We start from the raw sequence: 56144 nt of genomic DNA, 5'->3' as shown, positions 1-56144 counted from the left end.
TGACGATCCGCAAAGCCTTCGACGACGTGCTTGCCGAGCCGTCGACCATCAACGAACTGAAAGCACTGGGCATGGCGCCGCAGCGTCTTGACACCGAGCAGACCGCAGCGCTGATTCGAAGCACCCATGACCTGAGCAAGCAGATCATTGCCGAGGCGCATATCAAGGCGGACTGACACCCACAATCTTCACTGCGATCTTGGCAAGGGATCGCGGGCCGGTACTGAATAGTCGAGCACTCGCTCGACATCCTCTAGAACCAGCCACTGTCCGTTGCCGAGCTGCCAGTCGTAAAAATCCGAAAAATTGCGAAGTACCAGCGCACGTACGACCTTGGCGACGAAGCCATGAGCAACCAGCAGCAGGTGCTTTGACTTAGGTGAGCCCATCACTTCAATCAGGCCTTGATGGATACGTTGCACGACGTCCACTATCGGCTCGCCCCCCGGCGGGCCGATGTCCCAATGACGGGTGATGTTCTGCCGCCAGAGCTCGGGATAGCGCTCTTGAGCTTCTGCTTGGGTAAGCCCTTCGAAAACACCAACGTTACGCTCGCGAAACGCATCGACCACCTGCAAGGGCAAGTCGTTGCGATAGCCTATGATCGCCGCCGTCTGCCGAGCTCTCTTCAAGGGCGACACCACGATGCAGTCAATCTCCGTTGGCAGCTCCATGCGCAATGCCACGGCCTGCTCACGTCCAACCTCCGTTAACTCGGGATCTAGCGACCCTAGGTAGCGACGCTCCAGATTGGCCAAAGTCTGGCCGTGACGCACGAGATACAACCGCATAGTGACCTTCCTTCACGCCTGCCTGATTACGATTCCAAAGGCACCCGCCTGGCGGCGGGCACACCTTCGACTCAGAAGCGGAACGCCACGCCCGTGGTGACGTTGAACGGATCGCCAGGATAGAAGTTGGCCGAGTCCTGGCCCTTGGCGTCATACGCCGTGTTCGCTGCAGTGGCGTAGCGCTCGTTGGTCAGGTTGCGCGCGTCGACGAACACTTCCCATTTCTGGCTCGGCGCCTGGTAGCCGACCTTCAGGCCCCAGAGCGTATAGGAAGGCGCGCTCCAACTGTTGGCGAAGTCAACGTAGTAACTCGACGCCGCACGGGCATTGAGTTGCGCATAGAAGCCACTGGCCTGCCGGTACTCCAGCTCGGCCTGATACACCTCACGCGGCAGACTTGGCAATTCGTTGTCGCCAAAGGTCGCGTCGTGACGGTAGTGGAAGTCGTTATACGTGTATGCCTGACGCAGGTTCACGGTATCGCCGTTGGGGTTCTCCCAGAGCAATGCATTCAGACCCGCCTCGATGCCCTGGTGAATGGTCGGGCTGCCGTTGGACGTGGCGACCAGTTGATCCTGGGTCGCCGAGGCCTGGCGCACCACCACCGACAACAGTTCTTTCTGCACCCAGGAGCGGTACAGGGTCAGGCTGCCATCGAAGATGCCGTGCCCACCGCGGATACCGAACTCGACGGTATTGGCTTTTTGTGGGCGCACATCACGGATGTACGGGGTCCCGGTGCTGCCCAGCTGCCAGGTAACGGGCGGATCGATGGACCGGCTGACGTTGCCGAACAGTTCGAACTCTGGAGTCAGCTTGTAGCGCAGGCCCAGGCGCGGTGCGATGTCATGTTCCTCGTATTTCACCCCGCTGGGGAAGTCCGTGGTGTTGGTGCCGGTGGTGTACTGGATCTCGGCCTTGCGCTTGATTTCGATGAACGACAAGCCGCTGGACAGCCACAGGTTGTCGGTCAGTTGCAGATCGTTGCCAAGGGAGAACACGGTGTCGCGCGAGCCGGTGTAGTCGGTCTCCTGCTGCTTGAGCCCGGTGCTGCGCGAATGCGACTTCACATCGGCAAGGTAGGCGCGGGTGGTGCTGAAAGTCACCGTGCTGTCGCTGGGCAGGCCAAGGAAGGTATCGCCGGTACGCAGGTAGCGCAAAGTCAGGTTGATGTCCTTGGAGCGCCAGTCCTGGGGGGTTGCCGAGTAACGCCAACCGTTGTCCAGCGGATAGTCGTTGTAGCCCAGTCCGACCTCAAGTTTGGCGTTGTCGTCGAAGGTGTAGGTGGTCTTGCTGCCCAGCAGCGTCGAGCCGTCCTTCTTGCGACCGAACGGTACGTTGTTGCTTCGCGGGTCATGCTTGAGTTGGTATTTGGTCAGGGTGTTGCCCTGGGTCAGGGTCTCTTCGCGGTAACGCAGGAAGAAACGGGTCTCGAGCTTGGGGCTGAACACATAGCCGAAGTTGGCGACGATCCCCTGCCCTTCGTTGGGCGTGTTGTGCTGATAGCCGTCGCGCTCGTTATGCTGCACGCTGACGTAATAGTCGGCGTTGCCCGACACCCCGCCGGTGCTCAGCACCTGCTTGCGATAGCCGAAGCTGCCACCTTCGAAACGAGCGTAATTGCCCGGATCCGTACGCCCGGTCTTGCTGACGAAGTTGATCGCCCCACCCAACGACAGCGCTGCGTAGTTGAAGGCGTTGGCCCCGTAGAGCACTTCGGTGTGATCCACCGCCGCCATGTCCAGCATGTCCTCCTGGGTCCCCCCGGGCCCGGTCAGCGGAAGACCGTCGAAGAGAAACTTCACACCCAGCACGTAGCCTTGATAGAAGGAGTTGAGCCCCGAACCGCGGATGGAAATCTTGTTGGCACCCGAGCCGCTGGTGGCTTGGGCAAATACGCCCGGTTGCAGCGCCAACACGTCTTCGGCGTTGGATGCTCGGCCTCGTTCCACTTCACGGTTATCGATGACTGCGGTCTTGCCCGGGACCTTGGCCAGTTGCTTCTGGGCTTTCTGCGCTTCGGTGGCCTGGGCACCGGTCACGGTGACGGTTGCCAATCTGGGGTCCTGCGAGGTGTCGTCTTCGGCAGCGAAAGAGGCGCCATGTACCGCCATCAGCAAAAGACCGACGCTTGAGGCAGCGGCAACCGAGTCCCGACGCCAAGCGCCCTTATAAAATCGTTCCAACTTCAATGCCCCTACTCCCGAATATTAAAACTTCTTTCGTCCTTTCCAGAACGTTGTCCCGAGAGACTTAGCAGGGTTCATGCCACGTCGTAATCGGCTATTTACAAGGCAACCTTGAATTTAAAAACGCGGCATACAAACAGTTTGTTGTCGAACTGTTGGATTCACGACAAACATTTCAACTTCCACCACGCCGAAAAAAATAACCACACGCCACGCAAGGCCTCTAATCCGGACACTTCGGCTATATGCATAGCAGTCGATGATATATCAGAGCCCGCCCAACCCGCTGCGCCACGGCTGTGACAGGGCCATCATCCGCTTATAGCCAGACATCATGCGCTCATAACTTTTATTGTTAGCCGCCCAACACTAATTTGACAAATACCCAGAACAGACAGTACAACTTTCACCTCACCTGATTGATGTGTTTAACTTCCAACATCGGACAACTTGGAACACCCCTTACACGCTTTCGAGCCATCCCTATCGAACAGTCTTTCTGCTTCGTCGAATAGCGAGGAATCAATGCAGTTGCTGACGCTCCCCCCCTCACCGGACCTGGCCACCTCGATCCGCGCCACCGCACAAGTCTTCGAAGACCCCAAATCCAAGGCCTTGCTCAAGCATGTGAAGCAGGTCGCGCCCAGCGAGGCCAGTGTGCTGATCATTGGCGAAACCGGGACGGGCAAGGAGCTGGTTGCGCGCCACATTCATCATCTCAGCGCACGCAAGCACCAGCCCTTCGTGGCCGTCAATTGCGGCGCCTTTTCCGAATCGCTGGTGGAGGCCGAGCTGTTCGGCCACGAAAAAGGCGCGTTCACCGGCGCCTTCAGCGCCAAGGCCGGCTGGTTCGAGGAGGCCAACGGCGGCACGCTGTTCCTCGACGAAATCGGCGATCTGCCAATGTCGATCCAGGTGAAGTTGCTGCGCGTGCTGCAGGAGCGCGAGGTGGTCAGGCTGGGCTCGCGCAAGAGCATCCCGATCAACGTCCGGTTGCTGGCCGCCACCAACGTGCAGCTGGAGAAAGCCATCAATGCCGGGCACTTTCGCGAGGACCTGTTCTACCGGCTGAACGTGGTCAATCTGAACCTGAGCCCGCTGCGCGAGCGGCCCGGCGACATCATCCCGCTGGTGCGGCACTTCATGGACAGCTACAGCCGCCGCCTGAACTACGGCCAGATCTCACTCAGTCCGGAGGCTGAGCGCAAGCTGATTCAGTACGGGTGGCCGGGCAATATCCGCGAGCTGGAAAACGTCATCCACCACACCCTGCTGATCTGCAAGGACGGCGTGATTCACAGCGACGACCTGCGCATGTCCAATCTGCGCATCGAGCGCCAGGATGATCCGCTGCCCAGCGATCAGTCGGCACTGGATCTGCTGGAGCACGCCATACACCGGTTGTTCGAGGAACAGGTGGACAACCTGCATGAGCAAGTCGAGCGCACGCTGCTCGGCGCTGCCTACCGCCTTTGCGATTACAACCAGGTGCACACGGCCGAATTGCTCGGCCTGAGCCGCAACGTCACCCGCACCCTGCTGATCAACCTGGGCGAATTGAAGGTCAACAAGCGCCGCCCGGCCTCGCCTGCCTCCGACAAGCGCGAACTGCAGCTGTCGATATGAGCGGCGCTTGCCACCTTGAGCAGTGCAAGCTGCTCAAGGCATCGGCCGGCGAGCGGAATCAGACCGCTTCGCCCAGTTCATCGCTGAACTGCTGATTCCACAACCGCGCATAGTAGCCGCCCTGGCTGAGCAACTGCGCGTGGCTGCCATCCTCTACCACCCGGCCCTTGTTGAACACCAGGATGCGGTCAAGGTGAGCCACGGTGGACAGACGATGCGCCACCACCAGCACGGTCTTGTCCTCCATGATTTCGTCCAGCTTGTCCTGGATGTAGCGCTCGGTGATCGAATCCAGGCTGGAGGTGGCCTCGTCCATTACCAGGATCGGCGCATTCTTCAGCAACACCCGGGCAATCGCGATGCGTTGGCGCTGACCACCGGACAGCTTCACACCGCGCTCGCCCACCAGGGATTCGTATCCCTGCTCCATGCTCTCGATGAACTCGCGCGCGCCGGCGCGATGGATCGCTTCGGCCACCTCCTCCATCGAGGCATCCAGGCGGCCATAGTGGATGTTTTCGCGGATGCTGCGATGGAACAGCCCCGGCTCCTGGGGAATCAGGCCGATCTGTTGATGCAGCGAGTGCTGGGTGACGCTGCGCACATCCACACCATCGATCAGCACCTCGCCCTTCTGCACGTCGTACAGGCGCAGCAGCAGGCTCAACAAGGTCGACTTGCCCGAGCCGGAGGTACCGACCAGGCCAACCTTCTGCCCGGCCGGAATGACGATGTTCAGATGCTGGAAGATCGCCTTGTCGCCGCCGTAGCTGAAGCCGACATCGCGAAACTCGATGGCACCGTGCTGGACCTTCAGGGCCTTGGCGTCCGGGCGATCGATCACTTCGTGCGGGCGGATCAGGGTACGTACGCCGTTGGCGATGTTACCGGTGGCCTCGAAGAACTCCAGAAACCGCCGCGACAGGTTGCCGACGTCGCTGATGATCAGTAGCGACAGGCTGGTGGACATCACGAAACCGGCGATATCGATGCGCTGGGTGCGCCACAGGTAGAGCGCCAGCAACAGCAGCCCGAGTTTGAGCAGCACACCGCAACTGGTCTGGAACCAGCGGATCTTCTCCATGTAGCCCAGCGAGCGGTAGGCCGCCGCCACTTCCTTGTCGAGAAAGCTGCCCAGATAGCTGTGCTCGAAGGCATGCCGGGCAAACAGGCGGATGTTGGCGAGGTTCGACACCGCATCCACCACCTTGCCGGAGCTGGTGCTGCGCGCCGCCGAATACTGCTGCGCCAGCGGGTGACTACGACGCGCCAGCAGGTAGCACACGGCGATGAACAGCGCCGACCAGCCGGCCATGAACGCAGCCATCAGCGGTGAGGCGGTCCACAGCAGCACGGTGGCCAGACTCAGGGTAACCAGCAGCGGGATCAGGTCGAACAGCAGGATGCTCAGGGTCTGGTTCACCCCCAGCGCGACTTCCGACACGCGATGAGCCAGCGCGCCGGCGAACTCATTGCTGATGAAACGATGGGAGTGCTGCTGCAGGTAGGCATAGACCACATGGGTCACCGTGCGCCGCTGCAGCGGCAGCACGTGGATATGGCAACCGGCTGCGGCGCGGGTGAACAGCACCTCGCAAACCAACAACAGGCCGAACAGGGTCAGGGGCCACTTCAACACGGTGAAGGCCTGCTCGGCCTGCAGGCCGTTGCTGACCGTGCGGGTGATAACCCCCAGGCCATAGGGCACGAGGATGGCGCAGATCACGGCGGCGATCTGCAATATCAGGATCGCGAGGTACCACCCCTTGAAGTTATTGATGAAAAAACGCACGAACTTGCCGGGTGTCGCCGGCAGTTGCTGGACGTTCCAGCTACGTAGCCGCCGGTCACGCGGTGCAAAGGACGAAAAGGACGAACTCATGTCAGTAACGATTCCTGAATGTGAAATAGACAGATCAGCCACCGCGCGCAGCGAACACCGCGCTGCCTGCGCCCTTCGACAACCTGCGGTAGACCAGCGCCGAGACCATGCACAGCCCCCCCGCCAGGCACATGACCCAGGCCACGTCGCCCTGGGTCACGCTGGCATGCCCGCGCCAGCCCATGATCAGGTTGAGCACCGCCGCTGCCAGGCCCACCGAGACGCTCATGGTCAACTGAATGCTCATCGCCGACAGGCTGCTGGCCCCGCTCGATTGTTCGGGTGGTACGTCGGCGTAGGTCAGTGCGCCCAAGGTGCTGAACTGCAGCGAACGAATCACGCCACTTGCGAACAGCACCAGGACGATCACCCAGTAAGGGGTCGACAGATCGAACAGGCCGGTGGCGGCCAGGGAAAGCCCGGTCAACAGGGCATTGGCGATCAACGTGCGCTTGAAGCCGAAACGGCTGACGATACGAACGGCCAGCAGCTTCATCACGAACGCACCCGCGCCACCGACGAAACTCAGCAGACCGGCCTGCAGCGGATTCAGGCCAAAGCACAGCTGGAACAGCAGCACCAACAGAAACGGCTGCGCAGCGCTGCCGATACGCATCAGGTTCCCACCCCAGAAGGCGATACCAAAGGTCGGGATGCGCAATAGACGCAGGTCGATCAGCGGGTGCGTTGTCCGTCGCGCATGCCAGACATAGCCCAGTGCGCCGAGCAACCCAACCCCGATCACAAGCACGGCCCATCCTCGGGATAGCAGGCCGTGGCCGAAGGCTTCACAACCGAACACCACGCCGGCCAGCCCCATGGCGCTGAGCAACAACCCTGGCACGTCCAGCGGACGGTTACGCACGCCGGGGTAATCGGGGATATGCCGCAGCACCAGCCAAATGCCCAGCACACCGATCGGCAAGTTGATCAGGAAGATCCACTGCCAGGACAGCAAGGTCACCAGCAAGCCGCCCAGCGGCGGGCCGAGCACCGGGCCGATCAAGGCCGGAATGGTCAGGTACGACATGGCCCGCAGCAGATGCTCGCGCGCCGACCAGCGCAGCAGAATCACCTGCCCCACCGGCACCATCATCGCCCCGGCCGCGCCCTGGACCATGCGCGCCAGCGACAGTTGCAACAGCGAACTGGAGCCGGCGCAGGCCATCGAGGCCAGCGTGAACAACACGATGGCCGCGACGAACACCCGCCGCGGACCGAAGCGATCGGCCGCCCAGCCGCTGACCGGCACGAACAGCGCCGCTGCCAGCAGGTACAGCGACACCACCAGGTTCATGCGCACGCTGGGTTCGACGAACTGCTCGGCCATCTGTGGCAAGGCGGTGAGCACCGCAGTGGCGTCGATCAACTCCATGAACAGGGCGCAACCGATGATCATCGGGATGCGCCAGCTGTCGTGGGTGCTGGCTATACGTTTATCGGCCCGTTCCTCAAGCCGCTGATTGATGCCCATGGCCCGGATCAGAACAACCCCGATGTCGGTGGCGGCGTGCCCTTGAGCTGCCAGGCCCCCACAGCCGCCGCCTTCCATTGGCGCGGGTTGTGGTTGGCCACGGTACGGGCGTTGCGCCAGTGGCGATCGAGGTTATGACTGCGGCCGGTGGTGGAGGCGCCGCCAACATCGAACACCAGTTCGGCAGCCTTCAACGCGGACTCGGCAGCGATGTACTGGGCCTGGGCCACATCCACCGCAGCCTGGTCGACTGCCTGCGGGTCCAGATCCGACGCCCACGCCCGATCGATGGACTCTGCCGCACGCAGCACCACCGCCTCGGCGGTAAACGCCCGGGCCGAGACATCGCCCACGCTCAGTTCGACATACGGATCGTCCACCGAACGGCTGGCGCTGCTGTGCTTGATCGGCCTTGCATGCTGGTTGGCGAAAGCGACCGCATCATTCAGTGCATTGCGGGCGATTCCGGCTTCGACCGAGGCGAGGAACAGTTGCAGGAACGGCGTGACGATGGTCCGTTTGCCTTCCTCGACGGTGCGTGTCCGGATCTCCTCGGGCCTTACAAGCACATCGCGCAAATGGGTGGTGCCGCTGGCCGTCAGGCGCTGGCCCATGGCATCGAAATCGTCCAGCAGCTCCAGGCCTTGCCGGTCACGCGGCAAGATGAACGACACCGGCTGCTCGTTCTCGTCCAACGCCACCGCGCTGACCCAGTCGGCATACAGCGAGCCCGTGCTGTAGTACTTGCTGCCGCTGGCGCGATAGTTGTCGCCATCACGCACGATCCGGGCACTGATCGAACCGTTCGCACCGCCGACTTCCCAGCCGGCATTGCCGACCACCGCGCCGTCCAGATAACGGGCGAACCAACGCTCACGCTCGGCCTCGGCGTCTTCGGCACGGGACGCCAGCAAGCCTTCGACGAAACCGAAACCGGGGCGCAGCGCCTGGGCGACGTTGGAGTCGGCCGAAGCGATGCGGATCAGCAGCGCGATCACATCCTTGACCGAACCACCTGCACCACCGTAGCGCGTAGGGATACGCGTGGTGAACAACCCAGCGGCGGCGATCTGCGCCACCGCCTCGAACGGCAATTGCCGCTCGCGCTCCCGTTGCGCGGCGCCAGCGGCAATCTGCGGCAACAGTCGATCGGCACGGGCGTTGAGTTCTTCGACGGTGATGACGGCGGGTTGGGCTACAGCAGACAACGTACTCATGACAGTTCCTTGTGCAAGGGGCTAAACGCAAACTAGATGGCGATTTTCCAAAGACGGGATTCATCGAACAGCCACGCCGGGTGCTCTGGCTCCAGCGGCGGGACCACCAACGTGCTGCCGGAGCCCGGCAGACGCGGTACCGCCCCGAGCAGACGCCGGGTGTATTCGTGCTGTGGGTGGTCGAAAAGCGTGTCGACGTCCGCGCTTTCCACGACCTGGCCGTGACGCATCACCAGCACGTCGTCGCTGACGTGGCGGATCACGCCCAGGTCGTGGGAAATGAACAGATAGGCCAGCCCGAGCGAGGCCTGCAGGTCGGCCAGCAGATCGAGCACCTGGGCCTGCACCGAAACGTCCAGGGCCGAGACAGGCTCGTCGCAGATGATCACTTTCGGGTTGCTGGCGATGGCCCGGGCAATCGCCACCCGCTGGCGCTGGCCGCCGGACAGTTGCAGCGGCCGACGGCTGGCCAACGCTGCCGGTAGCCGTACCTGTTGCAACAGCCGAGCGACCCTGGCCGCTTGCTGGCTGACCTCGACGCCCGCGACATCCAGCGCATCGGCCAGGATCTGCCCAACGCTCCAGCGCGGGTCGAACGAGCTCAACGGATCCTGGTAGATCACGCTGATATCGCGCCGGTGCAAGCGACGGTCCTTTTCCTCCACATGCCCGTGGCCTGCAACCGACCATGGCCGCCCGAGAAAACGCACCTCACCGGCATCCGGTTGCAACAGGCCCAGGGCGATCCGCGCCACCGTGGTCTTGCCCGACCCGGACTCGCCGACGATGCCCAGGGTTCTGCCGGCGCGCAGCTCGAAGCCGACACCCTCGACCACCTGGCGCACCACCTGATCAGGGCCGACATAGCGCTTGCCCAGCCCCTCGGCCTTGAGCAGTACCGGCGCGTCACGCTTGGCCCGGTACGTTGCCACTGCGTCGGCCTGCCCCGGTGAAAGCCGCGTGCCGCGGGCATGCTCGGCGGGCACCGCGTCCAGCAGCGCGCGGGTATACGGATGCCGCGGCGTGCGCAGCACCTGCTCCATCGGCCCCTGCTCCACCACTTCACCGTGGCGTAGCACCAGCACTTCATCGGCCAGTTGCGCGACGACCCCCAGGTCATGGCTGATGATCAACAGCGAGTTGCCCTGCGCCTTGATCTTTTGCAGCACGTCGAGGATCTGCGCCTGCACCGTGGCATCCAGGGCAGTGGTCGGCTCATCGGCGATGACCAGGCCAGGATTCAGGGCCAAGGCGCTGGCGATCAACGCACGCTGGCGCAGGCCGCCGGACAACTGATCCGGACGCTGGCGGGCGCGCAGCCGTGGCTCGGGCACACCGACGGTTTCCAGCAGCTCGATGACCCGTTCGCCGCGGCTGTGCTTGTCGCCCCAGCGGTGCGTCTGCAATACCTCGAGAATTTCCTTGCCCACCGGCCGCAACGGGTCCAAGGACACCAGTGCGTCCTGCAGCACGAAGCCGATGTCCTTGCCGCGCAGCGCCCGCCAGCCTCGTTCGGACAGGCTCAGCAGATCGCGGCCGGCATAGCTCAGGCGGCGCGCGGTAACGCGCGCGCCCTCGCCCGCCAGGCCAATCAGGCTGCGGGCAGTGACGCTCTTGCCAGAGCCGGACTCGCCGACCAGCGCCAAGGTCTTGCCCGGCTCGAGGGTGAACGACACATCGCGCACCACCGACTGCCCGGCGAACTCGATGGACAGTCCCTCGACGATCAAACGTTTCAACTCGCTCATCACAGGCGGCCCTCCAGGCGTTGTTGCAGATAGCGACCGGCGACGGTGGTCGACAGGGTGGTCAGGACGATGAACAGCCCCGGGAAGAAGGTCAGCCACCAGGCATTGGCGATGAAATCGCGGCCCATCGACAGCATGGTTCCCCACTCAGGTGCCGGTGGGCGGGCGCCCAGCCCCAGGAAGCTCAGGGCCGATGCCCAGACGATGGCCTGGCCGACACCCATGGTGATGGTCACGATCAACGGCCGCATGGCGTTGGGCAGCAGTTGCCGGGTGATGATGCGCAGCGGCGCGTGCCCCAGCGCCCGTGCCGCCTCGATGTAGCCGGCATTGCGTACCGCCAGCACCTGACCACGGACCATCCGCGCATAGCCGGGTGCTCCGCCGAGCCCGGTGGCGACGATCAACGGGCCGATGCCGCTGCCGAAGATCGCCACGAACAACAACGCCAGGATCAGGCTCGGAAACGCGAACAGCACTTCCAGCAACCAGCCCACGCCACGGTCCATCCGCGCCCCGCCCAGCCCGCCGACGAGGCCCAGCACGATGGCGATGCTCATGGCGATGGCGGTCGCTGCCAGGCCAATGAACAGTGACTGTCGGGTCCCGTGAATGACCCGGGAAAAGATATCGCGGCCCGACTGGTCGGTGCCGAACCAGTGCTCCCAACTCGGCGGATGGAACGCATCGCGCGGCACGATGGCCAACGGATCGCTGTGGGCGAACCATTGCGGCGCGATGGCGGCAGCGATCACCAGCAGCAGAAAGGTCACTGCCAACAGCGGCCCGACGCGCACACGGCGGGCGGTACGTTGCACACGCAGGGCTGGCAACGAGGTGTCCAAGGTCAATTCGCTCATGCCACGCTCCCCTGTTGACGAGGATCGACCCACTGGTACAGCAGATCGACCAGGATGTTGGCCAGCACGTAACCGGCGGCGACCACCAGGCTGATGCCGATGGTCAAGGGCAGGTCCTGGGCCTGTACCGCCTGGAACAGCTGACGGCCCAGGCCCTTGCGGGAAAAGATCACTTCGATCACCACCGCACCGCTTATCAACGCGCCGATGGCCCAGCCAGACAGCGAAATCCCCGGCAGTACGGCATGCCGCAGTGCGTGCTTGAAGCGCACCGCGACGTCGCTCAGCCCGCGCGTGCGGGCAGTCAGCACGAAGGGCTGTTCGAGCGTCAGGTCGAGCGACTCACGGGTGACTTGGGCAATGAAACCCGCCAGCGGAATCGCCAGCGCGAACGCCGGTAGCACCAGGGTGCGCCAACCATCGCTGCCGGCCGGAGGAAACCAGCGCAGGCCGAAGGCAAACACCGCCAGCAGCAAAATGCCGAGCCAGAAGTGCGGCAAGGCGGCCGACAGGGTTTCGGCGAGCGACGCCAGGCTGCCGACCCAACGCCGCCGCCCGGCGGTCAACACCGTCAGCGCCAGTACCAGCAGCCAGGACAGCGCCAACGCGCAGAACGTCAGTTCCAGGGTCGGCCACGACTGCTCGGCCAGCACACGCGTCACGGGCAGATGCTGCGAATAGGACACGCCCAGATCGCCTTGCAGCAGACGCCCCAGGTACAGCGCGTATTGCACCGGCAACGGTTTGTCCAAGCCGTACTCACGTGTCGCCTCGGCGATGGTTTCAGGGGTCGGGTTGCCGCTGGGGCCACCGAGGATGGCCTGGACCGGGTCGCCCGGCATCAGGCGCAGGGCGAAGAAGGTCAGCGTCGCGACTGCCCACAGCACCAGGATCCCGCCGCCCAGACGCCACAGGGCGCGACGGCCCAACTGTTGCAGACGCTCGCGGCGGGGGCTGGCCGGCGCCTCCTTGGAAATGGCATTGGTCATTTGTTCACCCATGCGTCGTAGAGATAGGTCACCGCCAGAGAGGGCTCGAGGCGCACGCCCTGGGTGGTCTTGTAGATGCCCAGCCGGGTGCTCTGCGGGTAGGTGGTCAGTTGCAGGTACTGGCTGGACGCGATCTGCTGGGCCTTGTCGTACAGCGCGCCACGCTGCTCCGGGTCCTGGGTCACCAGCGCCTGCTGTACCAACCGTTCGAAGGTCGGGTCGGTGTAGCCGGCGGTGTTCTGGTGGTAGCCGCCAACGCCGGCAGGCTGGATGAAGTCGGCGCCGAAGATGATCCGCAACACATCGGCAGTATTGGTGTTCCAGTAACCCAGGCGGATGTCGTAGTCCCAGTCGGCCTGGCGCTTGGTGGCCAGCACGTCACTCATCTGGTCGATGATCAGTTCGAAACCGACCTGCCGGGTGGTCGCCTGCACCTGCTCCCACAGGGTGTATTCCGAAGGGGGTGTGCGGTTGCCCATCACCGCATGCACGCTCAGGCGCTTGCCGTCCTTGATGCGATATCCGTCGCTGTCGCGCTGGGTCCAACCGGCCTCGTCGAGCAGGCGTGCCGCCCGGCTCGGATCGTAGTCCTGGGCATGCTGGTAGGCCGGGCTGTAGAAGCGCGTGGCCGGGCTCAACGGCCCACCGGCGCGTGGAAACTCGTTGAAATAGACGCTCTTCAGCGCGCCGTCGATATCGGCGCTGCGCACGAATGCTTCACGCACGCGCAGGTCGTTGAAGGGCGCCCGGGTAATGTTCAACGTGCCGTTGGTGGGATTGCCCGGGCGCTGGGCGATCAGCAATTGCAGATCGGGGTTGCGCCGTGCGGCTTCGTGGGACTCCGGCGGCAGCGCCTCGATGACGTCCACCTCCCCCGCCTGCAGCGAGGCGAAGCGCACCGAGGGCTCCTGGATGAACTTCCAGATCACCCGATCAAGCCAGGCCGGCCCCTGGTGCTTAGCGGTCGGTGGCGCCCAGTTGTAATCGGGATTGCGCACCAGTTCGACCTGGCTCTGCCGGTCCCAGCGCACGATCTTGAACGGCCCGCTGCCAACCGGGCTCTCGCAGTTCACATCGCGTGGTCGCTGCAGCGCGGTGGGCGATTCGATGCCGAGAAACCCCTGGGCCAGCACTTCCAGAAACGCCGCGTAGGGGGTGGCCAGATGCACCACCGCCGTGTCGTTGTCGATGACCTCGGTGCTGCGGTACTGGCGAATGTAGCCGCCCGCGGTGCTGGACTGGGTTTTCGGATTGGCCATGTGGTCGAGGTTGGCCTTGACCGCTGCGGCGTTGAACGGCGTGCCGTCAGTGAAATGCACGTCGTTGCGCAGGTGGAAGGTGTACGACAGCCCGTCAGCGGAGACTTCCCAACGCTTTGCCAGCCAAGGGCCGATCTGCCCTTGGTCATCCATCGACACCAACGAATCGAGGTACTGCTGGCCGATGAACACCTGCGGCATGTCTCCCGCCACATGGGGGTCGAGGCAGGTAGGCTCGCGGTCGGTGGCATACACCAACGTGCCGCCACTCACCGGTTTGTCACTGCGTGCCACCGAGGTACCTTCCTGCCCGCAGCCCAATAGCGCGGCGGCCACCGCGATCAGCGGGAGGTGTTTGAGCAGCGACCTCGCAGGCCTGCCAGGGAGTTGCAAATACGGAGCGGGTTCGCGCATGGTCCTGATGCCTCTAGTCCGGGGATCAGACCATTGCACAGGGCATGCCGCATTTTGCAGCCCGTAAACACGGGTTTTGCGGGTTTGCGAGTGTTGCCAAGCGACAATCTGCACGGTCGCTGTTGGCTTGCCAACACTCGCCCCGACATTCAGGCGAAACGCAGCGGCCTGGCCGCCTGATGCAATGCGCCAGGGTCGCGGTAGCGGGCGCCATAGTGATCATCGGGCAAACGCGCACGGCCTGCGCCGAACAGGCGCTCGCGCAGGGTTTCGCCATCGCTGTAGCGCTCGCGGAAGCGCCCGCGTCGGCGCAGCTCCGGAATCACCAGTTCGATGAAGTCCCGCGCCGTTTCGAATGACAGGTACTGGCGCAGGTTGATCCCATCGATACCATCCACATCCAGCCACTTCTCGATCTCATCGGCCACCACCTCCGGCGTGCCGGCGACGAAGAAACGCTCGCGATTGAAACCCTCCAGCTGCCCCAGCACCGCACCCACCGTCCAGTGCGGCTTGTAGCGCGACAGGCTCTGCCAGCCCTCGACCTTGCGCTCGATCAACTCGCTGATCAACGTGTCTCGCGGCACGGCCGTAAGATCCACGGCAGCCTGGGCGTGGGCCAACGAGGCCTCGACGCTCATCAACTGGCGATAACTGTCGAGCTTGCGGCTGACTTCCTCGTCGCTGCGGCCGACGATCACCCCGGCCATGACGATGAACTTGAGCCCAGCCGGATCGCGTTCGTGGGCGATGGCCTTGTCACGCATCGCCTGGATATTGGCCCTGACCGCCACCGTATCGATACCCCCGGTGAACACCACTTCGGCATGCCGCCCAGCGAACTCGATGCCGGCCGGCGATCCCGTGGCCTGGAACAGCACCGGCGTGCGCTGCCGGGAAGGCTGGCACAAATGCGGGCCGGCGACCTTGAAGTGTTCGCCGACGTGGTCGATGTAGCGCACCTTGGCCGGGTCGGTGTAGATGCGCTTTTCGCGGTCCTGGATCACCGCATCGTCATCCCAGGAGCCTTCCCACAACTTGTACAGGACATCCAGGTACTCGTCGGCGATTTCGTAGCGGTGATCGTGGACCACCTCGGTGTCGTGGCCAAAATTGCGGGCGGCATTGGGCAGGTACGAAGTGACGATGTTCCAGCCGACTCGCCCCTTGGTCAGGTGGTCCAGCGTGCTCATGCGCCGGGCGAAGGCAAACGGTGGCTCGTAGGTGGTGGAAAAGGTCGCGCCGAAACCGAGGTTGCGGGTAACCGCGGCCATCGCCGGAATCACCAACAACGGGTCATTGCTGGGAATCTGCATGCCTTCACGCAGTGCGGTTTCAGGCCCACCGCGAAAGGCATCGTAGGTGCCGATGACGTCGGCGAGGAACACCCCGTCGAAGGTGCCGTATTCCAGCAGCTGGGCCAGCTCGGTCCAGTAGTCCAGGTCGTTGAAGCGATGCCGGTTGTTCTGCGGATGCACCCAGAGCCCGTGCACGATGTGGCTGACGCAATTCATTTCGAACAGGTTGACGTGTAACTGCTTGGGCGCTGAAGCCCTTGCGTGCTCACTCATGTGCAGACCTCAGATGGCAACTTGCAGATAGAATTCGGCTGGCGGGTATTCAGCGTCGAGGGTCGGGATCGCGGCGATCAGCGAACGCGTGTAGGCATGGACCGGGCGGTCGAACACCGCACGCACGGAGCCCGACTCCACCACTTCGCCGTCCTTCATCACCAGTACCCGTTCGCTGACATGATTGATGACCCCCAGATCATGCGAGATGAACAGGCAGGCCAGGCCCAGCCGCCGCTTGAGGTCGTCGAGCAGTTCGAGAATCTGCGCCTGCACCGAGACATCCAGCGCCGACACCGGCTCATCGCAGATCAGGATCTGCGGCTCGCATGCCAGCGCCCGGGCGATGGCGATGCGTTGGCGCTGCCCTCCGGAAAGCTCGATCGGCCGGCGCGACAGCACCGCCACGTCCAGGCGCACCAGTTCAAGCAATTGCTCGGCTTTGCTACGCCAGGCCTTGCGCGGCAACCCGGCAACCGACAATGCCTCGAACAGCACCCGCTGCACGGTGTAGCGCGGATCGAACGAACTCTGCGGGTCCTGGAACACCACCTGCACCGCCCGGCGGGCCTGGCGCTGGCGTACCGCATCGAGCTGCGACCAACGCTGCCCCGCGATCCACACCTCGCCGCTATCGGGGTTTTCCAGACCGAGAATCAGTCGGGTAAGGGTGGTCTTGCCGGAACCGGACTCACCGACCACACCCAGCGTCTGGCCCCGACGCAACTGCAACGACGCCTGCTTGAGCACCGTCCGCCGACGGCCGTCCGGACCGACGAAAGACTTGCTCAGCGAGCGCGCCTCCAGCAACACCTCACCGGCTGGCACTGCCTGCGGCGCCACCGGTGCCAGCGGCTGGCGCTGCGGCTGGAAATGCACCGCCCGGGCGGCGCGCAACAGCGACCGGGTGTAGGCATGCCGTGGATCGTGCAGCACCTGCTCGGTACTGCCCTGCTCGACGATCACGCCGTGGTGCATCACCACCACGCGATCGGCCAGGCGGGCGACCACCGACAGGTCATGGCTGACCATCAGCAAAGCGTTCTCCTCCGCCCGCAGGCTTTCCAGCAAGGCGATGACTTGCGCCTGCACCGTGGCGTCCAATGCCGTGGTCGGCTCGTCGGCGATGATCAGCCGCGGATTGCAGGCAATCGCCGACGCGATCAACGCCCGCTGACGAAGCCCGCCGGACAACTGCCACGGGTACTGGCTGGCGCGCAGCTCAGGCTCCGGGACGCCGACCGCGCGCAATAGCTCAAGCACCCGCAGGCGCCGCGCCTCGGCATTCAGTTGCGTGTGCAGGTGCAGCGGCTCCTCGACCTCTGCGCCAACCCGCCGCAGCGGGTCCAGCGCGCCCAGCGCATCCTGCATGACAAAACCGATACTGGCGCCGCGCAGCCGCTGCCAGGCACGCTCGTCGAGACGACGCAGGTCGATACCCTGGAACGCCAGTTTGGCCGCGTCGATCTGCGCGCCCCTGCCGGTGAGCCCCGCGAGGGTACGCGCGGTCACGCTCTTGCCCGAGCCCGATTCGCCGACGATCGCCAGGCATTCGCCGCGTTCGATCTGCAGGCTGACGCCATGCAGTACCGGCCTCGCCTGGCCGAAGCGCACGGTCAGGTCACGAATGTCGACCAATGGGCCGAGGGCATGGATGTTCGCATTCATAGCGGTTTTCCTTCGCTGCGGCGCAGCAGTTCACGGCCGATGGCACTGATGGCAACCACGGTCAGGGTGATGATCAGCGCCGGCCACGCCACCAGCCACGGCGCGTTGGCCAAAAAGCTCCGACCGATGGCCATCATCCCGCCCCACTCCGCAGCCGGCGGCGGCGCGCCAAAACCGAGAAAGCTCAAGGCAGCGCCTGCAGTGATGGTGCCGCCAATGCCGATGATGGCGAGGATCAATACCGGCTTGAAGGCGTTGGGCAGGATGTGCCGCAGCACCACGGCCAGGTGCGACTGCCCCAGGGTCAACGCCGCCTCGACATAGCCGGTCTGGCGCACGTTGAGGGTCTGGGCGCGGACCAACCGGGCATAACGGGGTACGGCGGCGATGCCCAGCGCCAGGATCAGGTTGGCGGTGCCCTGGCCGAAGAAGGTGATGATCACCAGGGCCAACAGCAGGTCCGGGAATGCCAGCAGCACATCGATGCCACGCATCAAGGCCGCGTCCAGCCAGCGTGGTCCGAGGCCCGACAACAAGCCGATCAGCGTGCCCCAGGCCAACCCCAGCGCAGTGGCCGCCAAACCCATGAACAGTGACGAGCGCACACCGAAGATCAACCGGCTAAGCACATCCCGGCCGTTCTCGTCGGTGCCCAGCCAGTAGGTGGCATTGGGTGGTTGAAAAGCCAGGCGCGCAGTGGCGTCCAGCGGGTCGAATGGCGCCAGCCACTGTGGCACCGCGGCGGCCAGCAACAGCCAGACGACGAACACGCCGGCGGCCCATAGCCCGGGCCGTACCGGCCTCCAGCGCCCCAGGCCCAGCGCCCGGTCGCCGCCGCTGCCGGCCACCGGGCCGGTGATGACAGGTTCAATTGCCTGGGACATGTCCATTTTCCTCTGCACGAGCGTCCCGCAGCGACCTGGCTTGAACAGGATCGAGGCCGCTGCAAGGCACGCGTTGGCCTTACGGCGCCGGGTTGGGAATGCGTTGGTGAACGGCCTGCACCTGCGCCTTGACCTCGTCGCTCAGGGTCACATCCAGTGCACTGAGGTTGTCGCGCAACTGCGCCAGGCTGGTCTGCCCGGTCAGGGCACTGGTGACGAAGGGTTTGTCGAACAGGTACGCCAAGCCCAGTTGCGCCGGGGTCAGCCCGTGCTGGCGGGCGATCTCGACATAGCCGGCGATCGCCTCCTGGGCCGCTGCGCTGTCATAGCGGTTGAAGGTGCGATACACCGCCGACAGCCGCGAGCCCTCAGGACGGGCACCATTGAGGTACTTGCCGGTCAGCGCGCCGAAGGCCAGCGGCGAATAGGCCAGCAGGCCGACACCTTCGCGATGGCTGAACTCCGACAGCCCGCCTTCGTAAAGGCGATTGAGCAGGCTGTAGGGGTTCTGCACGCTGACGATCCGAGGTAGCCCCAGGCGTTCGCTGTGCTTGAGGAACTGCGCCACGCCCCAAGGCGTCTCGTTGGACACACCGATGTGACGGACTTTACCGGCCTTCACCTGCTCGGCCAGCACCGACAGGGTTTCCTCGATGGCCACGCTGCCGACGTCGTCCTGGTACGGGTATTCACGCTGGCCGAAGATGTTGGTGGTGCGGTCCGGCCAGTGCAGCTGGTAGAGGTCCAGATAGTCGGTCTGCAGACGCTTGAGGCTGCCCTCCAGGGCTTCGACGATGTTGCGCTTGTCGTGCCGGCTCAGGCCATCGCGGATATGCTGCTGGCTGTTGGCGTCACGCGCCGGGCCGACGATCTTGCTCGCCAGCACCACGTCGGAGCGCCGACCGCTGGCAGCCAGCCAGGTACCGATGTAGCGCTCGGTGGTGCTCCAGGTTTCGGCCTTGGTCGGCGTCGGGTACATCTCGGCGGTGTCGATCAGGTTGACGCCGTGCTCCAGCGCCAGCTCGATCTGCTGGTGGGCGTCGCGTTCGCTGTTCTGATGGCCCCAGGTCATGGTGCCGAGGCCGAAAATGCTGACTTGGATATCACTGTTGCCCAATTGTCGATAACGCATGTTGAGTCCTTCGTTGGCAAATCGAGACGCACGCCCGGTTCAAGCCCGCAGCGCGTACTGGTTGGTCGGAAACGGCAGCCCGAGGTGCTCGCGCAGGGTGCTGCCGGTGTATTCGTGCCGGAACAGGCCGCGCTTTTGCAGCAACGGCACCACTTCATCGACGAAGATTTCGACACCGGAGGGGAACATGTCCGGCATGATGTTGAAGCCGTCGGCGGCATGCGCCAGGTACCAATGGCTCAAGGTGTCGGCCACCTGCTCGGGGGTGCCCACCAGCAATCGATGACCGACCAGGATCCGCCGCGACAGTTGGCGGATGCTCAGGTTTTCCCGGCGCGCCAGGTTCAGTTGCGCTTCGAGAAAGCCCTGTGAGCCACGCTCGAAATCCGCCACCGCGCCGATGCGATCCCACGGCAACGGCGCGTCCGGGTCCAGTTCGCTGGCGGCGATGCCAATGCGCCCCGCCACCTGCTCCAGCAGGCCGTGCTCGCCGTGCCAGGCGTTCAGTTCGTCGAAGCGCGCATGGGCCTCGGCTTCGCTGCTGCCGATCACCGTGGACAACCCAGGCATGATCTTCAGGTACTCGGGATTGCGGCCCCAGCGCGCGGCACGCTGCTTCATCTCGCGGTAGAACTGTTGGCCATCTTCCAGGGTGGTCTGGGTGGTGAAGATCGCATCGGCGTAGCGCGACCCCAGGGCCTTGCCGCCCTCCGATGAGCCGGCCTGCACCAGCACCGGCCGGCCTTGTGGCGAGCGCGGTACGTTCAGCGGGCCCTTGACCGAGAAATGCTTGCCAACGAAATCGATGCTGTGCACCTTGCTTGGGTCGGCAAAGCGCCCGCCTCGGGCGTCACCGATGATCGCGTCGTCTTCCCAGCTGTCCCACAGCTTGAGCGTGACATCGATGAACTCGTCGGCACGGGCATAGCGGTCCACATGCAGCGGCGCACCGGCCAGGCCAAAGTTCTGCGCAGCGGCATCGCCGGCGTTGGTCACCACGTTCCACGCCGCTCGCCCGCCACTGAGGTGGTCCAGCGAGGCGAAACGCCGGGCGATGTTGAACGGGTCGTTGTAGGTGCTCGAGGCCGTGGCGATCACGCCGATGCGTTGCGTGGCCAATGCCACCGCGGTCAGCAGCACGGTCGGTTCCAGGCGGCCGGCCGGTTGCTTCGACACATCGCCAGCCAGCGCCGGGCCATCGGCCAGGAAAATCGCATCCAGGCAACCGCGCTCTGAAACCCGCGCAATGTTGCGGTAGTACTCGACATCGAGATAGGCATTGGCAGGCACTTCGGCACTGCGCCAGGCACCGGAATGGGCGCCGAAGCCAAGGATGTTCATGCCCAGGCTCATCTGCCCGTCACGGATATTCTTGCTATTGGGTGTGCTCATACTGCGCTCGCCTCGTCACGGACACTGCCAGCCTGCTTTTCGGCATCGGCCGCCTGCAGGCTGCGCCACGCCGCGTTCGGTGTGATGTCGTTGAGGTAGTAGTTGCCCAGCGCCCGCTCGCGGTAGATCGCCGGGTTGTGCGAGGCCAACGTCCGCGCATTGCGCCAGTGCCGGTCGAAACGGCGGGTTTCACTGGTGGCCGAGGCGCCACCGACTTCGAACAGCAAGGTGGTGGCCTCAAGCACCTGTTCCAGCACGATCTGCTGAGCCTGGTAGGCGCGAATCTCCGCCTCGGTGTAATGCTGTTCTTCGGCGTAGCCGCCCTGCTCGGCGTCATGCACGTCCTGCAGCACCTGCGCCACCGCCAGGACCTGGGAGCGTGCGGCATAGGCCAGGCTGGACAGCCGACCGATCACACGTTGCACCAGCGGATCGTCCTTGGGACTGGACTGCCCCGGAATGCCGAACGCCCGTGTACGGCCTTTGACGAATTCGGTCGCATCGCGCAGTACCGCCTGGGCGATGCCCGCCAAGGTCGCGAGGTGGAACAATTGATAGAAAGCGCTCAGGTACGACTCGGCGCGCACCTCATCCTTCTTGAAACGGCGCACGATGTGCCGATCGGCAACCTTGACCGCGCTGAACCGCGTGGTGCCGCTGCCGGTCAGGCGCTGGCCGAAACCGTCCCAGTCGTCCACCACCGATACGCCCTCGGCATCGGTGGGCACCGAGAGGCTGACGAAGTCATCACCCTCCAGCGCGACCGCCGCGATCCAATCGGCATACAGGGTGCCGGTGCAATAGAATTTCTCGCCGTTGAGCAACCACCCTGCATCTGCATCGCCCGGCGCCTGCGCCTGGAGGGTGACCGAGTTGCGCGTGGTGTCGGTCCGTTCGGCCATGGCCGCGCCCACAGTTGCCCCGCCACCACCTTGGGCAGCCAGTAGTCCTGCGATGCCTGGTCACGGCTGGACAGACGGCCTTCGACAAAGCCGAAGTGCGCACGGACGATCTGCGGCAGGTTCGAATCCGCCTCGCCCAGGTCGATCAACAGACGAAACAGCTGCGGCAGGCTGGCACCCAGGCCACCTTGTGCCTTCGGCACGCGCAAGGCGCCAAAGCCTGCATCGCGTAGCCATTGCACGGCTTCGAAGGCCAGTTCGCGCTGTTGCTCGCGGGCCACCGCGCTGTCGGCGATCTGCTCGAACACCTTGGAGAAACGCTGTTGCAGGTCTTCCCAGGTCACATCGGTGGGATTGGCAGTACTCATGATTTTTCCTTGTTCAGGGATGTTTCATCCGGCGGAAGGCGTTCATTCATGCGCGCCCCGCGGGTCGATCCAGCGATTGATCAGGTCGACGGCCAGGTTCACCAGCACGTACACGGCCGCAGCCAGTAAGGTCACGCCCAGCACCATCGGCACATCCTTGTTGCTGGTCGCGTCGAGCATCAGCCGGCCCAGCCCCTGGCGGGCGAACAGCAGTTCGATGACCACCGCACCGCCCAGCAGGCTGGCGAAGACGAAGCCGGCCAGGGTCACCAGTGGCACCAATGCATGACGCAGCGCATGTCGCAGGCGCACGGCGGTTTCCGACAGCCCGCGAGCGCGCGCCATGGCGATGAACGATTGCTCCAGGGTGTCTTCCAGCGACTGGCGCAGCAGTTGCGTCAGGACCGCGGCCACCGGCAGCGCGAGCGCCACTGTCGGCAGGATCAGCGTGCGCCAACCCTCGGAGCCGGACGGCGGCAGCCAGTGCCAGTGAAAGGAAAACACCAGCAACAGCACGATGCCGATGACGAAGGACGGTGCCGACGAAATCACCAGCTCGCTGCCGGAGGCCAGCGAGCGCACCCACGGCGCGCGGTTGGCGGTCAGAATCGCGCAGACCAGCGCCAGCGTGATGGCCAGCAGCCCAGCACTGATCGACAGTTGCACAGTGGCGCCGATCTGCTCGCCGATGGCCTGGACCACGGGAATACGCAGGCGGTAGGACTCCCCCAGGTCACCCTGCAGCAAGCGCCCCAGATAATCGCCGTACTGCACGATCAATGGCTGGTCCAAGCCGTATTCGGCGCGGACCCTGGCCAACAGCTCAGGGGTGGGCAGCGCATCGGGGCCTCCAAGAATCGCCAGCGCGGTGTCGCCACCACTGAAGTTCACCGCCAGAAACGTCAGGCTCGCCGCGCCCCACAACACGCCGATACCGGCTAGCAGGCGCAGGGCAATGCGTTTGAACAGGTTCATGGTTGCCCCCGATCCAGCCAGATGCTGGGGAAATAAGGCACGTTGTGCGACGTGTCGAAAATCACGCCCTTGACCTCGCGGCGGTAGGCAGCCAGGACCTGGCTTTCGACGGAAGGCACCGCCGGCACGGTTTCGGTGAGGCGCTTCTGCGCTTGGCCGTACAAGCGTTGCAGCTCCTCGGGATCCCGTGATTGCCGGGCAGCCGTCAGCACCCGGTCAAGCTCTGCATCGCGAAACTTGCCAGCGTTCTGGCCGATCAGTTTCGCCGTGCTGATCGACTGGCTGTGGTACAGCACGAACAGGCCGTCCGGCGTATTGGTGTGCCAGTAACCGGCAGCCAGCGCTTGAAACTTGCCGGCATAGCGGCGCTCGCTGACCCTCAGCAGCGGCAGCACTTCGATCGGCATATCGAAGCCGACCTTTTTCAGGTCAGCCTGGATCGCCACCGAAACGCTGCCCGGGAACGCCGGGTTGTCATAAGTCAGCAAGGTGGCCTTCAGGCGCTGACCATTACGGGTGCGGTATCCCTGGGCATCGCGCCCAGTCCAACCGGCCTGGTCGAGCAAGGCATTGGCGGCATCGACATCGTAGGCCAGGGCATCGTTGTTGGGCTGATAGAACCGCGTGTTGGCGGCGAGAAAATCCGCCTTGGCGATGAGTTCGCCAAAGCCGGAAATCCACGCCAGCCCCTCGCGATCGATCGCCTTGGCCACCGCGCGCCGCACCAGCACGTCGTCGAACGGTGGCTGCTCGACATTGAACGTCATGCTGCGGCTGGGGTTGCCTTTACGGATCCGACTGCGCAGCACCAACGCCGGATTGGCGCGGATCGCGGCGGCATTCTGCGGCGGCGCATCCAGGGCGAAATCCGACTGCCCCGACTCCAGCGCGGTGAAGCGAATCATCGCCTCGGGCACGTAGCTGAGTTCGATCCGGTCCAGGTAGGCCTCGCCCACATGCCGCGTCACCGGCGGCGCCCAGTGGTAGCCCCGGCGCTTGAGGAAAACCGCTCCCTGGTCACGCGTGTAGCTCTGCAACACGAACGGCCCGCTACCGACCGGATGCTCGGCAATGCTCTTCGGGGCCTCACGGATCTGCTTGGGCGAGATCATCCCCAGCCAGGATTGCGCCAGCACATCGAGAAACGGCGTATAGGGTTCACGCAAATGAGCTTCGAACGTGTATTCGTCGATGACCCGTCCACCGGTATAGGGGGCGATGTACGCCGCAGCCAGCGGGGATTTGGTGGCGGGATCGCGCATGTGATCGAGGTTGACCTGCAATGCAGCGGCATTGAAATGCTCGCCATCGCTGAAGGTCACGTCATCGCGCAAGTGAAAGGTGTAGGTCTTGCCGTCTTCGGAAATCTCCCAGGATTTTGCCAACCATGGCGAGATGTTGCCCTGCTCGTCTTGCGCCACCAGGCAGTCGAACAGGATCCGCCCCATCCACTGCATGTTGCCGTTGGACAACGCATGGATATCGAAGCTGCCCGCGTCCGAGGCAGCGGACACGCGCAGCGTTCCGCCCTGGCGGCCCGGAACCTGTTCATGGAAGTCCGAAGCCGGATAGGTCACCCGGCCGTCGATCAGGGTTCCGTCAGCGCGCGCAGTGGCCGACGTGGGCGGCGATGCTGGCGAGCATGCACTGATCGCCATAGAGAGAGACAACACAACGGTAGATTTCAAGAGCGCGGCCAAAGCACATTCCTTAGTTGATCCGGCTGACCACGGTGTCGCATCAGCACGCATCCGGACTATGCAGCGAACATGCCATGCCTGGCAGTAAGGACCGACCCGCCTTGTTTATCTGATTTCAAACTATGCTCATACGGGTCGTGCTGCAGCCTATATAGAGTTTCCGCGTGCCGCATGGGCTTGCGACCCAGTCCTAGACGGCCTCGCCCGCAAGGCTTTCTTATATGTATATAACCTGTTCCATCAGTGCTGCATGCCTGGCAAGTTACAGTTTGTCACTTCGCTGTTGAATTCCAGACACCCTGGGAAAAACTACGGCTGTTGCGCAGGCAACAATGCGCAGCAACATTCGTAACTTCGAATCAGAAGGTATTTATTTACTGGGCAAGAAACCTTTAAATGGCCCATTAAACTTGGCGAACAAAGCGAGCCTGAGCGAACCATGGCCCAGAATATCTACGACAACGATCAATTCTTCGACGGCTACAGCCAATTGCCGCGCTCGCAGCACGGCCTTGCCGGTGCGCCGGAGTGGCCGACCCTACGCGCACAGCTGCCCGACATGGCCGGGCAACGGGTGCTGGACCTCGGCTGCGGTTATGGTTGGTTCAGTCGCTGGGCCGTGGAACACGGCGCTGTCAGCGTCCTCGGCCTCGACGTGTCGGAAAAGATGCTGGCCCGCGCCGCTGCCATTAACGCCGACCCGCGCATCGACTACCAGCGTGGCGACCTGGAAGGTATCGACCTGCCGGCCGGGCGATTCACCCTCGCCTACAGTTCACTGGCGCTGCACTACATCAGCGACCTGGCCGGGTTGCTCCGCAGCGTGCATCAGGCCCTGCTGCCGGGCGGCAGGCTGGTGTTCTCCATCGAGCATCCGATCTACATGGCCTCGCTGCATCCGGACTGGATAGTCGCTGACGACGGCCGCAAGAGCTGGCCGGTGGATCACTATCAAGTCGAGGGGCAACGCACCACCCATTGGCTGAGCGATGGCGTGATCAAACAGCATCGCACCCTCGGCACGCTGGTCAATCTGCTGATCGACAGCGGTTTCAACCTGGATCGCCTGATCGAATGGGGCCCCTCGGCCCAGGACCTGACAGAGCGCCCGGCCCTGGCCGATGAAGTCCACCGGCCGATGATGCTGATCGTCGCCGCCAGCCGGGGTTGATGCCGTCGCGAAAGCCGCACCGAAACGCTGCGGCTCAGGTCGATCACCAGAAGTTGTACTGCACGCCAGCATAAGCCCCGAACCCGTCACCCGGAATGATCGTCCGAGGGTCAGTGCCCTTGGCATCGTAGGTCGGGCTGATGGACGCGGCATATTTCTCATCGGTGAGGTTGCGCAGGTCCAGGTAGACCGACCAGTCCTTCTTCGGCGAGTCCCAGCCTACGGTCGCACCCCACAGGTTGTAGGAGCCCGCCGTTGCGGTGTTGGCGAAGTCGACCGGCGTCTTGGAGGCATAGTAGGTGTTCACACCGACGTAGACGCCGCTGTTGAAGTCATAGCGCAGCTGCGCCTGGTAGTTGTGCTTGGGAATGCCGGGCAGACGGTTGCTACCGAATTGATCGTCATCACGGTAGAAGAAATCGCTGTAGGTGTAGGACTGGCGCAGGTGCAGGCTATTGCCGTCGTTTGCCCACAGCAGCGAATCGAGTCCCAGTTCGACACCCTGGTGGATGGTCTTGCTGGCGTTGTACTCGGACGTGAGCGCATCGGCCGTGGATGTCGCCTCGCGAATGATCACCGAGAGCAGCTCGTCCTGCACATGGGAGCGATAGAACGTCAGGTCCCAGGCCGTCCCGCCGAGCTGGCCACGGGTACCGAACTCGAGCGTGTCGGCGATTTGCGGCTTGAGTTCCTGGCCGCCGGAGTTCAGGCCTGTCGCGGGACCTGAGGTGAACACCTGAGCGCCCGAGATGAACGCCCAGGACTGCTGCGCCTCCACCGTGCGGCTGAGGTTACCGAACAGCTGCCAGTCGGGGGTTATTGCATAGCGCACGCCGATACGCGGAGCGAACTCCCAGTCGTTCGTCTCGACCGGGTTGTTCGGGTTGTCGGCCTCGCCCCCGACCGGATACGACACCCGCCCTTTGCGCTCGAAGTTGACGGCGGACACGCCAGCACTGAGCCAGAGCTTCTCATTGATCACTTCGGTTTCGTTGCTGGCACTCAGCACGGTGTCGGAGCCCTGGTACTCGGCCTTGCGCACCTCGCTGCCCACTGGCAGTCCCGCCGTGACCCCGGTCGGTATCCGCACGGAGGTTTTGGCGTAGGCGTTCAAGTGCTCGGTACGCAGCAGGTTGAGGCGGGTGACGCTGTTCTTGCCGAACAGGCTGTCCAGGCGATCGTATTTCAGGCTGGTCGAGTAATCGGTGAAGCCCCAGGTCGTGCGGTTGACGCCCTGCCGCGCATCGATGGGGTAGTCGTGATAGACCAACCCGAATTCCAGGTGCGAATCGTCGTCGAAGGTGTACTGGGTCTTGCTGCCCACCCAGGTCGAGCCAGGCTGCTTGCGATGCGCGCGGACGTTGACGCTGGTCGGGTTGGCCTGCTTCGGATCGTCCTTCAATTGAGCCTTGGTGATGTAGCCCGGGGTTTCGTTGTCGGTGGTGCGATAGCGGTAGTACAGGCGCGTTTTCAGTTGCGGCGAGAACTGGTAGCCGACGTTACCGGCAAAGCCCGCACTCTTGCCTCGGGTCTGATCCTGGAACCCATCGGACGACGAGTCGGTGAGGCTGACGTAGTAGTCCAGCGGCCCCAGCACCTGGCCGGAGCTGATCTGACGCTTCTGGTACCCATAGCTGCCCGCTTCGTAGCGAACCTGCAAGGGCGCGGCGTCGTAGCCGGTCTTGGTCACATAGTTGATCGCGCCACCCAGGTACAGGGAGCCGATATCGAAGGCGTTGGCGCCGCGCAGGATTTCGGTATGGCTCAGGCCCAGCGGCTCGAACAGTTCGTAGGGCGTACCACCGGGGCCCGAAACCGGCAGGCCATCGAACAGGAAGAAGATCCCGGCGCGGAAATACCCCACCCCTTTGTTGATGCCGGAGCCGCGGATCGAAATGCGGCCACCGTCGTTGTTGCCCCCACCTTGCGTCGCGATCACCCCAGGCTGCAGGGCGAACACATCGGTGGCAGTCGACACCCGGCCTTGCTCGACCGTCTTGGCGTCGATGAAGTTGACCCCGCCCGCCACCTCCTTGAGGGCAAGTTCGGCCTTCTGGCTGTCGTCGAGCTTGCCTCCTTCGACGACCACGGTACTCAGCTGGCTGGTCGGGCCAGATTGACTGGCGTCACTCACATCGGCAGAAGCCGCGTGCAACTGACCGACCAGGAAAAACGTTGCGCCTGCACCCAAGGCCGTTGGCAACCGGCCACGCGCCGGTGAAAGTGATGCTCCTGCCTTTCTCATTCCTGACTCCTGCTTGACTCATTATCCAGCGCCTCACGGGGAGACGCTGAGTTGGCACAAGCGATAGAGCACGGAACATGCCAGCGAAAAACGGCCTGAAAAGCCCGAAAAAGCACTAGGTAGAGCGGTTTGCTGAACAGATCGAGACAGTTGGCAGTCAGGGCCTGACCAAGTTTGGACAGCTAGGCATCACAGCACCATCAGCCGCAGCCGGCCGGCGATACACGAAGGTGTCACACACCCCGTACTTCTCCGATCGCCGCGCGCCAACGATGACGTCTATCCGCCGAAAGCCCACCGACTCGGCGAGCCGCTGACTCGCCTCGTTCGCTGAAGCAGCAGTGAGATAGAGCGAATACCCACTCAGAGCCGCTACCATGCGGGTCAGTGCTTCCTTCATCAGTCCCTTGCCGGCATGAGGCTGGCTAGCCCAGTAACCTATCTCGAATTGTTCGGGAGCTCCGGAGCGGGGGAGCAATCCGATGCAACCGACAATCTGTCCCGCCTCGCTGCGAGATAGAACGAAATAGCGTTTCTCGCCCGTCGGAAGAAAGAAGTCCTTCGCAGCGCGTTGCAAACTTTGCTCTGCTTCCTGTTGCGACCAGTACGGCTGGCTCCAAAGCAGAAAATCACGGTGCAGTTCATAACTCGCGTTCAACGCATCGACCAGCCGCCCAGCCAACCGAACGTCAGCGGGGACCAACGTCAGTCGCTCGCTTTGCAGAATCAACGGCACAGGCAATGTAGGTGTGAGCGTGTTCGTCCATACCGCCTCATTGCCGTGTAGGCGTTGTGGATCGGCCATCCGTTTTTCTAGCAGGTGCACCGCAGCTTCGTCCCCACGAGGACCAAGATCCTGCCAGCCGTGTTTGTCGCAAAACATCCACGCAGCTTTGTTGGACGGACTGACTGAGAGCCGTAGCGCACTGCAACCCAAACCGCTCAGGTACGCCCAGGCATAGGCTTCCAACAGTACCCCCAGCCCCTTCCCGCGTGTTTCGGGGGTGAGGTAGAACAGGTTGACGTAGCCGATGCTTGGGTCACTCGGTACCAGCCCCATTTCGATCTGCCCGATTATCGCCTCATCCCGCCACAAGTGGACCATGCTGCCTGGGAGTAGCTCGGCTCGGGCGCGTAGCCAAGCCGCGTAACGTTCGGCCCCCTTTCCATCGGGTTCATGAAGCGCTCAGCTGTACCGAATGCGCAGATGGCAGTGTCGATGCGAAAACGTATACAGAGGTCGATGTGGGTATCCAAATCGATCGACTTGAATATCAGAACCGAATCCTTTTCTGAACGCATGAATGCCACGTCACGGTCATGTGGATCTGCTGGCCAGCTAGTCACGCAGAAGCCTCCTGTTGTCTTGATTGCAACAGTTGCCAGACATTATGCGATCTTTCAGACACATCCACTGCGCACCTAAGTTGAAGCACGTCAGCGAAGTCGACAACATCTGCGAGGTGGCGATTACGTGTTTCATGCATGGCATTGCTCAAGGTCTGGATTGGAGGGGTGCTGGATGGAGGGGGCAACAGCGGTATCGATATTGCACGATATTGCACAAAATCCACGCCCCCTCGGGTCCGAGCTGGTTAGCTTCTAGCGCGTACCGAGCTGCACTTACCGCGCCAATAGGAAACCCATGACAATGACTGCCAACGATCTGCTCGCTACCGCATTGGCCAACCCGATCAACGCTGAAATCGCCGCTCGCCTACCAGCGCTCAAGCTCGATCAGTGCCTCCTTACCGCGGGATGCCTGTTTCAAGCGGTCTGGAACCGTCAGTCAGGTCTGCCATTGGGCTGGGGAGTCAATGATTACGACGTGTTCTATTTCGACGAAGATCTGTCATGGGAGGCGGAGGACGCTGTTATCCGGGCAGCAAAGTCGCTATTCGCTGACCTGGGCGTGAACGTCGAGCTACGCAATCAGGCGCGGGTGCATCTCTGGTTCAAGCAGCGCTTCGGCGGCGATTATTCACCGTTGCAATCGGCTCGCGAAGGCATCGACCGCTTTCTGATTGCCGGGACCGCCATCGGCCTAGAGGCCAATACCGGCGAGATCTACGCACCTTACGGGTTGGAAGATGTGCAACATGGCGTCCTGCGGATCAACCCGCACTTCCCCCAGCCAGAACTCTTCGCCAGAAAGGCCGACAGTTATCGCGCTCGTTGGCACTGGCTCAGACTAATCGCCCCGCTCGAATGATCCGCACTCTCAGGCGAACGCCACGCGCAACTGCTCGATAACCTGTTCGATTGACGGGCCGTCGACAGGGGGTGGCACCTGCTTCTCACCAAATTCGCGCCAGATGAACAGGGTGAGTTCCGCGCCATCGGTGCGGGTCTGGGCTTTCTCCGGATTGGCGAAGGACTGCAACAGGCGGTAGCGCTGGTCTGCCCAGAACAGCTTTTCCACCCACGTATAGACAGGAATCAGGTGGAAGTGGACTGGATAGCCCGGCGAATGACCATACCGGCTGATATACAACCGCTCAGGCGTGAGCGTGTCTTGCATGATGCGCTGGGCACGCGCTAACAGTTCGCCGAATTCGTGCAGTGCTGCCGGCTGCAGGTCGGCCAGTGAATCCACCGGCGCTTTTGCGCCCAGGATCAGGTACCCCGGCAGCGCTGAGGCGAAGCTGTGGTTCAGTACCCAGTGGTCGGTTTCGTGAACGATGAATGATTGCGGTATATGTAGCTGACTTTCAATTAGCGGCATGGCGATTCCTTTCAATACCTTCTGACACAGTGTGCATTACTCATTGCTCGACCGTCTCCACCCAGATGAACCCTTCCTCTTTCGAAGGTGGTTCCAACAAGCTGAACACACTCCTGACCGCCGCCTCCGGCACACGCTTGTCGACGGTCCGCTGGGCGTTTCGTTGGAGCGCCAGATCCAGCGGCGCGCGGATGAACACCGCGATCACCGGCACGGCGAACGCCTGTGCTATTGCGAGCAGCTTCTGCCGATGAAGGCGCGCGGGCAGTGCAGCGTCGAAGACGATGGCGGTAGGACCGAGCCTGCCGAGATTGTCTACCACCCAGCGCGACTTGCCGGAGCCTTGAACCCCCATCACCAGGTACACGTGAGTGCCGGGCCGGGCGGCTGCCAACTCACTGCGCAAGCGCGCCCAGGCTCGTTCCCAGGCGCGCTGGTTGCGCTCAGCCGTGAACACCCGACCCACCGCGGTCTCCAGATAGTCGTCCGGATTGATGACAAGCGGCTGACCCACTGTCACCGGGCCCGGCAATTTCTGCAGGAGATTGACATAGGGCGCATCGTCCAATGAGGGAGAACTGTCGGTCATGGCGAACGAACATCCTGAGCGCTGGGTGGCGGATAACCGCGAGGTTACGTCGATCCAGCGCGATGCACGGTTTATGCCGACTCGCCAAACGCTCTCAGCGCCAGGCCGCAGGCTCGGCGAAGAACGCCTGCGCATTCGCCTCCAGGCTTTGCAGATGGTACCCGCCCTCCTGCACGATCAGGCACGGCAGGCCCAGCCCGCGAATACGCTCGCCCAGGGTGGCGAACCCTGCTGTGGTCACCGCCACCTTGGTCTGCGGGTCCAGCTCGTAGATGTCGAAGCCCAGCGACAGCACCAGTGCCTCGGCACCGAAGTCCTTCACGGCCGCAAGGGCCACGTCCAGCTGCGCCAGGAAGTCGGCCTCGCTGGCGCCATGGGGCATGGGCAGGTTGACGTTGTAGCCCTCCCCCGCACCTACGCCGCGCTCGTCCTCGTACCCTGCCACGCCCGGGTAGAAGTTGGTCGGGTCACCATGGGTCGAGACGTACAGTACATCGTTACGATCGTAGAAGATCTCCTGGATGCCCTGGCCGTGGTGCATGTCGGTATCGAGGATCGCCACCCGACCATAACGGCCGCGCAGCACCTGGGCGGCCACCGCGGCGCTGTTGATGTAGCAGAAGCCCCCGGCGGCATCGAAGCGCGCATGGTGCCCCGGCGGGCGGCACAGGGCGTAGGCGGCAGGCTCGCCATCGAGGATCGCCTTGGCACCGGCCACCGCGCTCTGCGCCGACCAGTAGGCCGACCGCCAGGTGTTCTCGCCGACCGGGCAACTGCCATCGGCCAGGTAGCGCCCAGCCTGGGCGAGAATGCCGCGCAAGGCGTTGGGTTCACGCACGAAGATGTTCGACATCACCTCGTCGCCCCAGTCCTCGGGCACTTCCTTCCAACGTGCATGGGCCTCTTCGAGGAAGGCCAGGTAGGCCTCGCCGTGCACGGCCTTGAGCGGGTCGAGGCCGGCGTCGTCGGGCTGGCGGATGTCCATGCCCAGGGTCTTGGCTGCCTGCAGCAGGCGTTGGGCACGTTCGGGGACTTCCTGCGGGGTGCGCATGGCACCGCGCGAGTAGTAGCTGCGCGGGTGGTGCAGCAGCTGTTCGGGGTGGAAGTAGCAACGCATCAGGCATCTCCTCGTTCAACTTGGACAGCACGGGCCAGCACGGCATTGAGCAATACGTCGGCACCCTGGCGGGCGTCGTCCTGCAGTACATCTTCGGCTTCGTTGTGGCTCAGGCCGCCAACGCAAGGGATGAAGACCATTGCCGTCGGGCAGTAGCGGGCCAGTAGGATGGCATCGTGGCCGGCACCGCTGACGATGCGCTGCTGGCTGTAGCCCAGGCCATCGACGGCGTGCTGCACTGCTGCCACGCACTCGGTATCGAACGGCGTCGCCGGGCTCACCCAATGGCGCTCAATGCGCACCTGCAAGCCACGCTGGGTGGCAATTGCTTGCAGCGCCTGGCCCAGATCACGCTCCATCGCCTCGATGGCCTCGTCGCGGTGGTGGCGCAGGTCCACGGTGAAGCGCAACAGGCCAGGGATGGTGTTGCGCGAGGACTTGGCGATCGACAGTTCGCCGACTGTGGTCAGGCCTTCCGGGGCGAAGTCGGCGGCCAGTTGCTCCACCGCCTGGATCATCCGCGCAGCGCCGTAGAGGGCGTCCTTGCGCAGTGGCATCGGGGTGGTGCCGGCATGCGCGGCCATGCCTTCGACGGTCACGTCGAGCCAGCGAATGGCCTGGCCGCCGCTGACCACGCCGATGGACTTGGCATTGTCCTCGAGGATTGGGCCCTGCTCGATATGCGCCTCGAAGTAGGCATCGACCTTGCCACCCAGCGGGCGGTCACCGGCGTAACCGGTACGTTGCAGTTCGTCGGCAACGCGTATGCCGTCGGCATCGCGAATCGCCAGGGCCTGCTCCAGGTCGAGGGTGCCGGTGAACACCGCCGAACCGAACATGGCCGGGGTGAAGCGTGCGCCCTCCTCGTTGGTCCACACCGCGATTTCCAGCGGTTTACGGGTGGCGATACCGAGGTCGTTGAGGCGGCGTACCACCTCCAGGCCGGCCAGCACGCCATACACGCCATCGAAACGGCCACCCTCGGGCTGGGTATCGAGGTGGCTGCCGATCATCACGGGTGCGGCGTGCGGATCGGTACCGGCGCGGCGGGCAAACAGGTTGCCGATCGCATCCACCGACAGGTTCAGGCCGGCCTCACGGCACCAGTGGCTGAACAGTTCGCGGCCGGCTTTGTCTTCGTCGCTGAGTGCCAGGCGGCAGCTACCACCACGCGCGGTGGCGCCCACTTCGGCCATGGCCATGAGGCTCGCCCACAGGCGTTCGCCGTTGCTTTTCAACATGAATGGAGTCTCCTTGAACGATGCGAGATCAGGCCAGTTCCAGGCGCTGGGCATGGGCATGCTGGCGCGCCAGGGCCAGCACGCAGATCAGCGAGATGCTGGCAATGAGCGTGTAGAACAGCGCCATCGGCCACCATTGGCCGACAAAGCTATGGGCCAGCCAAGTGCCGATCAGCGGGGTCAGCCCGCCGGCGATGGCGCCGCACACCTGGTAGGCCAGGGAAATGGCGGTGTAGCGCACACGGGTGGCGAACATGCCGCTGACGTAACCGGCGATCACCGCGTAGAACGAGGCCATGCACGCTGCGGCCAGGGCGATACCGAGCACGATCAGCGGCCCCTCGCCAGTGCTGACCAGGACGAACATCGGATACGGCGAGGCCATCGCCAGCACCGACACCAGCGCCAGGAAGCGCGTGGCACCGAGTTTTTCCGAACACCATGCGGCCAGTGGCTGGATGCAGAACTGGATGATCGCCACGAAGAACAGGCATTCGAGGATCAACGAGCGCTCCAGGTGCAGCTGCTGAGTGGTGTAGCTGATCATGAAGGTATTGGTGAAGTAGACCCCGGCAATGCCCAGGGTATTGGCGCCGATACACAGCAGCAGTGGGCGCCAGGCAGTGCGTAGCACTTCGAGTACCGGCGCTTGCTCCTTGCGTTGGGCCTTGTGCGCCGCTTCGCGACTGGCAAGGAACTCCGGCGATTCGTTGACGCCCAGGCGGATCGCCAGGCCCACCAACAGCAGCAATGCGCTGGCCAGAAACGGCACGCGCCAACCCCAGCTCATCAACTCGGCTTCGGGCAGGCGGGTCACCGCGCCAAAGGCCAGCAGCGAAAGGATCAGGCCCGCCGGGCTGCCCAACTGGGCGAACGAGGCGAAGAAGGTCCGACGGCCCTTGGGCGCGTGTTCACCGGCCATCAATACCGCCCCACCCCACTCGCCGCCCACGGCGATGCCTTGGACGATGCGCAGGAGAATCAACAGCACCGGCGCGGTGGCGCCGATCTGAGCGTAGGTCGGCAGCAGGCCGATGCACACGGTGACCACGCCCATCATCAGCAGGGTGATGACCAGGGATTTCTTGCGCCCGATGCGATCGCCCACGTGGCCGAAGATGATGCCGCCCAGCGGGCGGGCGAAGAAGCCCACGGCAAAGGTGCCGAAGGCCGCCATGGTGCTGAACAGGCTGTCGTCCGAGGGGAAGAACAAGGCGCCGAACACCAGCGCGGCAGCGGTGGCGTAGATGTAGAAGTCATACCACTCGATCATGGTACCGATGAATGCGGCGGCAGCGGCACGGCGCGGCTGGGGCGAAGCGGCTGGCTTCATGGTGGCTCCTTTGCTTGTTTTTCTGGCAGGAGTGAATAGGTCTTTGGGCGCTCTGATGGCGCTTGGTCGAGTAAAGGCAAGGGATCGGTGGTGGATTCTTCGCGGGCAAGCCCGCTCCTACAGATACAGCACACGCCCGGGCCATGCTGTGTTGCTGTGGGAGCGGCCTTGCCCGCGAAGAAGACGCCGCCAACCATCAGGTAAACCCGTCTCGATAAGAACGATTTATCGGCTCCAGGCTATGATTAGTCAATTTTCTATTTATTATTCGAACTATTAGCCACGCTTATCATCGAGCCCCAACCATGTCCGACCGCCTGCTCAACGACCGCCTCGACTGGAACCTGCTGCGCACTTTCCGGGTGATCGGCCAGGAACTGTCCATCAGCCGCGCCGCGGCTCGCCTGCACCTCACCCAGCCGGCGGTGAGCCAGGCCCTCAAGCGCCTGGAAGAACAACTGGGGCGGCAATTGATCGCCCGCCGTGGGCCACGCTTCGTACTGACTGAAGTCGGCGAGCAACTGTTCGCCCTGGCGGGTGAGGTCTATGGGCAGATGTCGCAGATCGGCGGCCTGCTGGAACAACCGGCCGACGAAGTGGTGGGCAAGGTACGCCTGCTGATGATCAGCCGGATCGTCAACGAGCGCCTCGACGAATTCCTGGCCGGGTTTCATCGCCAGCACCCGCGGGTGGAGTTGCAGATCGATGTGATGCGCAGCTCCGACATCGTCGCCGCGCTGCAGGAAAAGACCGCAACCGCTGGGCTCAGCCTCAACCGCAAGGCACAGACCCGCCTGGAACAGCGGCTGTTCCAGCGCCAGCGCTATGCATTTTTCTGCGGTCGGCATCACGCGCTGTTCGGTTGCCAGGAGGGCGATCTGCAGAAAGAGAACTTCGTCAGTTTCACCAGCGACCAGATCGGCGGCATGCTCTCGCCGCTGACGATCTTCCGCGACCAACAGGGGTTTTCCGGCCGTATCGTGGCGTCGTCACCAAGCCTGGAGGAAGTACGCCGGCTGGTGATCGCCGGCTTCGGTATCGGCTGCCTGCCCGAGCATGTGGTGGCCGATGACGTGACGGCGGGCTTGCTGTGGAAGCTGCCGCCCCATGAAGGCATCGCCGATGTCGACATCCACTTGCTGTGGAACCGCGATCAGCGCATGAGCCGGGCGGAAAGCGTATTTATCGAGGCGTTGCGGGGGAGTTTGATGTCACGTACCGACCAGGGGTGAAACGATTACAGATCGTCCAGAGAAACCGGAACACCTTGTTCAGAGGCGCGGGATTCTGCCACTTGAATCAACGCGAAATCATCAAGCTGTTGTATGAGTACCTCATACAATTTCGCTGGCACCAGATAGGCCATGACATGATCGTGATTCAGCACTGCCACTGGCAAGTCGCCCGCAGTGGCCATCACAGCGACAGGATCGTCCTTGAGTTCCGCAACACTCACCACGGTGTCAGCCAACACTTTCTGCATGACGTTGTCCTGTAAAACGACCGAGACCTGGCCTCAGCATACAAGCGATTCAATCAACGAACACCAAACTTGGATCCGATTCTGTGACAAGGTATGCTGCAATATAGCCAATTGCCATTATTCCAAGTCAGGCCCCACGACCCTCAAGGACGAGCTTGTGCCCAGTAACACCACCCGCCATACCATCGCCCGCCAATGGCAGTTGCTCAAGCTGCTCCCCCCCCGACACCCCGGTCTCAGCAGTACCCAACTGCAGGTGGCATTGCACAAGGCCGGCTTCAAGGCCAGCAAGCGCACGGTCGAGCGAGACCTCAACGACCTGTCGCAGGTATTCCCGCTGCACTGCAACAACAAGGGCATGCCCTACGGCTGGCATTGGCAGCCAGGTTCCAGCCTGCTTGAACAATTGAGCCAGACCCTGGCCTGCGCCGATAATTAATCGAGTTATTGCGTAGGCACTCGAATGCGTTGCAGCTGAATACGTTGCGCAATTAGTTGGGAACGTGCGGTTAAAACCGGCCATCTCCCTAACTGAACTCCCCTGTTTGCTGTCCGTCACCTGATATGAGCCGGCCCGTGCCGGAGATCCATTTATCGAGGGAGACGACCATGGACAGCACCGACCGCAACAACCCGGGCTCAGCGCCGCCCGGCAGCACCCAGGAGCACCTGCACGGCATCGCCGACGAAGCCGGTGCATTGCTGAACGAGACCAAGGCCCAGGGCGCTGAGCAGTACAGCCATTACCGCGATGCCGCCGCCGAGCAACTCGACTCGCTCAAGGAGGGCGCGCAATCGGCCGCCCACGCCCTGGAAGACAAGGACACCCTGGGCTTGTCGCAGTACCTGGCACAAGCCGCCGAATGCCTCGGCAGCTTCGCCGAGCAGATGCGTCACCAGAGCGCCGAAGACCTGCTGCACAAGGGCTCGCGCCTGGCACGCGACAACCCGGGATTGTTCCTGGCAGGCAGCGTGGCGATCGGCTTCGGCCTATCACGTTTCCTCGGCGCCAGTGACCGGCACGCCACGCCGTCGACAGGCTCCACTGCACCTTCGGCCTATGGCGCGAGCGAACCCTATCATTCGACGCCGCCTACCCCGGACCGCTCCAGCGATGTTTCGACCCGCGAGCCGTTCACCCCGACCGACCCACTGGAGCTCGGCACGCACTCCCCAACCGCCGACACCCCGCTGCACCGTGACCCGCTCAAAGGAGGTGAATGATGAACAATGACCCACTCAAAAGCCCCGCACCTCATGTCGACGACCAACTGGGCGTTGGCGGCCTGCTGCGACAGCTGATGCGTGAAGTGCCCGAGCTGTTCACCAAGGAGCTGGCGCTGGCCAAGGCCGAACTGCAGCACAACCTCAACACCCTCAAGGCCGGAACCGCTGCGGTCGCCGGGGGCGCCATCGTGCTGCTGGCCGGGTTCATCATCCTGCTCCTTGCGGCGGTGTACGGCCTGGCCACGGTGGTCGAGCCGTGGCTCGCGGCGCTGCTGGTCGGCGGCATCACGGTGATCGTCGGCTTCATCATGCTGCAAGCGGGCAAGAAGCAGTTCGAGCCCACGCACCTGGCGCCTGACCGCACCCTGCATGCCATGCAGCAAGACAAGGACACGCTGAAGAGGAAGCTGCCATGAGCACGTCATTCGAACACGAAGCGCAAAAAAGCCCGGATACCCTCGAGCAGGAAATCAACGCCAAGCGCGATCGCATCAGCGGCCTGGTCGACGCCCTGGAGCAACGCCTGAGCCCGGGCCAACTGGTCGACCAGATGCTTGCCTACACCAAGGGCAATGGCGGAGAGTTCTGCCACAACCTAGGTACCACACTGAAAAACAATCCAGTGCCCACTACCCTGACTGCCCTGGGCCTGGCCTGGTTGGCGATCAACCAGAATCGTCCGTTCAACCCGGGGCCGGCGCATCACGGGCCAGGGTTGGGGGACAAACTCGGGGACGCAGTGGACAGCGTCAAGGGGGCCTTCGCCCAGGCGGGCGACAAGCTCCACGAGGCCACCGACAATGTGCGTGCCAAAGCCCATGACCTGCGCGACAAGGCCAACGAACTGGGGCATGACGCCCGCGATTCGGTCAATGACTCGGCCGACAGCCTGCGCCATCGCGCCCAGGTCGCGGGTGACCAGGCGAGCGCGCTGAAGGGCCAGGTCGACCATTTGCTCAAGGAGCAGCCATTGGTGCTGGCAGCATTGGGCATTGCGCTGGGCGCGGCGCTGGGCGCGGCGTTGCCGTCGACGCGCAAGGAGGACCAACTGCTGGGTTCGGCCAGTGACCGTGTGACTGACAAGCTCAAGGCCAACGCCCAGCAGGCCAAGGACACGGTGAAACAGGGCATCGACCAGGCTGGCGACAAGCTTGCGGCCAGCGATGGTCAGCGCCCCGCAGACACGGACCTGTCATCGGGCCTTGGCTTTCGCGAGTGAGATGTAGGAACGGCCTGGTGTCGCCAAGGGCTGCGCGCAGTCCCTTGCCCCACCAGGCCACCCTCGTTCAATTCAAGCGAAGCGCTCTACCTGCGCCGGAGTACGGCGCATCAGCACCTTGCCACCGCGGATCGACACCAGCGCATGGCCCTGGCTACGAATCATCTCGTAGTCGTCCGGCGCCGACAGCACCAGCAGGTTGGCCGGGCGCCCTACTTCGATGCCATAGCGCTCGCCCAGGTTGAGCGTGCGGGCGCTGTTGTCGGTGATCAAGTCCAACGAGCGCTGGATGTCTTCGTAGCCGAGCATGTGGCAGATATGCAGGCCCGCCTCCAACACACGCAGAATGTTGCCGTTGCCCAGCGGATACCAGGGGTCGACGATCGAATCCTGGCCGAAGCAGACGTTGATCCCGGCACGGTCCAGCTCAGCGACGCGGGTCACACCACGACGCTTGGGCCAGGTGTCGAAACGCCCTTGCAGGTGGATGCTTTCGGTCGGGCACGAGATGAAGTTGATGCCTGAGCGCTTGAGCAGGCGGAACAGCTTGGAGCAGTAGGCGTTGTCATAGGAGCCCATGGCCACGGTATGGCTGGCGGTGACCCGCGCGCCCATCCCACGTACGCGGGCCTCTTCGGCCAGCACTTCGAGAAAGCGCGACTGCGGGTCGTCGGTCTCGTCGCAGTGCACGTCCACCAGGCAGCCGGTGCGCTCGGCCAGGTCCATCAGGAACTTGATCGACGACACGCCCTGGTCGCGGGTGTTTTCGAAGTGCGGAATGCCACCGACCACGTCGGCACCGAGGGCCACGGCCTCGGTCATCAGGGCTCGGCCGTTGTCATAGCTTTCGATACCTTCCTGGGGGAAGGCGACGATCTGCAGGTCGACCAGGTGACGCACCTCTTCACGCACCTCGACCATGGCCTTGAGCGCGGTCAGGGTTGGGTCGGTGACGTCCACGTGGGTGCGCACGTGCTGAATGCCATGATCCACCAGCATGCCAATGGTCTTGGTGGCGCGGCTCTTGATGTCCTCGTGGGTGGTCATGGCCTTGCGCTCAGCCCAGCGCTCGATACCCTCGAACAGCGTGCCGCTCATGTTCCAGGCCGGCTCACCGGCGGTCAGCGTGGCATCGAGGTGGATGTGCGGCTCCACGAACGGCGCGGTGACCAGGTTCTGGCCGGCGTCGATGTCGCCGTCGCCAGCGGATACGGCCACATCCGGCTGGGCATGGATGGCGTCGATGCGCTCACCACTGAGTTCGATGCGGTACAGGCCAGGCTTGCCGCGCAGGCGGGCGTTAATGATGTTCATCAGGCGTTACTCCTTGTTGTTCGCTTCGGTCATGCGCCAGATCAGCAGCGCCACCGAGGCGTTCATGCGAAACAGCGGGTCGTCCAGCGACAGGCCGCTCAATTGTTCGATACGTTGCATGCGTTGGTTGACGGTATTGCGGTGCAGCCCCAGGCGTTGCGCCGCGCGTTGGCCATTGCCGTTCTCGCTGAGCAGGGCATCGAGGGTGTGCAATAGCGCGTGTGGATGTTTGCGCCCGGTTTCGATCAGCGGGCCGAGGGTCTGCGTGACGAAGGCATCGATGACCGCGCGATCTCCAATACCCTGCAACAGACGCAGCACGCCCAGTTCGCTGAAGTCGCACAGGCCGCTGGCCGGGCGCAGGTCCTGCGCCACCTCCAGCGCCTGGCGCGCCTCGTTCAGCGCCTGGCGGTAGTGGGCGCAGTCGCCCACGGGGGACGAGAGTCCCATGAACACCTGCATCTCCCCCGCAGGCTCGGCCAGTTGGCGATGCAGGGCCGCCAGCAGCACGCGCAGGTCGGCCTGGTCGGGCAGCAGCAGGACGAACAGGTCGCCCGGCAACTGCGCGGTGAGCGCGCCCGGCAAGCGCCGGCACCAGGCCTCCAGATGGTCTTCGAGTGCCTGCCGGGCCTGTTGCCACAAGCGCTCGCCCTGCTCCGGCCCGTGCCGCTCGAACAACCCGCTCACCGCCGCCAGCCGCAACGCCACCAGGCGCCGCGGCTCGTCCAGCGGCATTTGCAGGTGCGCCGCGCGCTGCCGGGCGATGGCCAGGCTGGGGTAGTCGCCACTGAGCAACTGGCCAAGAATGTCGTGCCGCGAACGGCGAGCTTGGGCCATTTGCACCAGCGCCGTGCCGATCAGGTGGGTCACCACCACCATCTTCAGCGCATAGGGTTGCTCGATCAGCGGCAGGCCCAGTTGCTCGGCGCGCTCGATCACCTTCGCGGGGATGCTCTGGATGTAGCACTCACCCGTGAGAATGACCAAGCCGGCGATACCCACCGCTTCGCCGTCCTCGACCAGGCGCAATAGGTTGCCCTCCTCGCGCGGGTGGTTGATACCGGTGACGAACACCAGCTCGCCGCCCATCACCCACTCGGCGATGCCTTCGTTCTCCGCCACGTAGGGCCAACGCACGGTGCGCTGCAGGTTGCGCGCGCCAGCACGAACGGCCATGGCCTCCAGCCCTGGCAGGCTCAGCAGTTCCTCGAGGGCCAGGCTCACGATTCAGCCGGCTCCCGTACCACGAATCGGCCTTGCCCGGTCAGCTCGAGCAAGACGATATAGCACAGCGCCGAAGCGCCGATACCCACCAAGGGCGCGACCCAGGGCGACCAGTAGGCCAGCACGGCGCCCACCGCATAGGCGATCAGGCCGATGAGGTTGTAGCGCGGCAGGCGCACCGAGGCCAGGGTTGGGTAGCGACCGCGATGGCGATAGGTGAAGTCCGCCATGATCACGCCACCCACCGGCGGGATGATCGAGCCCAGCAGTACCAGGAAGGGAATCAGCATTTCATACATGCCGCCCACCGCCAGGACGATGCCGACGCCGGCAGCAGCCAAGGTCATGCTGCGACGGCGTTCGCTGCGCAGCAGGTGGCAGGCAGCCGCCGACACGTTGTAGATGGTCGGGCCCTGAATGGTCCAGAGGTTCAGGCAGAGCATGATCACCGCCGCGAACGACAGGCCCTGGAGAATCATCACTTCGACGATGTCGGCCTGCTGGTAGACCATCGCGCACCAGGCCCCGGCCACGACCATCAAGCCATTGCCGAGCAGGAAGGCCACGATGCTGGCGATGACCGCGACCCGCCCGCTGCGCGCCAGGCGCGTCCAGTTGGTCGCTTGGGTGGCGCCGCTGGCGAAGGTACCGAAGACCATGGTCACCGCTGCCGAGAACGTCATCGCCTCGTGGGGTACCAGGGCTGCCAGTTGCTGCAGGCCACCGACGTGGTGGGTGGCGATGACCATGGAGATCACCAGCAGCACGAACATCAGCGGCACCGACACCCGCGAGAGCAGGTCCAGGCCCTTGAAGCCGATGATCGCAGTCAGGCTGAAACCAAGACCGAACAGCACCATCAATGGCACCGTGAAGCCCTCGCCCAGCCCCAGCATCTTCACCAGCACGATGGCGACCGTGGCGGTGCCCCAGGCGTACCAACCCAGCTCGGCGAAGCCAAGGATGAAGTCCGACAGCCGACTACCCGCCTCACCGAAGCAGAAGCGCCCCATCAAAACCGTGTTCAGGCCACTGCGCGAGGCGATGAAGGCCAGGGCGGCGGCGTACAAGGCGAGCAAGCTGTTACCGATGGCGGCGATCCATAGCATGTCGACGAAATTGAACGCCATGCCGAGCTTGCCGCCGGCGAACATGGTGCCGGTGAAGAAGGTGAAGCTGAACAGGACCATGGCGATGGGCAACAGACCCTTGCGTGCGCTCGCAGGGGCTTCGGTCAACGGGAATTCGCTGGGGGCAGTCATTTCGAGAAGAGCTCCGGGTGGAAGGTGGAGCAGCTAGAGCAATATGCGGGCCGATTCGAAGAGGGCTGAACGACGGGATGAAAGCGGGCGTTGGGCATGATTATTTATGTGCAGAGTGCACTTATTTTGCTTTGATAGGGGCTTCTGGATGTGCTTTTTACCCTATTTTGAGGCGCCACGCACCAAGGTGGAACAATGCGTGAAGGATTCCGGTCGTGTTCGGTGAAAAGTCTGCGACGATCTTCAGCGAATGCGCAGCGGCGTCGCTGATGACCATTCATCAGCGCAGCTGCCGGGTGAAATGAATGCCCAGACTGACCTAGCAGTCAGATGAACAAGAAGGCGACAAAGCAAAGGAGGACCGTATGAGCCTTGCGATGACCCTTTTCAGCCTGATCAGCGCCTGGATAGCCGTAGCGTTGGCACTGTTGTGGGGAGTACTGCGAATCGCCCGGCGCCATCAGCGCCCTGAGCCAACCCAGGCGGCTAACGGGACGCCACCGGCGCGCGCAGTCGTGCCAGGCAGGCATAGCCCAGCGCCAGCACGCTGAGCAGCAAGACGCCGAGCACTGCCACCAGTTCGCGGCTATAGCGCGCCACCCACGCGGGGAAGCCCTTGAATTCGCGATAGACCTGGACATCGGCAACGCCATCGGCGTGGCTGATGCCGATTCCACCCTGGCGGATCTGCGAATAATCGGCGTCGAAGTAAACCCAGACCTTGCAGGCGCCGCCAGGCTCGATGGCGGGGATTTCCACGTGGGCCGTGGCCTCTTCCGGGATGGTGTCGTTGCCCTGGGCATCGCGTACCTGCACCAGGCCTTTGGCTGGCAAGCGAATCTTGACCTCGCGCACCGGCGCTTCGCCGGTATTGTGCAGGTCGATCACAAGGCCCGTGCGATGATCCACCAGCCCGGCCTCGAACGGTTTGGCGAACAGCTGCGCATAGGGGGCCTGGGCGAGGTCGACCAGGCGGTCGACCTGTTCGGGCTCAAGTCGGCCTTGGCCGACCGTAATGATGCGAGGACGCAATTGCTCGTATTTGAGCTGCTCGCTGGCCGTGCTGATACGCTCGCTGAATTGGCTGGGGTAAGTGAGATAGGCGTAGGTCAGCGAAGCCTCGAGGCGTGGGCTGCCGATGAAGACCGAATAGGCGGCTACGAGAACCGTCAGGCCCAGCAGCACGGCTACGAGGAGTTTTCCTACTTTTTCCCAGCTCAAGGGCGGTTTCCTTCTGGTCGTTTTTCAAGCGGCCCAAGGGTGCCAATTTAGCGACGTGCAGGCAAGGCCCACACATTTTGGGCGGATCCGCCGCGTAACGCCAGGAGTGTAGCCTCCCTTGTCCGCAGGAAGCCGGCCAGGCGTACGGTGCCCGGATACGGGCTAGAGAACTTTTTGCAAATTGCAGGTCTATGTATAGGCCCCTACCAATGGGCTAAGTCATTAATTTGCAAGAGGTTGTCATCGCCTATGAAATTCCATGTCCCCCGGATGGTGCTGTTTGGCCTGTTCGCGTTTGCGGCGGTGGGTTCGGCGTCAGCCACGCAGATGCATGCCTCCAAACCTGCGCTGGCAGCCCAACCGGCCGCTGTGCAGGCCCCTGCCAATCCGTGGCCGAGTCTGGCCAGCGTGGCCAACGGGCACACCGGGCCTATGCTGGCCCACGACGACCGCTATCAACATGACCACCGTTGGGATAATCGCCGAGAAGAGTGGCGCCGCGAGCAATGGCGCCGCGAGCAGCATCGCCGTCAAATCGAACGCCAGCGCGAGTGGGAACGCCGTCATCACCGGGCGATGGAACATCGCTATGACGACGCCCACCGGCACTACCGTCGCTGACCCTGCGTGCGCAAAGCCTGTGGGAGCGGCCTTGCGTCGCGATGGGGCGCGCAGCGCCCCGTTTATTTCAGCGCTGCTTGAATCGGGGAGCGCTTTGCGCCCCATCGCGACGCAAGGCCGCTCCCACAACGGATTGCGTAGCGCTTGAACAAACCCCGTGGCCTCAGGCCGCAGCCTTGCAGGCCACCACCGCACTGCGCGAGCGCCAGGCAAAGCCCAGCACCATCACCAGCCCAAGCGCTGCCATCGCCGCACCGGCGAACGAGATCGCCGGATAACCCAACCCGGCATTGATCACCGCCCCGCCCAACGCGGCGCCCACCGCATTGCCCAGGTTGAACGCACCGATGTTCACCGCCGATGCCAGGTTCGGCGCATCCTTGGCAGCTTCCATCACACGCATCTGCAGCGGCGGCACCAGCGCAAAGCTCGCAGCGCCCCAGACCAGGATCGCCAATGCCGTCGGCACCGCCCAGCCCAACAACAGCGGGAACACCAGCAGCACGGCAATCAGCACCACCAGCGAAACGATCAGGGTGCGGTCGATCGAACGGTCCGCCGCCTTGCCACCCCACATGTTGCCCAGGGTCAGCCCGACCCCGAACAGCACCAGCATGCCTGTGATGAAAGTGGTCGACGCCTGCGCCTGGTCATGCAGGATCGGCGCGATATAGGTGAACACGGTGAACATCGCGCTGGAGCCGACCACGGTCAGCGCCAAAGCGGCCAGGACCGGGCCGCGGCCCAGCACGCGGATCTCGGCCATGGCGCCGTCGCCCTTGGGCAGCGGCACGTTCGGCAAGGCATACCAGAGCGCCGCCATCGCCACCAGACCGAGGCCAGCGATACCCCAGAATGCCGTACGCCAGCCGAACATCTCACCGAACCAGGTCGCCAACGGCACGCCGCCGATGGTGGCCAGGGTCAGCCCCATGAACATGGCGGCCACGGCGCCGGCTCGTTTCTCGGGCGGCACCACACTGGCCGCCACCACGGCGCCAACGCCGAAGAACGCGCCATGGTTGAGCGAAGTCACGACGCGCGCCAGCAGCAGGCTCAGGTAGTCACTGGCCACGGCAGACATCAGGTTGCCCAGGGTGAAGATCGCCATCAGGCCGATCAGCAGGTAGCGCCGGGGTATCTTCACGGTCGCCAAGGTCATCAGCGGCGCGCCGATCAATACACCCACGGCGTAGGCACTGACCAACAGCCCGGCGGCGGGAATCGACACCCCGAGCCCGGTGGCGATACTGGGCAACATGCCCATGGGCGCGAATTCGGTGACACCGATGCCGAAGGCACCGATGGCGAGCGCGATGAGAGGTAGGTTGATACGCATGGAAATAGCTCCTTATCTATGCCGCGAATGCTACGATCACCGTTTTGAAAGCACTAGATCGCGTTAACGCCAATCACCTTTGCGCAAGAGGCACAAATGGACTACAACGGGCGATCCGGAGAAATGGCGGTTTTCGTGAAGGTGATGGATGCAGGAAGTCTGTCGGCTGCGGCACGGGACCTGGGGCTGACGCCCTCGGCGGTCAGCCGCATCATCGCCCGCGCCGAGCAGCGCCTGGGCAGTCGGCTGCTGTTGCGCACTACCCGGGCGATCACCCTGACCACCGAGGGCGAGGCTTATCTACGGGGAGCGCGGCGCATTCTGGCAGACATGGACGAAGTGGAGCAGGCCATTGCCGACCAAGGCGTGCCGAGGGGAAGGTTGCGGGTCAGTGCCGCGCTGGGTCATGGCCGGCTGACGGTGGTGCCACTGGTGGCAGCGTTCAGCGCGCTATACCCGGAGGTGGTGGTGGATTTGTCGCTGGGCGACGAAGTGGTCGACATCCTGGGGGGCGAGGCAGATGTCGGGATACGTTTCGGTGACCTGCCGGACAGCTCGTTGAGCGCCCGCTGCATCGGTGAAACGGGTCAGGTGGTGGTGGCCTCGCCCGAGTACCTTGAACGCTGCGGCGTCCCCCGTCAACCCGAGGACCTGGCCCTGCACAACTGCCTGCGCTTCAACTTTCGGCGCGCTTCGCCCGACTGGCCGTTTCGCCGCGATGGCGAGGCGTTCACCATCAAGATCAACGGCAACATTGCCTGCAGCAGTGGCGAGGCCTTGGCGCAACTGGCCCGGCTCGGGGCCGGCATCGCCCGTATCGGTGCCTTCACCGTGGTCGACGAGCTGCGCAGTGGCGCCCTGGTCCCGGTGCTGGAGGATTTCAACCCAGGCGACAAGGAGCCGATCCACGCCGTCTTCGTCGGAGGCCCCGCGATGCCTGCGCGGGTGCGGGTATTCGTGGATTTCCTGCTGGCGCAACAGACTCACTGAGCGCCAGCCTGGTTATCGATGGCTTCACAGCGTGACGCGGTGCGAGCCGTTGACACTCATGATCCGCACGCGGTCGCCTACCCGCATGATCTGGCCGTCGACTTCCTGTACATAGGCCCTGGTAGCGCCGCTGTCTTCACGCACGACGATTTCGACGCCTTGCGTGCGCGTCATGCCTTGCTCCATGGCCGAACCTGCCGCGCCACCGGCAACCCCGCCAAGAACGGTAGTGATCATGCTGCCCCGGCCACCGCCGATCGAACTGCCGGCGATGCCGCCGACGACGGTACCCGCCAGCGTTCCTACCGGGGTACGCGTACCTTCGATCTGCACGGCACGCAGCGACTCGATGGTGCCCATGCGCACGGTCTGTACCGAGCGTGCGTCATTGCGCGAATAGGACGAGCCGGAGAGGTTCGAGGCGCAGCCGGTCAACAGTGCCGCGCTGGTGAAAAGAGCAGTGAGCAGAAGGACTGGACGTTTCATGATGACAACCCCGCAAAGGTTTTCTCAAGGATTGCGCAAAGCTTAACGGGCGGGGCCTGAACGGAAATTGAACCGAGGCTGAACCTTGGCTGAACGCAAAGCGTCGCGTCTCAATGTCCAGGCAACTGCCCGGCCAGCGCCTGACGCAAACTGGGCAGATCGCCGAAGCGCCGCTCCTGGGTCACCTTGCCTTGCTCCAGCTCCAGCCACTGCACGCTGTCGCGGTCACCGCCATAGCGCGGGGCGACGCTGCCTTCGCGGTCCAGCAGGATGCGATAGCGCGCCGAACGCATGGCGGGCACCAACACGGCCTGCGCTACCGCTGGCAACCGTTCGATATCGGCGACGAAGACCACGCCGCGTTCGTCGAGATAGCCATCAGGGGTGTGTTCCACCGCGCTGTTGACCAGCTTGGCGCTGGACAGGCTGCGGGCGATCATCACCACGCGGGTATTGGCGTTTAGGGTGAAGGCTTGGTCGAATTGGTCATGCAACGTCCAGCCGCCATCTACCGGCGGGTGCGCGTAAGCCCAGGTACCCACCAGGGCCAGTATCAGGGCAAAGGGTGTTCGCATGGAGGCTCTCACAGCGCGGGTCACTGCTACCGACTGCAAGCGCCGAGCAAACGTTCACTCAGCGGGGCCACCACTGCGGCGACTGCCGCCGCCACCTTCATTTTCTGAAACGTCATCGAACCACTCCATTGCGCTTTGATTGGCATGACTGACGATCGGCCAGCCGTACCGATAGTCTTCATGCTGGCACAGCACGATGACGGGAGGAAACGCTTCCCGAAGTCGCAGTGGTGAATGCAGGGCGCGGCGGTCCGGCGGTTCAGGCCTCGCGTTCCCCGTCTGACCGGACGTGGGCATTATCGCGGCCAGTCTGGGAATCCTGGTCGGAGCCTGGGTTCCCCGGTGGCGGGGTCCAATCGGCGGGCCGCCCCGCGGGACTGGCCCCTTCGGTGCCATGCTTGGGTTCCGACTTCGCCTTCTCAAGCCCCGAGCCGTGGCCAGTGTCAACCGGACCTGGATGAGGTGCGTTGGGGCTGCTGGTGTCGATTGCCATACGATTCTCCCATCTTCCACGCGGGGCATCCGCGCTTGGTAAATCTGAAAGGATTACCTAACCCAAAGTGCCAAGCTGTCGACGGGTGGCAGAACGGTTAAACTCCTGGCGGGACCAACACCCGCCAGGAACGCCCTTCATGCCCTACCCCATCCAGGAAAAACTCGTCGTCGGCGTCGCCTCCAGCGCCCTGTTCGACCTGTCCGTTTCCGACGCCATCTACCAGACCCAGGGCGTCGAGGCCTATCGCCTGCATCAGGAGCAGAATCTCGACGAGCCTTTCCCGCGCGGGGTCGCCTTCCCCTTCATCCGCCGCTTCCTGAGCATCAACAAAGCCTTCCCCAAGCAGTTGCCGGTGGAAGTGGTGCTGCTCTCGCGCAACTCACCGGAAACCGGCATGCGGGTGTTTCGCTCGATTACCCACTACCAGCTGGACATCACCCGTGCGGCGTTCATGTCCGGGCGCTCGCCCTACGAATACATTCCGGCGTTCAACGCCTCGCTGTTTCTCAGTGCACACGAAGGCGACGTGCAACGCGCCATCGACGCCGACTATCCGGCTGGCCTGGTCTTGCCGACACGCATCTACGATGACGAGATCGACACGGAGCTGCGGGTGGCATTCGACTTCGATGGCGTGATCGCCGACGACGAAGCGGAAAGCGTATACAAGCAACGCCTCGACCTGGAAGCGTTCCAGGCCCACGAGCACGCCCGCAAAGCGATTCCGCACCAGCCGGGGCCATTGGCGGACTTGTTTCGCAAGCTGTCGCTGATTCGAGCGTTGGAGGATCGCCAGTTGGCGGAGGACCCGAACTACCAGCGCATTCTGCGCATCGCCATCGTCACGGCGCGCAATGCGCCTTCCCATGAACGGGTCGTCACGACGTTGAAGAACTGGGGGGTGTCGCCGGACGAGTCGTTCTTCCTGGGCGGGATGGAAAAACACCGGGTACTACGGATTCTGAAGCCACATATGTTCTTCGATGACCAAAGAAGCCATCTGGACTCGGCAGCAGGCGACCTACCGATGGTGCATGTGCCGTTCGGGGTGGCGAACAAGGTGCCGACAGGGGGACAAGGCTGACGCCCGCCATGCAATGGCGGGCGACATCAAGCCTGTGTGAATCAGCGAGGGCCGCTGCCACCGCCCATGCTGTGACCGCCGCCGAAACCACCACCGCCACCGCCATGACCACCACCGTGACCACCGCCGCCTCCTGGAGGCATGAACATCCAGCAACCCGACAACGTGGATACCAGCGCAGCCACCAGTGCTGCGCGGAAAAGATGTTTCGACTTCATTAAAACACTCCAAAAGGCTAGTTCTGCCGCCGGCTGAAAGCAGGCCTGGGCAGCGCAGGGATTCTAGAGTGGACGCTTGCGGAGCCAGGCAGGCTTTTACCTATCTTTACACTCGGTCGGACGAGCGGTGCCCCTGTGTCCCATTTGTTGAACGTGTCGTCCCAGACAGAGTCTCCAAGGAAGAGGCCCCAATCTTGCAGATGCCTTAATCGCCAAGAGGGGTACTGAACCGGTAACGACGAGCTGAGCGTGCACATGCGGGATAAACGAAATCAAGAGTTGAGGGCGAGAGCCACCATTATCTGCCTGCGCAGCGGCAAGGTGCTTCTGGTTCGAAAGAAAGGCGGCAAGTGGAATTTCCCAGGGGGTGCAATCGAGTCCGGCGAAACGCCTGTCGCAGCCGCTGCCAGGGAGCTTCGAGAGGAAACGTCCATCGAGGGACACGGCCTGCTTTCACTGTGCACCCTGAAAGTCGGCTCCACGCTCCATCACATCTTCACAACCTATTTTCACGATGACGAGAAACCCGTGGCCTCCAATGAAATCGTGGCGTGCAGATGGGTGCCCAGAGATAAGCTGAGCCCGTCGATGCTGAAAGCGACCGCCGCAGGATTGATTTCCACGCAGCTCCCAGCACTGCTCCCCTGAGTTTCGCCCCATAATGGAGCTCGCGCCTCAACCGGCTGGCATATCAGCTTGGTGATGCAACACCCCGGGCTTGCTGCTCCAGGTGCACCTGCAACGTAGGATCGATTTGCAGCGCGCTGGCTAACTCGTCAAGGTAGGCACGCTCTGCATCCTGCTGGTCATTCACCAGCATCACGCTGGCCAGGTACATTTCTGCGGCCATGGCCGGGTCCTCGGCGGACTGGGCCACCTCGGCAGCATCGAGTGGCTTGCTGACCTCCTCATCCAGCCATTGCTGCAGTTGCGGGTCGCCGGTGTGACGTTTGATTTCGGCGTAGATCAACTGCTCTTCGTGCTTGTCGATGCGACCGTCAGCCTTGGCTGCCGCAATCAGCGCTCGCAGGATTGCATGGCTGTGACCCTCCGCCTCGGGGCCGGACAGTTGATCGACCGTTCGTAATGCCTGTTGCGGCGCCGCCGCCTGGCTACGCTGCCAGCTTTGATAAGCCTGGAACGCCATCATGCCCAACGACGCCAACGCCGCGTAGTTGACACCACCCGCGGAGCGCCCCTGGCTAGAGCCTGCAGCGCTGCCACCAGCGCCACCCAACAGGCCGCCCAGCAAACCTCCAAGGCCACCACTGCCCCCCGTCGCACCGCCGCCGCCAAGCAGACCGCCCAGCAAGCCGCCCAGACCGCCCAGGCCATCTTGCGCTGACGCGCCGCCATTTCCTTGCTGCGCTCGCGAGCCCTGTCCGGCCCGCAGTAACTGTTCGAGTAGATCACTGGTGTTCATGGCATCGCCCTCGGTCGGTAGTCGTTGCCCAGACAAGCAACCATAGTCGCCAGAGGGCGATCCATCAGGACCGACTGACCGACGGAGGCCCTGGCGGGGCGACGGTCCTGCGGGTGTTCACACCGCCTGGCCCACCCGCACCAACCCCTTGCCGCCATAGCTACGAAGCTGCAACCCGTGCAAGTGGTTCGCCAACTGCTCGAACGGCACAACGTTGACACTGTCGGGCTGCCACTGCCCGCGCCCCAGGGCAGCGAACATCCGCTCCCCGGCATCCACCAACTCCTGCCAGGTACGCTCATCGCCATAAGGATGCGATGCACCCAGTGCCACCTCGTGCAGCGACAGCGTGCGGGTGAACGGCGCGATCGGCGAGGCCGCCAGGCGGTCTTGCACGCAGACCAGGTGGCCATTGGTGCGCAGTGCCGGCGCCAGCCAGGCCGCATGCTGGGCATTGACCATGTCGATGACCGCATCGAAGCGCTCGGGCGCCTGCCAGGGTGAGCCGAGTGGGCCCGGCAGGCACTCGGCGACGCCCAGCGCGGTCAGGCGCTGCGCATGGCGTGGATTGCTCAGGGCGGTAACGTGCAAGCCACGGCGCACCGCAAGCTGGACCAGGTGATGGGCGACGGATCCACCGGCACCGCCGACCAGCAGGGTCTGGCAGGCGGCTGGCAGCTTCTCCAGCGCAAGCCACGCCGTCAGGCCTGGGCATGGCAAGCCTGCCGCGTCCTCCCAACTGACATCAGCGGGAATGCGCAGTACCGCTCGCGCCTTCACCGGCGTGTGCTCGGCATAGCTGCCATGGCGAGCCAGGTCCTGGTGGTAGGCGACGCGCTGGCCGATCCAGGTTGCTGGTACGCCCTCGCCCACGGCGACCACCACACCCGCGCCATCGACACCCGGCACATGGCCAGGGTGCCAGTCCACCAGGCTGCCGCCCAGCACTTTCCAATCGACCGGATTGAGGCCGATGACCACGTTGCGGATCAGCACATCGCCCGCCTCAGGCTGCGGGACCGGGCATTCGGTCAGTTGCAGCTCGGCCGGGTTGGCACTGCCCTGCCAGGTGAAGGCACGATGCGTGGTTGCCAGCGTCATGATTGATAGGCTCCTGCAGAGTAGGTCAGCTCGTAGCTGTGGCTGTAGATTTCGAGGATATTGCCGAAGGGATCTTCCATGTAGACCATGCGATAAGGCTTCTCGCCAGGGAAGTATTCGCGCACCGGCATGCGCTGCTTGCCGCCCGCTGCAACGATTTTCGCTGCCAGGCCTTCGACGTCCGGGTCCTGCACGCAGAAGTGGAAGACACCGGTCTTCCAGTATTCGAAGTTGTTCTCCGGGCGCTGGGCATTGCGGAACTCGAAGATCTCCACGCCGACACGGTCGCCGGTCGACAGGTGGGCGATGCGGAACGAACCCCAGCCTGCGCCGAACACGTCTGTGCACATCACGCCGATCGCGCTGTCATCTTCGCTGATGGTGGTCGGCGGCATGATCAGGTACCAGCCGAGCACCTCGGTGTAGAACTTGACGGCGCCATCCAGGTCGGTGACCGACAGGCCGATGTGAGAGAAATTACGCGGGTAGACGGGCATGGTCTTGGCACTCCACACATGAGATGGCACCACCCTATCGCTGCGTAGCTATAATGAAAACACTGTACAAGTTATGGCTACGATAAGACTTCATGATGGTTAATCCCCAGTGGCTCACCTCCTTCGCCATGCTCGCCGAGCTGGGCAACTTCACCCGCAGTGCCGAGCGCCTGGGCCTCACCCAGGCCGCCGTGAGTCAGCACATCCGCTACCTGGAGCAGCAGTTCGGTACCTTGTTCATTCGCCACCATCGGCATGTCGAGCTGACCCCCGCAGGCAGTGCCCTGCTCGACTACCAGCGCGAGCTGGAACGCGCCGGTCGCGCCCTGGACGCCCGGCTCAATGCCGCCGAGCAGGATGTCGGCGATATCGCCCTGGTCACCCCCGGCAGCATCGGCCTGGCGCTCTATCCGCTGCTGCTCGACTACCAGCAGGCGCATCCGGGCCTGGTGGTGCGACACCGCTTCGCCCCGGATGTCGAAGTGCCGGAAGCGGTGCTGAGCAACCGCTTCGAGATGGGCATCCTGACGTACAAACCCGACAACGACAGGCTTCAGGCCGAGCGTTTTGCCGAAGAGCCGCTGGAGCTGATATTGCCAGCGGCGGTACCTTACGCGGGCTTCGAAACCCTGATCGAGCTGGGCTTCATCGACCACCCCGACGGCGTCGGCATGGCCACCCGCCTGCTCAGCCGGCGCTATCCGGAGTCGCCGAGTATCCGCGAGATCCCGGTGCGCGGCTTCAGCAACCAGGTGGGGCTGATTCTCGAGCCCGTGGCCCGCGGGCTTGGCTTCACGGTATTGCCGCGATTCGCCCGCCAGGCATTCCGCCAGCAGGAGGCCTTGCAGGTAGTGGAATGCGGCAACCCGGTGGTCGATACGTTGTGGCTGATCCATCGCTCGGAGTGGCCGTTGTCGTCCAGGGCACGGCGCACAGTGGATGCACTGAAAATACGGCTGAATGCCAGTACCGGAAATTGATTTGATAATAGTTATCACTTAATGTTGCTCCCTCGCGCCGGAGGGATACCTGTGATTAACGATGATGTGGGCCAGGTCTACGCAGAGCACAATGGTTGGCTCAAGCAGTGGCTATACCGCCGCCTGGGTTGTTCTGCCCAGGCCGCAGACCTCGCGCAGGACACCTTCGTACGCATTCTCCAGGCCCAGCAGAAGGCTGGCGCCAGCCTCAGCCTGCAACGGCCACGGGCCTACCTGGCAACCGTCAGCCGGCGCCTGGTCTATGACCATTTTCGCCGCCAGTCGCTCGAGCGCGCCTACCTGGAGATGCTTGAACAGTTGCCTGAGCTGTTCGCCCTGTCGGCCGAGGAGCAATGGTCGATGCGCGAAACCCTGCAGCAACTCGACGCCCTGCTCGACACCTTCAAGCCGGTGGTACGTTCGGTGTTCCTGCTGGTGCAACTGGAGGGCCTGACCTACGTGCAGGTGGCCCAACGCCTGGGTATCGGCGAGCGCACCGCCAAGCGCCACATGGCCAGCGCGCTGCAAGCCTGCATCCTGTTCGACGACGATTTCTGATGGCCAACGACACCCCACGCATCGTCCCGGACGTGGCGCGCCAAGCCGCGCACTGGCACATGCTCATGCTCGACCAGTCCGCCAGTGCCGCGCAACGCGAGGCCTGCCTGCGCTGGCGTACGGCTGCGCCCGAGCACGAACGGGCCTGGCAGAAAGCGCAACGTGTGCAGGAGCGCCTGGGCCTGTTGCCGCCACAATTGGCCATGGGCACGCTGAACCGCGAACGCCGCCAGGTGATGAAGCAGATGCTCGCTCTGGCCATCGCCGCGCCGCTGGCCTACACCGGGTTTCGCCAGCTCGCACCGTCGCCGGCCTATGCCACCGAAGTGGGCCAGCACCGCCAGGTGACCTTGGAGGACGGCACACGCCTGGACCTCAACACCGATACCGCCGTGGAGGTGGACTTCGATCCGCAACAACGCCTGATCAGCCTGCGCCGTGGCGAGATCCTCGTCGACAGCGGTGCTGACCCGCGCAGTACGCACCAGCGCCCGCTGCGCGTTGCCAGCGCGCAAGGCCTGCTGGAAGCGTTGGGGACTCGTTTCCTGGTGCGCCAGCGTGATGACAGCACGCAATTAACGGTGTTCGAAGGCGCGGTCCGGGTAATGCCGCACCGCGGTCCATGGCAGACGGTCGACGCCGGCCAGCAGCTGACATTCGACGTCGGCGGCCAAGGTGACATTGCCCCCGCTCGCGAGCAAGACAGCCAATGGACCCGTGGTCAGCTGGTCGCCGACGAAATGCCGCTGGGTGAGTTCCTGGGCGAGCTGGGCCGTTACCGACACGGCTGGCTGCGCTGCCACGCCAGCGTCGCGCAACTGCACATCAGCGGGGCGTTCCAGCTCGACGATACCGACGCGATCCTCGCAGCGCTGCCGGCCACGCTGCCGGTGAACGTCGACTATCGGACGCGCTATTGGGTCACGATCAGCAAACGTTGAAACAAAACTGGCCCGATTTTCATTCTCATTAGTCCTTACCTGTGGAACTGCCACACAATAGGGACAATTTTTTCATGATCCGCTCTTCTTCACCGGACGCCACGACCGTTCACGCAATGGAACAACCGCGCACGCCCCGTTACCGCCAGGTGCTCGCCCTGAGCACCCTGGCCATTGCCCTGCAAGGTTTCGCCTCGCATGCCTGGGCAGCCCCGGCCCAGGCTGCGCACAGCTACAGCATCGCTTCGGGTAGCCTGTCTCAGGTGTTGGCACGCTTCGCCAGCGAGGGCGGCATCACCCTGCAATATCCCTCCGAGCTGACCCGCAACCTCACCAGCCCAGGCCTGCAAGGCAACTACGGGATCGAGGAAGGATTCTTGCGCCTGCTGTCCGGCACCGGGCTGCAGGCGGTACGCCGCGGCG

Annotated in this window: 52 protein-coding genes and 3 pseudogenes (2 of these 55 cut by a window edge); 18 read left to right on the top strand and 37 right to left on the bottom strand. The window is 63.6% G+C overall.

Annotated features, from left to right (window positions below):
- Window positions 1-176: the 3' end of a Bug family tripartite tricarboxylate transporter substrate binding protein gene (locus E6B08_RS10860; protein ID WP_136913996.1), read on the top strand. Its footprint begins 793 nt before the window's first position; 176 of the gene's 969 nt are visible here — the last part of the coding sequence; the start codon falls outside the window, past its left edge; it ends in the stop codon at window positions 174-176.
- A gap of 12 nt (window positions 177-188) precedes the next feature.
- Here the strand turns inward: E6B08_RS10860 and E6B08_RS10855 are convergent, their stop codons facing one another.
- Entirely contained in the window at window positions 189-791 is a 603-nt protein-coding gene (locus E6B08_RS10855) for a histidine phosphatase family protein (protein ID WP_136913995.1), read from the bottom strand.
- 71 nt (window positions 792-862) lie between these two features.
- Window positions 863-2905 carry a TonB-dependent receptor family protein gene (locus E6B08_RS10850; protein WP_136913994.1) on the bottom strand — a complete coding sequence of 681 codons (2043 nt, stop codon included), beginning with the start codon at window positions 2903-2905 and terminating at the stop codon, window positions 863-865.
- A 600-nt stretch (window positions 2906-3505) separates the two neighbouring features.
- Here E6B08_RS10850 and E6B08_RS10845 point away from each other — a divergent pair.
- Complete coding sequence (locus E6B08_RS10845; RefSeq protein WP_136913993.1) at window positions 3506-4606, top strand: sigma-54 interaction domain-containing protein; 1101 nt, start codon at window positions 3506-3508, stop codon at window positions 4604-4606.
- 58 nt (window positions 4607-4664) lie between these two features.
- On the opposite strand, the gene E6B08_RS10840 is transcribed toward E6B08_RS10845, so the two are convergent.
- The 15 genes and pseudogenes from E6B08_RS10840 to E6B08_RS10770 form a co-directional block, all read right to left on the bottom strand.
- The gene (locus E6B08_RS10840; RefSeq protein WP_136913992.1) at window positions 4665-6488 is read right to left on the bottom strand and encodes an ABC transporter ATP-binding protein; all 1824 of its coding nucleotides are present in this window, start codon (window positions 6486-6488) and stop codon (window positions 4665-4667) included.
- 34 nt (window positions 6489-6522) lie between these two features.
- Window positions 6523-7887: an MFS transporter gene (locus E6B08_RS10835; protein WP_136917376.1), complete on the bottom strand. Its 1365-nt coding sequence runs from the start codon at window positions 7885-7887 to the stop codon at window positions 6523-6525.
- Window positions 7888-7970: 83 nt separating this feature from the next.
- Window positions 7971-9179 (bottom strand): acyl-CoA dehydrogenase family protein, encoded by a 1209-nt coding sequence (locus E6B08_RS10830; RefSeq protein ID WP_136913991.1) that lies wholly within the window; start codon window positions 9177-9179, stop codon window positions 7971-7973.
- A 32-nt stretch (window positions 9180-9211) separates the two neighbouring features.
- Window positions 9212-10927, bottom strand: a complete 1716-nt coding sequence (locus E6B08_RS10825) for a dipeptide ABC transporter ATP-binding protein (protein ID WP_136913990.1) — start codon at window positions 10925-10927, stop codon at window positions 9212-9214.
- Window positions 10927-11787, bottom strand: coding sequence for an ABC transporter permease (locus tag E6B08_RS10820; RefSeq protein ID WP_136913989.1), 861 nt, complete (start codon window positions 11785-11787; stop codon window positions 10927-10929). Before E6B08_RS10820 ends, E6B08_RS10825 begins: the two co-directional genes overlap by 1 nt.
- Window positions 11784-12776: an ABC transporter permease gene (locus E6B08_RS10815; RefSeq protein ID WP_136913988.1), complete on the bottom strand. Its 993-nt coding sequence runs from the start codon at window positions 12774-12776 to the stop codon at window positions 11784-11786. Before E6B08_RS10815 ends, E6B08_RS10820 begins: the two co-directional genes overlap by 4 nt.
- On the bottom strand, window positions 12773-14449 hold the full coding sequence (locus E6B08_RS10810; RefSeq protein ID WP_136913987.1) for an ABC transporter substrate-binding protein: 1677 nt from the start codon (window positions 14447-14449) through the stop codon (window positions 12773-12775). Before E6B08_RS10810 ends, E6B08_RS10815 begins: the two co-directional genes overlap by 4 nt.
- Before the next feature lie 149 nt (window positions 14450-14598).
- Window positions 14599-16020: an NtaA/DmoA family FMN-dependent monooxygenase gene (locus tag E6B08_RS10805; RefSeq protein ID WP_136913986.1), complete on the bottom strand. Its 1422-nt coding sequence runs from the start codon at window positions 16018-16020 to the stop codon at window positions 14599-14601.
- Window positions 16021-16029: 9 nt separating this feature from the next.
- Window positions 16030-17688 (bottom strand): dipeptide ABC transporter ATP-binding protein, encoded by a 1659-nt coding sequence (locus tag E6B08_RS10800; protein WP_136913985.1) that lies wholly within the window; start codon window positions 17686-17688, stop codon window positions 16030-16032.
- Window positions 17685-18572 carry an ABC transporter permease gene (locus E6B08_RS10795; protein ID WP_136913984.1) on the bottom strand — a complete coding sequence of 296 codons (888 nt, stop codon included), beginning with the start codon at window positions 18570-18572 and terminating at the stop codon, window positions 17685-17687. The genes E6B08_RS10800 and E6B08_RS10795 overlap by 4 nt, the downstream gene beginning before the upstream one ends.
- 79 nt (window positions 18573-18651) lie before the next feature.
- Window positions 18652-19704 (bottom strand): NADP(H)-dependent aldo-keto reductase, encoded by a 1053-nt coding sequence (locus E6B08_RS10790; protein WP_136913983.1) that lies wholly within the window; start codon window positions 19702-19704, stop codon window positions 18652-18654.
- Window positions 19705-19743: 39 nt separating this feature from the next.
- Window positions 19744-21096, bottom strand: coding sequence for an LLM class flavin-dependent oxidoreductase (locus E6B08_RS10785; RefSeq protein WP_136913982.1), 1353 nt, complete (start codon window positions 21094-21096; stop codon window positions 19744-19746).
- A pseudogene (locus tag E6B08_RS10780) lies at window positions 21093-22366 on the bottom strand (acyl-CoA dehydrogenase family protein). The gene E6B08_RS10785 and the pseudogene E6B08_RS10780 overlap by 4 nt, the downstream one beginning before the upstream one ends.
- 42 nt (window positions 22367-22408) lie before the next feature.
- Window positions 22409-23341: an ABC transporter permease gene (locus tag E6B08_RS10775; protein ID WP_136913981.1), complete on the bottom strand. Its 933-nt coding sequence runs from the start codon at window positions 23339-23341 to the stop codon at window positions 22409-22411.
- Window positions 23338-24999, bottom strand: a complete 1662-nt coding sequence (locus E6B08_RS10770) for an ABC transporter substrate-binding protein (protein WP_192938642.1) — start codon at window positions 24997-24999, stop codon at window positions 23338-23340. The genes E6B08_RS10775 and E6B08_RS10770 overlap by 4 nt, the downstream gene beginning before the upstream one ends.
- Window positions 25000-25480: 481 nt before the next feature.
- Between E6B08_RS10770 and E6B08_RS10765 the strand changes: the two genes are divergently transcribed.
- The gene (locus E6B08_RS10765) at window positions 25481-26212 is read left to right on the top strand and encodes a class I SAM-dependent methyltransferase (RefSeq protein ID WP_136913979.1); all 732 of its coding nucleotides are present in this window, start codon (window positions 25481-25483) and stop codon (window positions 26210-26212) included.
- A 43-nt stretch (window positions 26213-26255) separates the two neighbouring features.
- Here E6B08_RS10765 and E6B08_RS10760 read toward each other — a convergent pair whose 3' ends face one another.
- From E6B08_RS10760 to E6B08_RS31310, 3 genes and pseudogenes are all read right to left on the bottom strand, one after another.
- Window positions 26256-28457: a TonB-dependent receptor family protein gene (locus E6B08_RS10760; protein ID WP_136913978.1), complete on the bottom strand. Its 2202-nt coding sequence runs from the start codon at window positions 28455-28457 to the stop codon at window positions 26256-26258.
- Window positions 28458-28614: 157 nt separating this feature from the next.
- Window positions 28615-29340, bottom strand: a complete 726-nt coding sequence (locus E6B08_RS10755; protein WP_416194395.1) for a GNAT family N-acetyltransferase — start codon at window positions 29338-29340, stop codon at window positions 28615-28617.
- Window positions 29329-29586: pseudogene (locus E6B08_RS31310) on the bottom strand (GNAT family N-acetyltransferase); the annotation flags it as partial. The gene E6B08_RS10755 and the pseudogene E6B08_RS31310, both read right to left, overlap by 12 nt.
- A gap of 516 nt (window positions 29587-30102) precedes the next feature.
- On the opposite strand from E6B08_RS31310, the gene E6B08_RS10750 reads away from it, so the two are divergent.
- Window positions 30103-30669 carry a nucleotidyltransferase family protein gene (locus E6B08_RS10750; protein ID WP_136913976.1) on the top strand — a complete coding sequence of 189 codons (567 nt, stop codon included), beginning with the start codon at window positions 30103-30105 and terminating at the stop codon, window positions 30667-30669.
- Window positions 30670-30678: 9 nt separating this feature from the next.
- On the opposite strand, the gene E6B08_RS10745 is transcribed toward E6B08_RS10750, so the two are convergent.
- The 5 genes from E6B08_RS10745 to E6B08_RS10725 form a co-directional block, all read right to left on the bottom strand.
- Window positions 30679-31182, bottom strand: a complete 504-nt coding sequence (locus E6B08_RS10745) for an HIT family protein (protein WP_136913975.1) — start codon at window positions 31180-31182, stop codon at window positions 30679-30681.
- Window positions 31183-31222: 40 nt separating this feature from the next.
- Complete coding sequence (locus E6B08_RS10740) at window positions 31223-31771, bottom strand: AAA family ATPase (protein ID WP_202877491.1); 549 nt, start codon at window positions 31769-31771, stop codon at window positions 31223-31225.
- A gap of 94 nt (window positions 31772-31865) precedes the next feature.
- Window positions 31866-32888, bottom strand: coding sequence for a histone deacetylase family protein (locus tag E6B08_RS10735; RefSeq protein ID WP_136913974.1), 1023 nt, complete (start codon window positions 32886-32888; stop codon window positions 31866-31868).
- Window positions 32888-34129 (bottom strand): Zn-dependent hydrolase, encoded by a 1242-nt coding sequence (locus E6B08_RS10730; protein WP_136913973.1) that lies wholly within the window; start codon window positions 34127-34129, stop codon window positions 32888-32890. The genes E6B08_RS10735 and E6B08_RS10730 overlap by 1 nt, the downstream gene beginning before the upstream one ends.
- A gap of 28 nt (window positions 34130-34157) precedes the next feature.
- Window positions 34158-35462, bottom strand: a complete 1305-nt coding sequence (locus E6B08_RS10725) for an MFS transporter (RefSeq protein WP_136913972.1) — start codon at window positions 35460-35462, stop codon at window positions 34158-34160.
- A gap of 305 nt (window positions 35463-35767) precedes the next feature.
- Between E6B08_RS10725 and E6B08_RS10720 the strand changes: the two genes are divergently transcribed.
- Window positions 35768-36694: a LysR family transcriptional regulator gene (locus E6B08_RS10720; protein WP_136913971.1), complete on the top strand. Its 927-nt coding sequence runs from the start codon at window positions 35768-35770 to the stop codon at window positions 36692-36694.
- 5 nt (window positions 36695-36699) lie between these two features.
- Here the strand turns inward: E6B08_RS10720 and E6B08_RS10715 are convergent, their stop codons facing one another.
- Complete coding sequence (locus E6B08_RS10715; RefSeq protein ID WP_136913970.1) at window positions 36700-36945, bottom strand: antitoxin; 246 nt, start codon at window positions 36943-36945, stop codon at window positions 36700-36702.
- Window positions 36946-37102: 157 nt separating this feature from the next.
- On the opposite strand from E6B08_RS10715, the pseudogene E6B08_RS10710 reads away from it, so the two are divergent.
- The 4 genes and pseudogenes from E6B08_RS10710 to E6B08_RS10695 form a co-directional block, all read left to right on the top strand.
- Window positions 37103-37348, top strand: a pseudogene (locus E6B08_RS10710) (WYL domain-containing protein); the annotation flags it as partial.
- 206 nt (window positions 37349-37554) lie between these two features.
- The gene (locus E6B08_RS10705) at window positions 37555-38169 is read left to right on the top strand and encodes a hypothetical protein (RefSeq protein WP_136913969.1); all 615 of its coding nucleotides are present in this window, start codon (window positions 37555-37557) and stop codon (window positions 38167-38169) included.
- Complete coding sequence (locus E6B08_RS10700; protein WP_416194379.1) at window positions 38166-38588, top strand: phage holin family protein; 423 nt, start codon at window positions 38166-38168, stop codon at window positions 38586-38588. The genes E6B08_RS10705 and E6B08_RS10700 overlap by 4 nt, the downstream gene beginning before the upstream one ends.
- Complete coding sequence (locus E6B08_RS10695) at window positions 38585-39391, top strand: DUF3618 domain-containing protein (RefSeq protein WP_136913967.1); 807 nt, start codon at window positions 38585-38587, stop codon at window positions 39389-39391. Before E6B08_RS10700 ends, E6B08_RS10695 begins: the two co-directional genes overlap by 4 nt.
- Before the next feature lie 72 nt (window positions 39392-39463).
- Here the strand turns inward: E6B08_RS10695 and codA are convergent, their stop codons facing one another.
- The 3 genes from codA to codB are packed head-to-tail and all read right to left on the bottom strand — an operon-like array spanning window position 39464 to window position 43191.
- A complete protein-coding gene (gene codA, locus E6B08_RS10690; protein WP_136913966.1) occupies window positions 39464-40705 on the bottom strand; it encodes a cytosine deaminase in 1242 nt (413 codons plus the stop codon).
- 6 nt (window positions 40706-40711) lie between these two features.
- A complete protein-coding gene (locus E6B08_RS10685) occupies window positions 40712-41929 on the bottom strand; it encodes a PucR family transcriptional regulator (protein WP_136913965.1) in 1218 nt (405 codons plus the stop codon).
- Window positions 41926-43191 carry a cytosine permease gene (codB, locus tag E6B08_RS10680; protein WP_136913964.1) on the bottom strand — a complete coding sequence of 422 codons (1266 nt, stop codon included), beginning with the start codon at window positions 43189-43191 and terminating at the stop codon, window positions 41926-41928. The genes E6B08_RS10685 and codB overlap by 4 nt, the downstream gene beginning before the upstream one ends.
- A 365-nt stretch (window positions 43192-43556) precedes the next feature.
- Here codB and E6B08_RS31095 point away from each other — a divergent pair, with 365 nt between their 5' ends.
- Window positions 43557-43742 carry a hypothetical protein gene (locus E6B08_RS31095; protein WP_136913963.1) on the top strand — a complete coding sequence of 62 codons (186 nt, stop codon included), beginning with the start codon at window positions 43557-43559 and terminating at the stop codon, window positions 43740-43742.
- On the opposite strand, the gene E6B08_RS10670 is transcribed toward E6B08_RS31095, so the two are convergent.
- The gene (locus E6B08_RS10670) at window positions 43678-44412 is read right to left on the bottom strand and encodes a hypothetical protein (RefSeq protein WP_136913962.1); all 735 of its coding nucleotides are present in this window, start codon (window positions 44410-44412) and stop codon (window positions 43678-43680) included. The two genes, E6B08_RS31095 and E6B08_RS10670, sit on opposite strands and share 65 nt — an antisense overlap.
- A gap of 249 nt (window positions 44413-44661) precedes the next feature.
- Here E6B08_RS10670 and E6B08_RS10665 point away from each other — a divergent pair, with 249 nt between their 5' ends.
- Window positions 44662-45033: a hypothetical protein gene (locus E6B08_RS10665; protein ID WP_136913961.1), complete on the top strand. Its 372-nt coding sequence runs from the start codon at window positions 44662-44664 to the stop codon at window positions 45031-45033.
- Between the two features lie 163 nt (window positions 45034-45196).
- Here E6B08_RS10665 and E6B08_RS10660 read toward each other — a convergent pair whose 3' ends face one another.
- On the bottom strand, window positions 45197-46372 hold the full coding sequence (locus E6B08_RS10660) for an MFS transporter (RefSeq protein WP_136913960.1): 1176 nt from the start codon (window positions 46370-46372) through the stop codon (window positions 45197-45199).
- 96 nt (window positions 46373-46468) lie between these two features.
- On the opposite strand from E6B08_RS10660, the gene E6B08_RS10655 reads away from it, so the two are divergent.
- Complete coding sequence (locus tag E6B08_RS10655) at window positions 46469-47362, top strand: LysR family transcriptional regulator (RefSeq protein ID WP_136913959.1); 894 nt, start codon at window positions 46469-46471, stop codon at window positions 47360-47362.
- A 24-nt stretch (window positions 47363-47386) separates the two neighbouring features.
- Here E6B08_RS10655 and E6B08_RS10650 read toward each other — a convergent pair whose 3' ends face one another.
- Together E6B08_RS10650 and E6B08_RS10645 are read right to left on the bottom strand one after the other, a co-directional pair.
- The gene (locus tag E6B08_RS10650) at window positions 47387-47848 is read right to left on the bottom strand and encodes a glycine zipper 2TM domain-containing protein (RefSeq protein ID WP_136913958.1); all 462 of its coding nucleotides are present in this window, start codon (window positions 47846-47848) and stop codon (window positions 47387-47389) included.
- 110 nt (window positions 47849-47958) lie between these two features.
- Window positions 47959-48423 carry a hypothetical protein gene (locus E6B08_RS10645; RefSeq protein WP_136913957.1) on the bottom strand — a complete coding sequence of 155 codons (465 nt, stop codon included), beginning with the start codon at window positions 48421-48423 and terminating at the stop codon, window positions 47959-47961.
- Window positions 48424-49055: 632 nt separating this feature from the next.
- Here E6B08_RS10645 and E6B08_RS10635 point away from each other — a divergent pair.
- Entirely contained in the window at window positions 49056-50003 is a 948-nt protein-coding gene (locus tag E6B08_RS10635; protein ID WP_136913955.1) for a 5'-nucleotidase, read from the top strand.
- A gap of 41 nt (window positions 50004-50044) precedes the next feature.
- Here E6B08_RS10635 and E6B08_RS30820 read toward each other — a convergent pair whose 3' ends face one another.
- Window positions 50045-50221, bottom strand: a complete 177-nt coding sequence (locus tag E6B08_RS30820; protein WP_192938640.1) for a hypothetical protein — start codon at window positions 50219-50221, stop codon at window positions 50045-50047.
- A 255-nt stretch (window positions 50222-50476) separates the two neighbouring features.
- On the opposite strand from E6B08_RS30820, the gene E6B08_RS10630 reads away from it, so the two are divergent.
- Window positions 50477-50869, top strand: coding sequence for an NUDIX domain-containing protein (locus E6B08_RS10630; protein WP_136913954.1), 393 nt, complete (start codon window positions 50477-50479; stop codon window positions 50867-50869).
- 43 nt (window positions 50870-50912) lie between these two features.
- On the opposite strand, the gene E6B08_RS10625 is transcribed toward E6B08_RS10630, so the two are convergent.
- The 3 genes from E6B08_RS10625 to E6B08_RS10615 all read right to left on the bottom strand — a co-directional run bounded on the left by E6B08_RS10625 (window position 50913) and on the right by E6B08_RS10615 (window position 53242).
- Window positions 50913-51644 (bottom strand): tellurite resistance TerB family protein, encoded by a 732-nt coding sequence (locus tag E6B08_RS10625; protein WP_136913953.1) that lies wholly within the window; start codon window positions 51642-51644, stop codon window positions 50913-50915.
- A 117-nt stretch (window positions 51645-51761) separates the two neighbouring features.
- Window positions 51762-52745 (bottom strand): alcohol dehydrogenase catalytic domain-containing protein, encoded by a 984-nt coding sequence (locus E6B08_RS10620; RefSeq protein WP_136913952.1) that lies wholly within the window; start codon window positions 52743-52745, stop codon window positions 51762-51764.
- On the bottom strand, window positions 52742-53242 hold the full coding sequence (locus E6B08_RS10615) for a lactoylglutathione lyase family protein (RefSeq protein WP_136913951.1): 501 nt from the start codon (window positions 53240-53242) through the stop codon (window positions 52742-52744). Before E6B08_RS10615 ends, E6B08_RS10620 begins: the two co-directional genes overlap by 4 nt.
- Before the next feature lie 92 nt (window positions 53243-53334).
- On the opposite strand from E6B08_RS10615, the gene E6B08_RS10610 reads away from it, so the two are divergent.
- The 4 genes from E6B08_RS10610 to E6B08_RS10595 form a co-directional block, all read left to right on the top strand.
- Window positions 53335-54222 carry a LysR family transcriptional regulator gene (locus E6B08_RS10610; RefSeq protein ID WP_238349308.1) on the top strand — a complete coding sequence of 296 codons (888 nt, stop codon included), beginning with the start codon at window positions 53335-53337 and terminating at the stop codon, window positions 54220-54222.
- A 51-nt stretch (window positions 54223-54273) separates the two neighbouring features.
- Entirely contained in the window at window positions 54274-54780 is a 507-nt protein-coding gene (locus E6B08_RS10605) for a sigma-70 family RNA polymerase sigma factor (protein ID WP_136913950.1), read from the top strand.
- Window positions 54780-55721 (top strand): FecR domain-containing protein, encoded by a 942-nt coding sequence (locus tag E6B08_RS10600; RefSeq protein ID WP_136913949.1) that lies wholly within the window; start codon window positions 54780-54782, stop codon window positions 55719-55721. The genes E6B08_RS10605 and E6B08_RS10600 overlap by 1 nt, the downstream gene beginning before the upstream one ends.
- A 74-nt stretch (window positions 55722-55795) precedes the next feature.
- Window positions 55796-56144, top strand: the start of a protein-coding gene (locus tag E6B08_RS10595; protein ID WP_136913948.1) for a TonB-dependent siderophore receptor. It continues 2150 nt past the right edge of the window; only the first 349 of its 2499 coding nucleotides appear in the window; its start codon is at window positions 55796-55798; its stop codon lies beyond the right edge, outside the window.

The organism is Pseudomonas putida (assembly GCF_005080685.1).
GTDB classification, from domain to species: domain Bacteria; phylum Pseudomonadota; class Gammaproteobacteria; order Pseudomonadales; family Pseudomonadaceae; genus Aquipseudomonas; species Aquipseudomonas putida_V.
Note: the sequence above shows the minus strand (reverse complement) of the source record. Positions and strands in the feature narration are given on the sequence as shown.

Excerpts from the sequence above, each read along its gene's own strand:
- E6B08_RS31095 (WP_136913963.1), top strand. The coding sequence starts at position 43,557 with ATGAGCCTTGCGATGACCCTTTTCAGCCTGATCAGCGCCTGGATAGCC.
- E6B08_RS10830 (WP_136913991.1), bottom strand. The coding sequence starts at position 9,179 with ATGAGTACGTTGTCTGCTGTAGCCCAACCCGCCGTCATCACCGTCGAA.
- E6B08_RS10610 (WP_238349308.1), top strand. The coding sequence starts at position 53,335 with ATGATGGTTAATCCCCAGTGGCTCACCTCCTTCGCCATGCTCGCCGAG.
- E6B08_RS30820 (WP_192938640.1), bottom strand. The coding sequence starts at position 50,221 with ATGAAGTCGAAACATCTTTTCCGCGCAGCACTGGTGGCTGCGCTGGTA.
- E6B08_RS10800 (WP_136913985.1), bottom strand. The coding sequence starts at position 17,688 with ATGAATGCGAACATCCATGCCCTCGGCCCATTGGTCGACATTCGTGAC.
- E6B08_RS10770 (WP_192938642.1), bottom strand. The coding sequence starts at position 24,999 with ATGGCGATCAGTGCATGCTCGCCAGCATCGCCGCCCACGTCGGCCACT.
- E6B08_RS10725 (WP_136913972.1), bottom strand. The coding sequence starts at position 35,462 with ATGAAGCCAGCCGCTTCGCCCCAGCCGCGCCGTGCCGCTGCCGCCGCA.
- E6B08_RS10855 (WP_136913995.1), bottom strand. The coding sequence starts at position 791 with ATGCGGTTGTATCTCGTGCGTCACGGCCAGACTTTGGCCAATCTGGAG.
- E6B08_RS10795 (WP_136913984.1), bottom strand. The coding sequence starts at position 18,572 with ATGTCCCAGGCAATTGAACCTGTCATCACCGGCCCGGTGGCCGGCAGC.
- E6B08_RS10750 (WP_136913976.1), top strand. The coding sequence starts at position 30,103 with ATGACAATGACTGCCAACGATCTGCTCGCTACCGCATTGGCCAACCCG.
- E6B08_RS10760 (WP_136913978.1), bottom strand. The coding sequence starts at position 28,457 with ATGAGAAAGGCAGGAGCATCACTTTCACCGGCGCGTGGCCGGTTGCCA.
- E6B08_RS10845 (WP_136913993.1), top strand. The coding sequence starts at position 3,506 with ATGCAGTTGCTGACGCTCCCCCCCTCACCGGACCTGGCCACCTCGATC.
- E6B08_RS10600 (WP_136913949.1), top strand. The coding sequence starts at position 54,780 with ATGGCCAACGACACCCCACGCATCGTCCCGGACGTGGCGCGCCAAGCC.
- E6B08_RS10775 (WP_136913981.1), bottom strand. The coding sequence starts at position 23,341 with ATGAACCTGTTCAAACGCATTGCCCTGCGCCTGCTAGCCGGTATCGGC.
- E6B08_RS10790 (WP_136913983.1), bottom strand. The coding sequence starts at position 19,704 with ATGCGTTATCGACAATTGGGCAACAGTGATATCCAAGTCAGCATTTTC.
- E6B08_RS10730 (WP_136913973.1), bottom strand. The coding sequence starts at position 34,129 with ATGTTGAAAAGCAACGGCGAACGCCTGTGGGCGAGCCTCATGGCCATG.
- E6B08_RS10620 (WP_136913952.1), bottom strand. The coding sequence starts at position 52,745 with ATGACGCTGGCAACCACGCATCGTGCCTTCACCTGGCAGGGCAGTGCC.
- E6B08_RS10745 (WP_136913975.1), bottom strand. The coding sequence starts at position 31,182 with ATGCCGCTAATTGAAAGTCAGCTACATATACCGCAATCATTCATCGTT.
- E6B08_RS10825 (WP_136913990.1), bottom strand. The coding sequence starts at position 10,927 with ATGAGCGAGTTGAAACGTTTGATCGTCGAGGGACTGTCCATCGAGTTC.
- E6B08_RS10720 (WP_136913971.1), top strand. The coding sequence starts at position 35,768 with ATGTCCGACCGCCTGCTCAACGACCGCCTCGACTGGAACCTGCTGCGC.
- E6B08_RS10705 (WP_136913969.1), top strand. The coding sequence starts at position 37,555 with ATGGACAGCACCGACCGCAACAACCCGGGCTCAGCGCCGCCCGGCAGC.
- E6B08_RS10820 (WP_136913989.1), bottom strand. The coding sequence starts at position 11,787 with ATGAGCGAATTGACCTTGGACACCTCGTTGCCAGCCCTGCGTGTGCAA.
- E6B08_RS10735 (WP_136913974.1), bottom strand. The coding sequence starts at position 32,888 with ATGCGTTGCTACTTCCACCCCGAACAGCTGCTGCACCACCCGCGCAGC.
- E6B08_RS10765 (WP_136913979.1), top strand. The coding sequence starts at position 25,481 with ATGGCCCAGAATATCTACGACAACGATCAATTCTTCGACGGCTACAGC.
- E6B08_RS10815 (WP_136913988.1), bottom strand. The coding sequence starts at position 12,776 with ATGACCAATGCCATTTCCAAGGAGGCGCCGGCCAGCCCCCGCCGCGAG.
- E6B08_RS10625 (WP_136913953.1), bottom strand. The coding sequence starts at position 51,644 with ATGAACACCAGTGATCTACTCGAACAGTTACTGCGGGCCGGACAGGGC.
- E6B08_RS10695 (WP_136913967.1), top strand. The coding sequence starts at position 38,585 with ATGAGCACGTCATTCGAACACGAAGCGCAAAAAAGCCCGGATACCCTC.
- codB (WP_136913964.1), bottom strand. The coding sequence starts at position 43,191 with ATGACTGCCCCCAGCGAATTCCCGTTGACCGAAGCCCCTGCGAGCGCA.
- E6B08_RS10805 (WP_136913986.1), bottom strand. The coding sequence starts at position 16,020 with ATGAGTGAGCACGCAAGGGCTTCAGCGCCCAAGCAGTTACACGTCAAC.
- E6B08_RS10650 (WP_136913958.1), bottom strand. The coding sequence starts at position 47,848 with ATGAAACGTCCAGTCCTTCTGCTCACTGCTCTTTTCACCAGCGCGGCA.
- E6B08_RS10630 (WP_136913954.1), top strand. The coding sequence starts at position 50,477 with ATGCGGGATAAACGAAATCAAGAGTTGAGGGCGAGAGCCACCATTATC.
- E6B08_RS10755 (WP_416194395.1), bottom strand. The coding sequence starts at position 29,340 with ATGTTTTGCGACAAACACGGCTGGCAGGATCTTGGTCCTCGTGGGGAC.
- E6B08_RS10740 (WP_202877491.1), bottom strand. The coding sequence starts at position 31,771 with ATGACCGACAGTTCTCCCTCATTGGACGATGCGCCCTATGTCAATCTC.
- E6B08_RS10785 (WP_136913982.1), bottom strand. The coding sequence starts at position 21,096 with ATGAGCACACCCAATAGCAAGAATATCCGTGACGGGCAGATGAGCCTG.
- E6B08_RS10715 (WP_136913970.1), bottom strand. The coding sequence starts at position 36,945 with ATGCAGAAAGTGTTGGCTGACACCGTGGTGAGTGTTGCGGAACTCAAG.
- E6B08_RS10665 (WP_136913961.1), top strand. The coding sequence starts at position 44,662 with ATGAAATTCCATGTCCCCCGGATGGTGCTGTTTGGCCTGTTCGCGTTT.
- E6B08_RS10835 (WP_136917376.1), bottom strand. The coding sequence starts at position 7,887 with ATGATCATCGGTTGCGCCCTGTTCATGGAGTTGATCGACGCCACTGCG.
- E6B08_RS10810 (WP_136913987.1), bottom strand. The coding sequence starts at position 14,449 with ATGCGCGAACCCGCTCCGTATTTGCAACTCCCTGGCAGGCCTGCGAGG.
- E6B08_RS10660 (WP_136913960.1), bottom strand. The coding sequence starts at position 46,372 with ATGCGTATCAACCTACCTCTCATCGCGCTCGCCATCGGTGCCTTCGGC.
- E6B08_RS10840 (WP_136913992.1), bottom strand. The coding sequence starts at position 6,488 with ATGAGTTCGTCCTTTTCGTCCTTTGCACCGCGTGACCGGCGGCTACGT.
- codA (WP_136913966.1), bottom strand. The coding sequence starts at position 40,705 with ATGAACATCATTAACGCCCGCCTGCGCGGCAAGCCTGGCCTGTACCGC.
- E6B08_RS10615 (WP_136913951.1), bottom strand. The coding sequence starts at position 53,242 with ATGCCCGTCTACCCGCGTAATTTCTCTCACATCGGCCTGTCGGTCACC.
- E6B08_RS10655 (WP_136913959.1), top strand. The coding sequence starts at position 46,469 with ATGGACTACAACGGGCGATCCGGAGAAATGGCGGTTTTCGTGAAGGTG.
- E6B08_RS10700 (WP_416194379.1), top strand. The coding sequence starts at position 38,166 with ATGATGAACAATGACCCACTCAAAAGCCCCGCACCTCATGTCGACGAC.
- E6B08_RS10645 (WP_136913957.1), bottom strand. The coding sequence starts at position 48,423 with ATGCGAACACCCTTTGCCCTGATACTGGCCCTGGTGGGTACCTGGGCT.
- E6B08_RS10850 (WP_136913994.1), bottom strand. The coding sequence starts at position 2,905 with ATGGCGGTACATGGCGCCTCTTTCGCTGCCGAAGACGACACCTCGCAG.
- E6B08_RS10635 (WP_136913955.1), top strand. The coding sequence starts at position 49,056 with ATGCCCTACCCCATCCAGGAAAAACTCGTCGTCGGCGTCGCCTCCAGC.